Genomic DNA, 56016 nt, shown 5'->3' on the forward strand with positions numbered 1-56016 from the left:
TCCAACTACCCTGCTCGAAAGCCTCGTGCGCTTCACGCAGTCCGGCGGTCGCAAGATCGACGCATGGACCGCGCAACACCGCACCGTGCTCGTCCCCTTCGACCGCGAGGGCGATGCCCCCGACGCCTTCTTCAACGCCAACACGCTGGCCGAACTCGCCGCGCTGGAAATCCACCGCACCCGATGAGCCGCGTCGCCGATATCGCGGCCGCGCTGGCCGGCTATGACCCGAAGGCACTGAGCGTGGATGGCGTCCAGGCCTTCCTTGCCAGCCTCGTCGAGCCCACTGTGCTGCGCGAGCGGGAATACGTGCCCTTGTTCGAGGCCTTGGGACGCGTGCTCGCCGAGGACGTGGTCTCGCCCTTCAGCGTGCCGCCGCATGACAACTCGGCCATGGATGGCTTCGCCTTCGATGGCGCGGTGCTCGACTCCCCGGCGTCCGAGATCATCAGCCTGCGCGTGGCAGGCACCGCACTCGCGGGCGCCGCCTGGCGTGGCGCCTTAAGCCAGGGCGACGCGCTCAAGATCATGACCGGCGCGGTGATGCCGGCCGGCTTCGATACCGTCGTGCCCCAGGAGTTCTGCACTGTCGAAGGCGACACCGTGCGCTTTCCAGCCAACGCCCTGCGCCGCGGCGACAACCGCCGATTCGCCGGCGAAGACCTCATGCAGGGCCGCCCGGCGCTCCTGCAGGGCGAGCGCCTGACGCCTGCAGGCCTCGGCCTGCTCGCCAGCCTCGGACAGGCCGAGGTATCGGTCTTCCGCCGCCTGCGCGTGGCCTACTTCTCGACCGGCGACGAAATCCTCAGCCTCGGCGAGCCGCCGCGCGAGGGCGCCGTCTACGACAGCAACCGCTACACGGTCTTCGGCCTGCTCACACGGCTGGGCTGCGAAGTGGTCGACCTCGGCATGGTGCGCGACGACCCGGCCGCGCTGGCCGCCGCGCTGTCGGAAGCGGCCCGGCAGGCCGACGCCATCATCACCAGCGGCGGCGTCAGCGTCGGCGAGGCCGACCACACCCGCGCCGTGATGCGGCAACTGGGCGACATGGCCTTCTGGCGCGTCGCGATGCGGCCGGGGCGGCCCATGGCCGTCGGGCTCGTTCCCAAGGCGCCTGGAAATGCCAATGCCGGCGCCGCGGTGCTGTTCGGCCTGCCCGGCAACCCTGTCGCGGTGATGGTCACCTTCCTCGCCTTCGTGCGCCCCGCCCTGCTCCGCCTCATGGGCTGCAATGCGTCCAGCGCTGCACCGCCGCCGCTGCTGCGCGCACGCAGCGCGGTATCGATCCGGAAAAAGCCCGGACGCACCGAGTACCAGCGCGGCCGTGTCACCTGCACCCCCGGCGCGCTTCCGGAGGTCCGCATCGCAGGCAACCAGGGATCGGGCGTGCTGAGTTCGATGGTCGAGGGCAACGGCCTGGTCGTGCTGCACCATGCGCAAGGCAGCGTCGCGCCGGGTGATGAGGTCGATGTGATGATGTTCGACGGCGTGGTGTAGCCCGGGCATTTTCACCATGCTCGCCGCCCGCGTCGAAATGCTTCAGCAGATGCCGATCTTCGGCGGCATCAGCGAGGACACGCTGGAGTTCCTGCTGGCACCCGCGCCGACCGTGGAGGTTCCCGCGGGCGAATTCTTCTTCCAGGAGGGCGACTCGCCGCACGGCATGTTCGTGCTGGAGGCCGGCCGCGTCACCATCTTCAAGAGCTGGAAGGGCCGCAGCCTGCTGCTGCATCGGCTGAAGCAGGGTGACTGCTTCGGCGAGATGTCACTGCTCGACCTGTCGCCGCGCAGTGCCTCCGTTCGGGCCGATGCGCCCTGCACCGCGGTGGCGCTCACGCCCGCCAACCTCTATCGACTCTACGAGCACAACACGGCCCAGTTCGCGCTGATCCAGATGAACATCGGCCGTGAACTGAGCCGCCGGCTTCGCATCGTCGACGACCTGTTGCTGCGCGCCCGCATGGGCGAGGTGCTGCCGCCAGTGAAGCACCTTTAGATTCACCGCTGTACGTGCACGCTCACGCAACTGTTCAGCGCTGCTTCTGAGGCAGCCAACCTTGTTCGCGGGCACCCGCGGAACCGGCTTTGCCGGGCCGCTGGGTGCGCCCCCTTGAGGGGGAGGCGCCGCAGGCGCATCGGGGGTGGGTCAAATACGCCCCAGCGCCTTGTCCACGCCCTTGTTGGCCAGCAAGTCCGCCCGCTCGTTGCCGGGATCGCCCGAGTGCCCCTTGACCCAGCGCCATTCGATGGTATGGCCGCCTTCCTGCACGAGCTTGTCGAGCCGCTTCCACAGTTCGACGTTCTTCACCGGTTGCTTGGCCGCCGTCATCCAGCCCTTCGCCTTCCAGCCCTTCACCCATTCGGTGATGCCCTGGCGCACATACTGGCTGTCGAGGTAGAGCACCACCTTGCAGGGCCGCTTCAGCGCCGCCAGGCCTTCGATCACGGCCGTGAGTTCCATCCGGTTGTTGGTGGTGTTCAGCTCCCCGCCAAAAATCTCCTTCTCGGTCGCGCCCGACTTGAGCCATGCGCCCCAGCCGCCCGGACCGGGATTGCCCTTGCAGGCGCCATCGGTGTAGATCTGTACCTCGTTCAACTCGTTCGTCCTTGCATCTTCAAAAAAATCAGGGTCGCGGGGGCGGCGGCGCGCGATGCACCTTGCCCGCGACTGGCATCGGTGCACTGGCCCTGGCGGCGGCGCGTCGCCAATCGGCACTCAACAGCCGCAACCCACGCACCCGCTTGACCGCCACCAGAAAATAGACCGCACCGAATATCGGCCACCAGCGCTCGCCCGCCTTGTCGAACCATCGGTAGCGCTCCAGCCAGGCCTCGCTGCGCACCGCCGGCCGGTAGGCGCCGAAGCGGCCCGATTCCACCTCGAAACTCAGCAGCCGCAGCCAGTCTCGCATGCGCCGGTAGGCGATGAACTCGCCCGCCTCCGGCAAGAACAGTTCGCCCAGGCCCAGGCGACGCCACAAATGCGCGCGTCGCTGCCGCATTCCCCACAAGCTGTGAGGGTTCAGCCCGCAGATCACCACGCGCCCTTCCGGCACCAGCACGCGCTCCACCTCCCGCAAGGTGGCATGCGGGTCCTCACTGAGCTCCAGCGCATGCGGCAACAGCACCAGGTCCAGGCTGTTGGCCGCAAACGGCAGCGCGGCGAAATCCGTGAACAATGCCGCGGACGTGGCCTCGCCCTCCTGCGGCAACTGCGGCAACGCCAGCCAGCGATGCCGCATCCGGTTCGCCCGCAGGGCGTCGACAGCAGGCAATCCGAGCTGCAGCGCGTGGTAGCCGAACATGTCGGCGACGGCCTGGTCGAATTGCAGTTGCTCCCAGGCCAGCAGATAGCGGCCGGGCGGGGTCTGGAACCATTCCTGCAAACCTATAATTTGACCGCTCATGACCCTCGTTCCGCTGCCCGCTTTGGCTGACAACCACACCTGGATGCTGAAGCGCGGGCCCGATCCCTTCGAGGCAGACCCGGGCCCTGCCCAGCCGACGTTCGATACACTCGGGCGCGGCGAGCCGCAGCTGGCAGCGATTCTAGACACGCGCCACCGCGCCGATCCGGCCAGGCGCAAGAGCCACCCCATTCTTCGCATCCGCGAAGCCACCTTCCCTGAAGCAATGCGCGTCCACGCCGGCCCATGCGCCCTGGCAAGTGACACCTGAACATCGCACTGCACCCATGGACATCCGACTTCCGATGAAATTCCTGTTAGCCGCCTGCGTTGCAGGCACCCTGCTGCTCGTCGGTTGCGCGACCGGCACCGCGCCAACCGGCAAATCCACCAGCCCCTCCAACACCAGCGCGACCCCGGTCTACCCGACCGCCCCGCTCACGCCCATCGCCACCGGCCAGGCCAGCGCCCTCAACGTCGTGCCATTGGCGCCCCCCACCGACATGTGGGACCGCATCCGCCGCGGCTTCAAGATGCAGAACCTCGAGAACGACGCCGTTCACGAACGCGAGCAGTGGTATGCGAGCCGGCCAGACTACATCCAGCGCATGACCGAGCGCTCGAACAAGTACATCTTCTACATCGTGGAGGAACTCGAGCGCCGCGACATGCCCACCGAGCTGGCCCTGCTGCCGTACATTGAAAGCGCCTTCAACCCGCAGGCCGTGTCCAGTGCACGCGCCGCCGGCATGTGGCAGTTCATGCCGGCCACCGGCACCGACTACTCACTCAAGCAGAACATCTTCCGCGACGACCGCCGCGACGTGCTCGCCTCGACCCGCGCCGCGCTCGACTACCTGCAGAAGCTCTACAACATGTTCGGCGACTGGCAACTCGCGCTGGCCGCCTACAACTGGGGTGAAGGCAGCGTGGGCCGGGCCATCGCCAAGAACCAGAAGCTGGGGTTGCCCACCACCTACAGCGACCTGAATATGCCGGCGGAGACGCGCCTCTACGTGCCCAAGCTGCAGGCCGTGAAGAACATCGTGGCCAACCCGCAGGCCTTCAACACCGACCTGCCGGTGATCCCCAACCACCCCTACTTCCAGACCGTGACGCTGACGCGCGACCTGGACGTGGCATTGGCCGCCAAGCTCGCTGACGTGCGCATCGAGGATTTCCGCGCGCTGAATCCCGCCGCGCACAAGCCGATCATCCTGGCCGCCGGCACGCCGCAGATCCTGCTGCCCTGGGACAACGCCGCCGTCTTCACGCGCAACTTCGAGGCCTACACGCAAGGCCAGTACGCCAGTTGGACCGCATGGACCGTCGAGAACACCATGACGGTTGCCGACGCGGCCCAGCGCACCGGCATGAGCGAGTCGGACTTGCGTGCGGTCAACAACATCCCGCCACGCATGCTGATCAAGGCCGGCTCCACGCTGATCGTGCCGCGCACGGCCAAGGTGCAGGAAGACGTGGCCGCCGTGGTCGCCGACACCGGCCACCTGAGCTTCCAGCCGGAGATCGTGACGCGCCGCACCACGGTCCGCGCCGGCCGCAACGACACGCCTGCCAGCATCGCCAGCCGCTACCGCACCACTGCGGCCAACGTGGCCGACTGGAACGACGTGCGGACCAGCCACAAGTTCCCGCGTGGGGCCAGCGTCGTGGTCTATGTGCAGGTTCGCGCCATGGCAGCCTCCCGGGTCGGCAGCGGCGCGGCGCCGGTACGCGTCACATCGCAGCGCAGCGGGGGCCCGGTCAGGGTGTCGGTGCCAAGCAAGCAGGTGGTGCAGGTTTCGAGCAAGACCTCGACGCGCAGTCCTGCAAAGCCGGCGGCCGCTCCGCGCGAGGCTGGCAAGCAGGCTGCCCGCGACAAGGTCGCCAGCACGCCGGCGAAGAAGAAGCACTAGGAAAGCCGCTCACGCGATAGCGGCAAAGCGCTTTGGACCAGTGGCGCAGCGTCCGCCCCGCCAGAGCGCGAACGAAAGGTCAGTGCGCGGCCCGTGCGCGCGACCGCCGCCGCCACACGGACTCCAGCACCGCCACGGCCACCATCACGGCCGTGGTCATCGCACCCACTGTCGCCACCGACAGGTGCGATGCAAATGGCGCGATCAGCGCCAGCGCCAGCAGCCCACCGATGTGCGATTGCGGCGTGAAGCCATACACCACGCGCTTGAACAGCGCATTGCCGAACAGATAGATGGCCGGCCCGCCCAGCAAGGCGCCGAGGTACTTCCACTCGACGTGATGCTCGCCATGCCCGATGACCAGTTCATCGGCCACCGCCGAGACGATGATGCCCGCCACAAGCACCACGTGCGTGTAGTGGAACTTCGCGCCGATGCCGCCGGGATCGTCCGAATGCTCGATCACATGGGCCGCGTCCTTGCTGCTGGTGTCGAAGTACATCCACCACATCGCGATGCTGCCGAGGAAGGTCACGAGCAAGGTCAATACCGCCCCGACGGCCCATTCCTTCGCATGCCCGAAGGCCACGCCGCTTGCAAGCAACGACTCGCCCAGCGCCACGATCACGAACAACTGGCAGCGCTCCGCGAGATGGCCGCCGTCGATGGTCCAATCGGACGTGGCGGAGCGGCCAAGGCCCGGAAAACTGAAGCCCACCATCGGCGCCACGTATTCGCAGAGCACGCCCGCCGCCCAGAGCCCGAGTCGCAGGTTGCCATCGGCCAGCGCGCCCATGATCCACAGCGCCGCGGACACCGCGGTCCATGCCAGGATGCGCCGGAAATTGGGAACCAGCGCGTCCCCCTTGCCCAGCGCCAGCAGCACCCAGAGCGTGCGTCCGACCTGGATCGCCGCGTAGCACCCCGCGAACACCAGCGCCCGCTCGCCGAAGGCCTGCGGCAGCGCCGAAGCCATCACCAACGCCACCAGCATGATCCCGAACAGCACCAGCCGGATCGGCAATGCCGTCGGCTCGAACCAGTTGGTCACCCATGCCGTGTACTGCCAGCCCATCCAGACCGCGAACCAGAGCAGCAGCGTCTGCAGCGCACCGAGCAGCGTGAGATGGTCAAGCAGGTAGTGGGAAAGCTGCGTGACGGCAAAGACATAGACCAGGTCGAAGAAGAGCTCTTCGTTCGATACCCGCGCCGCCGCGTGGCGCGAACGCAGGAGCGCGGAAGCATGGTGTGCAGGCTTGTTGTTCAAAGAGACCTCCCTCGTGTCGACTACAGCTTCTCGGTCTCGCCGCTGCGCGGCTGCCACTTCATCAGGCGCCGCTCGATCACGCCGACGACCCCGTCGAGCACCAGCGCGAAGACGGTGAGCACAACGATACCCGCAAACACCGTGTTGACATCGAAGGTGCCCTCCGCCTGCAGGATCAGGTAGCCGACGCCGCGTGCCGACCCCAGGTACTCGCCCACCACGGCGCCTACGAAAGCCAGCCCGACGGAGGTATGCAGGCTGGAGAACACCCAGCTCGTCGCGCTCGGCAGGTACACGGTGCGCAACAGTTGCCGCTGGTTGGCGCCGAGCATGCGCGCATTGGCCAGGATCACCGGACTCACCTCCCGCACGCCCTGGTACACGTTGAAGAACACGATGAAGAAGACCAGCGTGACGGCCAGCGCGACCTTGCTCCAGATACCCAGGCCGAACCACAGCGAGAAGATCGGCGCGAGGATCACGCGCGGCATCGAGTTGGCCGCCTTGATGTAGGGGTCGAGGATCAGGCTGGCCGTGGGCGCCAGCGCGAGCCACAGCCCGCAGGCCAGCCCCACCGCCGTCCCTATCGCAAAGGCCAGCAGCGTCTCGACCAGCGTCGTGCCAAGGTGCCGGTACACGTCTGCATTGCCCTTCAGTCCATCCGGATAGAACGCATTGGCGGGCACGTCGAAGGGCAGGAACCAGCTCCAGATGCGCCCCGCCACCTGGATCGGCTCGCCCACGAAGAAAGCGAACTGCTGGTTGCGCGAGGCGATGTGCCACACGACCAGGATGAGGACCAGCAGCGCCAACTGCCAGACGCGCGCATTGCGTTCGTTCAGCATGTCAGGCTGCCTTTTTCAACTGTTGCGCATAGCCCTTGAGCACCTCGTCGCGCAGCACGTTCCAGATCTGCGTGTGCAGTTCGACGAAGCGCGCATCGGTGCGCACCTCGGCCACGTCACGCGGGCGCGGCAGGTCGATGCTGAACTCGCCAATCGGATGCGTCGCCGGGCCCGCCGAGAGCACCACCACGCGATCGCTCATCGCGATGGCCTCGTCGAGGTCGTGCGTGATGAAGAGCACCGCCTTCTTCTTCGCGGCCCAGAGCTCGAGCACCTCGTTCTCCATGAGCTGGCGGGTCTGCACGTCGAGCGCGCTGAAGGGTTCGTCCATCAGGATGATGTCCGGGTCCAGTGCCAGCGTCTGCGCCAGCGCCGCGCGCTTGCGCATGCCACCGGACAGTTGATGCGGATAGCGATCGCCAAAGCCCGACAGGCCCACGCGCGCCAGCCAGGCCTCGCCCTGCGTCCGCGCATCCGCATCCGGCACGCCGCGGTACTGCAGGCCCACCATGACGTTGTCGAGCGTGCTGCGCCACGGCATCAAGGCTTCGCTTTGGAACATGTAGCCGGCGCGGCGATTGATTCCCACCAGCGACTCGCCAAAGACCTTGATCGTGCCCGACGACGGCTCCAGCAACCCCGCCCCCACATTGAGCAATGTCGACTTGCCGCAGCCCGTCGGCCCGACCACCGACACGAATTCACCGGCCCGGATGCGAAGCGTCGTATCGGCGACGGCGGTGTAGCGTTGGGAGAGATCGTCCTTCGAGCGAAAGGTACAGGTGATGTCCAGGAGTTCGAGTGCGTAGTCAGACATGAATTGGGGATGCGTCGTTGTTGTTGTTCAGGTCCAAACAAAAAACCCGGCCGGAGCCGGGTCATGATGCGCTTGGCGTTTCAAGCCTTGAACTTGTCCTTGGCCCGCTTGGCGAAATCATTGGTGTAGAGCTTGTCCACGTCGATTTTCTCGGGCTTGACCGTGTTGTCAAAGCTGCCGATGGCTGCCAGCGCCGTCTTCGGCCCTTCGGCGGGCACGAGGCCGTCGACGGCAATCGCCTCGCGCACCTTGTCGAACGACGCCAGGTACAGCGCGCGGTCACCCAGCAGGTAGGTTTCAGGCACCGTCTTGATGATGTCGCCAGGCCCGGCCGTCTGCAGCCACTTGAGGCCATGCACGATGGCGTTCGCCAGCGCCTGGCAGGTGTTCGGATTCTTCTGGATGAACTCGGAGGATGCATAGAGGCAGGCGGCCGGCATCGGCCCGCCGAACACCTCCTGCGTGCCCTTGAGCGTGCGAGTGTCACTGATGATCTTCACGTCGCCCTTCTGCTCGAGCATCGTCATCACCGGATCGGTGTTGCTGATGGCGTCGATCTGCCCCGCGCGCAGCGCCGTCAGTGCACCAGCCGCGACACCCACGCCGATGTAGCTCACGTCGGTCGCCTTGATGCCGCCGCGCGACAACACCAGGTTGGCCACCATGTTGGTCGACGACCCCGGTGCGGAGACACCGATCTTCTTGCCCTTGAGGTCCGCGATGGTCTTGTACGTCGGCATGTTCTTCGTCGACACGCCCATCGCGATCTGCGGCGCCCGGCCTTGCAGCACGAAGCACTGGAAGTACTGGCTCTTGGCCTGCAGGTTGATCGTGTGCTCGAACGCGCCCGAGCACACATCGGCCGAGCCGCCGACGACAGCCTGCAGCGCGCGCGAGCCACCCGCGAAGTCGGAGATCTCGACATCGAGGCCCTCGGCCTTGAAGTAGCCGAGCTGCTCGCTGATGGTCAAGGGCAGGTAGTAGAACGCGGCCTTGCCACCCACCGCGATCGATACCTTGGTCTTCTCGAGCTTGGCTTGCGCGTAGACGAAAGGCGCTGCGATCGCCGTGGCGCCGAGTGCAGCAACGGATGTGAAGGTTCGGCGATTGAGCATGGAAGCCGGCGCGAAAAGCCGTCGGTGCTGTGTGAAGTTGACCTGAGCTTAGGGAGCGACCCCACCACCTGCATCGGGGACATCCCGTGCGGGTTTCCACGTAAGAATGAAGTGCTCTGATCGCACCTCTAAATCAACGGGCCGTGCAGAAAAAAGCGCGGCCGCGGTGCGCCTCAGCGCCGGTCGACCAGCGCGTGCGCGATCGTCCCGAGATCGACGTATTCGAGCTCGCTGCCCGCTGGCACGCCACGCGCCAATCGCGTCACGATGAGGCCGCGCTGGCGCAGGGCCTCGCCGATCACATGGGCCGTGGCTTCGCCCTCGGCCGTGAAGTTGGTGGCAAGGATCACCTCCACCACATGGCCGTCGAGCGCGCGGTCGAACAGCTTCTGCAAGCCGATGTCCTTCGGCCCGATACCATCGAGCGGACTCAGCTTGCCCATCAACACGAAGTAGTAGCCGCGAAACGCGCCGGTGCGCTCCAGCGCGGCCTGGTCGGCCGGCGTCTCCACCACACACAGCTTGCTGGCGTCGCGTCGCGGATCACTGCACACATTGCAGATCGCCGCTTCAGTGAAGGTGTTGCAGCGGTCGCAGTGCCGCACCTGGCTGGCCGCCTGTTGCAATGCACGCGCCAACAGTTGCGTGCCTTCGCGGTCGTGCTGCAACAGGTGGAAGGCCATGCGCGACGCGGACTTGACGCCCACGCCAGGCAGGCGGCGCAACGCCTCGACCAGCGCGTCGAGCGAACTGGAATCAGCCATGGGCCTGCATGCGAGCAAGCCTGGGAGCGCACGACATCAGAAGGGCAGCTTCATGCCGGGCGGCAGGCCGGGCATGCCAGCGGAAAGCTTGCCCATCTTCTGCTCGCTGGTTTCCTCGGCCTTGCGCACAGCGGCGTTGAAGGCGGCGGCGACCAAGTCTTCCAGCATGTCCTTGTCATCGGCCAGCAGGCTGGGATCGATGGTGATGCGCTTGACGTCGTGCTTGCAGGTCATGACGACCTTCACGAGGCCCGCGCCGGATTCGCCTTCGACCTCGATGGTGGCCAGTTCTTCCTGCGCCTTCTTGAGGTTCTCCTGCATCGCCTGCGCCTGCTTCATGAGGCCGGCAAGTTGTCCTTTGTTGAACATGGGTTTGATCCTGAATGGTTGAAAAAATGGGATGAATGCTAAACCGCCGCGAAGCGCGGGGCGTCAGGCCGGCCGGAGCGTCCCCGGCACGATGCGGGCATCGAAGTCGCGCATCATGCTCTGCACGAACGGGTCGTTGTGGATGACTTCTTCCGCCGCCCGCTGCCGCGCCTCGGCGGCCAGCTTGTTGCGGCGCGCCGGGCTGTCGACCACGTTGCCGATCTCCACGGCGAGCTTGATGTCATGGCCGAGCGTGGCCAGCGCCACCTGGAGCTTCTCGCGGCTGGCCCCCTGGTTGAGCGATTCGCGCTCCACACGCAGCAACCATTGGTCCACGTCGCGCGCCACCAGTTGCGACTGCAATGCCAGTTCTCGCGTGAGTGCGCCAATGGTCTCGGCCACGACAAGTTGCATGACCGTGTCGTGCCAGAAGTCGCCATCCTCGCTGGTCACGAGCGGCGTGCCGAAGGCTTTTTCACTCGCCATGTCGCGTGCGCCCGGGGGCGGCTGGACGCGGACCTGCATGGCGACGACGGCCGGCGCCGGCTGCACCGCATCCACGGTCGCGGCGCCCTGCCGCGGTTGCACCAGCGCGGGCGGTTCGACCACCGGGAGGCGATGACCCGGTGGCACCGAGACGACCGGAGCCACCGGCGCAGGGATGGCCGGAGGCGCATCGGGCACGAGAACGGCTGCCTGGACGGACGCGGCAACACGCCGCTCCACCGGCAAGACGGGCCGAACCGGTTCATTCAGAGTTTTTTTTTCCCCGGAAGGCTTGAATGCCAGCAAGCGCAGCAACACCATCGTGAGCGCGGCGTACTCGTCGGGCGCCAGGCCCAGTTCGCCCCGGCCATGCAGGCACAGGCTGTAGAGCAATTGAGTCTCATCCGGCGGCATGGCGGCGGCGAGGCGCGCCGTCTCGGCCGCATCCGGGTCGGCGCCGTCGGCCAGTTCTGCCCGCGCGGGCACGGCTTGCAATACCGCCATGGCCTGCAGGACAGTGGTCATCTCTTCGAGCGTCGAAGCAGCCGAGAGACCATCGCGCCGCAAGGTCTCGGAGGTCTCGACCACTGTCTTGCCATCACCCGCCGCGAGCGCATCGATGAGCCTGAACACATGCCCGCGATCGACCGTGCCGAGCATCTGCCGCACACCGGCCTCGACCAGCGTGCCGTTGCCAAAGGCGATGGCCTGGTCGGTGAGGGATAGCGCATCGCGCATCGATCCGCGCGCCGCACGCGCCAGCAAGCGAAGCGCCTGCACATCGGCCGGCACCTGCTCGGTTTGCAGCACCTGCGTCAGGTGCTCCAGCACGGTCTCTGGCGCCATCGGCCGGAGGTTGAACTGCAGGCAGCGCGACAGGACCGTGACCGGCACCTTCTGCGGATCGGTGGTCGCGAGCACGAACTTGAGGTACTCGGGCGGCTCCTCCAGCGTCTTCAGCATCGCGTTGAAGGCCGTATTGGTGAGCATGTGCACTTCGTCGATCATGAAGACCTTGAAGCGCCCCTGCACCGGCTTGTAGACCGCCTGCTCCAGCAGCGACTGCACCTCGTCGACGCCGCGGTTGGAGGCCGCATCGAGCTCGGTGTAGTCGACGAAGCGTCCTGAATCGATGTCCTTGCAAGCCTGGCAGACACCGCACGGCGTGGCCGTGATGCCGCCCTGCCCGTCCGGGCCCTGGCAGTTGAGCGACTTGGCCAGGATCCGCGACACGGTGGTCTTGCCGACGCCGCGCGTTCCGGTGAACAGGTAGGCGTGGTGCAGGCGCTGGGTGGTCAGCGCATTCGACAGGGCCTGCACGACATGCTCCTGCCCCACCATCTCCTCGAAGTTCCGGGGACGGTATTTGCGGGCGAGCACGAGATAGGACATCGGCGCATTTTAGGGGTCGGCCATGTGCCGCTATGGCGCGGGATGTATGCCGTTATGCAGTTGTAAACCCCAACACGGGTCACTACCATGAAAGACCCGCAAGAGGAGGAGACACGCCATGGCTACTGCCCCCAGCACCAAGCGCAGCGCGAAGTCCACCAAGGCCGCCGCGGCGGAAACGCGCCCACGCTACTGCGCGCAACCCGTGCAGACCCCGCGCACCTTCGACAGCAGTGTTCCGGCCGGGCGCGCCTCTGCCATATTGAGCGCAAGCAAGAAATGGGTGAACGGCACCACGATCACCTACTACTGCTTTCGCAAGGGCGACGCGGTGCCATCCGCCTGGTTCGGCGTCGCCAGCGACATCGCAGCCGTCGACAGCGCGTTCGCGACCTGGGCCAGGCTCGGCCTCGGCATCACCTTCAAGAAGGTCGACCATGCCGCCGACGCAATGGTCCGCATCGGCTTCGACCAGAACGATGGTTCCTGGTCCTACGTGGGCCGCGATGTGCTCAACACGCGGGACCCGGCCGAGCGCACCCTCAACTACGGCTGGCCCTTGACCACGCCGTATGGCGGCGACACCGCCCTGCACGAGATCGGCCACACGCTGGGCCTCGAGCATGAACACCAGAATCCGAATGCCGGCATCACCTGGAACCGCCAGGCTGTGCTCGATTACTTCCGGGGGCCTCCGAACTCCTGGCCGGACGACCAGATCGACTGGAACATCCTGCGCAAGATCCCCGTAGCCGAAGTCAAGGGCACCACCTGGGACCCCGACTCGGTCATGGAATACCAGTTCGAGGCCGGGCTGATCCAGGCGCCCGCCAAGTACTCGACCGGCCTGACACCCAAGGGAGGCCTCTCTCCGGCCGACAAGAGCTGGGTGGTGGAGTCCTACCCTGGCGCCAAGGCGCCCGCCGTGCCCCAACTCAAGGTGGGCCTGTCGCAATTGCTGAAACTCAAGGCCGGTGAAACACGCGTGTTCGAGTTCGCGCCGACACGCACCCGCACCTACAACGTCGGCACCTTCGGCACCTCGGACACCGTGCTGGTGCTCTTCGAGGTCACGCCCACGGGCAACGTGCAGATCGCAGGCAACGACGACAGCGGCACCGACCTGAATGCGCACGTGAGCATGCGGCTGCAGAAGGGGCGCAAGTACCAGGTCGGGGTGCGGCTCTACTACGCAGACGCGGCTTTGGAGACCTCGTTGATGGTCTGGTGAAATCCGTCATCTACAATGGCGGCTGACGGGCCTCCCCGCATGGTGAAGCGGCCAACCGGGTCAGGTGGGGAACCAAGCAGCCCTAACTGTGGAGTCAGTGCCGGGGGTAAGGCTCGTCAACCTCTTTTCGATGGCTGCCAAGGGCAGTCGTTGCCATCCGGGCCACTCGTCGCGAGCCCATTCAGCAGAGCCTCCAGCCACCGTTCCAGCATCTTGGCGGAGTGCTCCATCATCGCCACCGAGAACTCGCCCAGCACGAAGCCTTCGTAGCCAAGTGTGGTGATCGGAAAGTTGTGGCCCAGCGCGGTGGCTGCATCGTGGATGCACTCGGCAATGGAATAAAGGCCCTCCCGGGCGTAGATCGCATTGCCGCTCCCGGTGCTGACGCTGTAATTGAAATAGCTCTCGCGGATCTTCTCGATCTCTACTTTTGGCCTCATCGGCACCCCCTGAATTTCTCAGGGGATTGTCGTCTGCCGTCTCCGATATTGCATATCAGCCAAAGGTAGTCACTTGTGATGCATTACGCCCAGCGCAAGGCCGCTTGGGCGGCCGCCGCACCACTGGCCATGCTGAGCGTGAGCAAGTACCCGCCCGTGGGCGCCTCCCAGTCCAGCATTTCCCCGGCGCAGAACACGCCCGGCAGCGCCGTCACCATGAGGTTCGCATCGAGCGCATCGAAGCGCACGCCGCCAGCCGTACTGATGGCCTCGTCGACGGGACGCGCGGCCCGCACGCGCAAGGGCAGCGCCTTGATGGCCTCGGCCAGACGCTGCGGTTGGTGCATTTCCTCGCGCGTCAATTGCTCATGCAACAGTCCCGACTTGATGCCGTCCAGGCCGAGCCGGCTCTTCAAATGGCTCGACAGCGACCGGGCACCTCGCGGGTGATTGACGGCGGCCAGGACCTGCGCAGCCGTACGATCCGGCAGCAAGTCGATGTGGCAGGTTGCGCCCTCGCCGCCCGCCGCGTCGATCTCGTCGCGAAGCAGCGCCGAGGCTGCGTACACCAGGCTGCCTTCGATACCGGTCGCGGTCGCCACGAACTCGCCCTTGCGCGCGAATGAGCGCCCTCGCCTGTCGGTGAAGGACAAGGCCACCGACTTGAAGGGATGACCAGCGAAGCGTTCCGCGAAGTGCGCGCTCCAGCCCACGTCGAAGCCGCAGTTGGCGGGCTGCAGCGGTGCCATCGGTACGTCGCGCGCCTGCAGCCACGGCCACCAGGCACCATCGGAACCGAGCCGCGCCCAGCTCGCGCCGCCCAGTGCCAGCACCACCGCATCGGGGTTGGCACGCTGCTCGCCTTGCGGGGTGGCGAAGCGCAAGGCGGTCGGCGGCGTCGAAGCGCCTTCCCATCCGAGCCAGCGATGGCGCATGTGGAACTGGACGCCCGCTGCGCGCAAGCGGTGCAGCCATGCGCGCAAGAGCGGCGCGGCTTTCATGTCTTTCGGAAACACGCGGCCAGAGCTGCCGACGAAGGTCTCGATGCCAAGGCCGTGTGCCCAGTCCTGCACCTGCTGCGGCCCGAAGGCCTCGAGCATCGGCCGTACCTGCGCCTGGCGCTCGCCGAAGCGGGTCGCGAAGACGTCGAACGGCTCCGAATGCGTGAGATTGAGCCCACCGCGCCCGGCCAGCAGGAACTTGCGGCCGACCGACGGCATGGCGTCGTACACATGCACCAGCGCGCCGGCCGCGCTGAGGATTTCAGCGGCCATCAGGCCCGCGGGGCCGCCTCCGACAACGGCAAGGGTCTTCTTCTGGGTCATTCGATTCGGTGGATGCGACAACATGCGCCAAAAGCCGGTGGTCCGCACCGGATTCTCAAGGGGTCGTCAGGGGGGAAATCTATGGCAGCGATAGCGCCTGCCCTCGGCACGGCATATCTTGGTTTCTGTCACAATGACCCGCACTTTAGCGGCACTACTGCTCACCGCACCCAAAGGACAAGACATGGCAAGCGACCTCATCAAACACATCTCCGATTCCTCCTTCGAAGCCGACGTGCTGCAGGCCGGCAAGCCCGTGCTGGTGGACTACTGGGCCGAATGGTGCGGCCCTTGCAAGATGATCGCGCCGATCCTCGACGAAGTCTCGAGCACCTATGAAGGCAAGCTCCAGGTCGCCAAGATGAACGTCGACGAGAACCGCGACATCCCCGCCAAGTTCGGCATCCGTGGCATTCCGACGCTGATGCTGTTCAAGGATGGCCAGTTGGCCGCGACCAAGGTCGGCGCCATGAGCAAGGCCCAATTGACCGCCTTCATCGACCAGCAACTGGCCTGATCTAATACGGAGGTCTACGCGCAAGGCGTAGGCCTCCAGATTTGCTGCATAATCGGCAGCAGATCACCGGCACGCCACAAGCGCCCCGGTTCGAGTTCCCCGGTTTGTGCGGCACCTCTCGCCTCACAGTTCAAACCTCCCCCCGTTTTTCAGTCGCTACCCCGCAGAGGGGTCATTCAATGCACTTAAACGAACTCAAGGCACTCCACGTGTCTGAAGTCCTCAAGCAGGCCGAAGCGCTTGAGATCGAAAACACCGGCCGCATGCGCAAGCAGGAATTGATGTTCGCCATCATCAAGAAGCGCGCGAAGGCCGGCGAACAGGTCTTTGCCGATGGCGTCCTGGAAATCCTGCCGGACGGCTTCGGCTTCCTGCGCAGCCCCGACACCAGCTTCACAGCCAGCACCGACGACATCTACATCAGCCCGAGCCAGGTGCGCCGTTTCAACCTGCACACCGGTGACATGGTCGAAGGCGAAGTCCGCACGCCCAAGGACGGCGAGCGCTACTTCGCGCTGACCAAGCTCGACAAGGTCAACGACGGCGTGCCGGAGCAGAACAAGCACAAGGTGATGTTCGAGAACCTGACGCCGCTGTTCCCCAAGGAGCAGATGAAGCTCGAGCGCGACGGCATCAAGAGCGACGAGAACATCACCGGCCGCATCATCGACATCATCGCCCCCATCGGCAAGGGCCAGCGCGCCCTGCTCGTGGCGCCGCCCAAGAGCGGCAAGACGGTGATGATGCAGCACATCGCCCATGCGATCAGCGCCAACTACCCCGACGTCCACATGATGGTCCTGCTCGTCGACGAGCGGCCGGAAGAAGTGACCGAAATGCAGCGCACGGTGAAGGGCGAGGTCATTGCCTCGACCTTCGACGAGCCCGCAGCGCGCCACGTGCACGTCGCCGAAATGGTGATCGAGCGCGCCAAGCGCCTGGTCGAACTGAAGAAGGACGTGGTGATCCTGCTGGACTCGATCACCCGCCTGGCCCGTGCCTACAACAACGTCGTTCCCTCGTCGGGCAAGGTGCTGACGGGCGGCGTGGACTCCAACGCCCTGCAACGCCCCAAGCGCTTCCTGGGCGCCGCGCGCAATGTGGAAGAAGGCGGTTCGCTGACCATCATCGGCACCGCGCTGGTCGATACCGGCAGCCGCATGGACGAAGTGATCTTCGAAGAGTTCAAGGGCACCGGCAACAGCGAAATCCACCTGGACCGCCGCCTCTATGAAAAGCGCGTGTTCCCCTCGATCCAGCTGAACCGCAGCGGCACGCGCCGCGAAGAACTGCTGCTCGCCCCCGAGATCCTGCAGAAGACCCGCATCCTGCGCCAGCTCATGTACAACATGGACGAGATCGAGTCGATGGAGCTGATGCTCAAGAACATGAAGGCGACCAAGACCAATGTCGAGTTCTTCGACATGATGCGCCGCGGCGGGTAGAAGGCGCGAATCTTTCTACTGCGGCCACCGATCTCGCTACGAAATCTTCACGCCTTCTACTTCCGTTGCCGGCTCCGAAAGAGCGCGTTGCCCCTTCAAGGGCAACGCGCTTTTTTCATGGTGCGAGGGCGCGGCCTTCCTTGGCGCTTTGGGTGCCGAGGTCCAGCAACTCCATCATGGCGACAGCCTGCTCGGGCGGTACGGGGTTCGGGCCGACGCCGAGGATCGCATCACGCACGGCGGCGTAGTAGTCGACATAGTTGCCGCGGCGATTGGGCCATTCGATGGTTTGCACCCAGTCGCCGACCGCATGCACCTTGAGTTCGCCGACCAAGGGGTCGACGCCCCAGTTTTCACCGCCCGGGCGCTCGCCGGCCTTCAACGCGTCCTCCTGCACGTCGACGCCATGCTTCAAATAGCTGCCCCGCGTGCCGTGCAGGATGTAGCGCGGCGCGGCATGCGCGGCCAGGGTGCTTGCGTGCAGCACCACGCGCAACGGGGCGTGCGGGCCGGATTCGTAGCGCAGCAACGCGTGGAAATGGTCGTTGACTTGCGCCCCATCGCGCAGGACCGCAGTGTCAAGCTGCAGGGTGTCGGGCTTGCCGAACAATTGCACCGCCTGGTCGACCAGATGCGCCCCCAGATCCACCCAGACGCCCGCGCCGGGCACGTCCTGCTCGCGCCAGCGCGCTTTCACCTCCGGGCGGAATCGGTCGAAATGCGATTCGAAATACACCAGGCGACCCAGCTTGCCGCTGGCGATGACGTCGCGCAGAGTCAGGAAATCGGCGTCGAAGCGCCGGTTCTGATACACCGCGAGCACCCTGCCCTGTTGACGGGCCAGGTCCGCCAAGGCGCGCGCCTCGGCCGCATTCAGCGTGAACGGCTTGTCCACCACCACGTGCTTGCCGGCCTCCAACGCGGCCTTGGCCACCGGGAAATGCATTTCGTTGGGTGTCGCGACGACGACCAGGTCGATGTCCGGCAGCGCCAGCAAACCGGCCATGTCCGGCACGACGGCGGCGCCGGGCCAGTCCGCCTGCGCCTTGGCGGCCTGGGAGCTCATGATGGCGCCCAGCGCCAGGCCGGGCACGGCGGACAGCACGGGCGCATGAAAGGTCTGGCCGGCAAATCCGTAGCCGACAAGGCCGGCGCGCAGTGTTCTGGTGGTCATGGAAGGGCTGTGTTTGCCTGCAAAACCCCAGTATGCGATAATCGAAGGCTCCGCGAAAAGTGCGGCCGGGAAATCGCCTGGCGTGGCTCTCGCATCGACCAAAGGAAAGACCATGAAAGCAGGCATCCACCCGAATTACCGCGAAGTTCTGTTCGTCGACATGTCGAACGGCTTCAAGTTCGTGACCCGTTCGTGCGCGAACACCAAGGAAACGGGCACCACCGACGACGGCCGCGAACTGCCGCTGTTCAAGCTGGACACCACCAGCGAATCGCACCCGTTCTACACCGGCACGCAAAAGTCGGTCGACAACATGGGCGGTCGCGTCGAGAAGTTCCGCAATCGCTTCGGCAAGACCACCGGCGCCGCTTCCAAGTAAGCTTGCCGCTCCAGGTCCAGGCAGCCCGGTTTACCGCGCTGCCTTTTTTTTCGTTTCAGACCCCCATCACGCCCTTCCGTTGAGCCAGCCGACGCCCGCCATCGTTGCCCAGGCCGCAGTGCGCCGCTTGCCGCGTGTCGCGCTGATCCTGCTTTGCGCTGCCTACCTGATGCCGGGACTGGTCGGTCGCGGGCCGTGGAAGAGCGCGGACGTCGCGGCCTTCGGCTACATGACGGAACTGGCGCGCAGCACCGAGGGCATCGCGCGCTGGTTCGACCCGCTGCTGTTCGGCCTGCGGCCGGAGACGCCCGCCCTGCTGCCCTACTGGATCGGCGCCTGGGCGATCAAGCTGGCGCCGGCATGGATCAATCCCGACCTGGCGGTGCGCTTCGTCTTCGCGCTGATGTTGTGGGGCACCTTCACGGCGACCTGGTACGCCGTCTACTACCTGGCCCGAACACCACAGGCCCAGCCCGTCGCGTTTGCCTTCGGCGGCGAGGCCCGGCCCACGGACTATGCCCGCGCCATTGCCGACGGCGCCCTGCTGGCGCTGCTGGCCACGCTGGGACTGCTGCAACTCGGCCACGAGACCACGCCGGCGCTGGCGCAGCTGTTCTTCACGTCCAGCCTGTTCTACGGCATGGCGGCGCTGCCGTACCGCCCGGCCGGTGCATTGGCGGCACTGACATTGGGGGGCATCGGCATGTCGCTCAGCGGGGCGCCGGCGCTCGCGCTCATGCTCTGCGGCGGCTGCGTGGTGTTCCTTGCCTGGGATCGGAAGCGAAGCCGCTCGGCCGATGAAGCCGATTCGGGCGTCGAAGGCCGGCCCTACCCGCTCTATGCCTTGCTGGCGGTGCTGGTCGTCGGGACGGTGGGCGGCGGACTGGCCGCATCCTACGGGCTGTTTCGCTGGCACATCGACCTGCCGGGCGCGGGGGACGCCTCGCTGGCCAAGGACCTTCGCAGCCTGGCCAAGCTGCTGCTGTGGTTTCCCTGGCCTGCGTGGCCACTGACCGCCTGGACGCTGTGGCGCTGGCGCCGGCAACTCACGGCGCGCCACGTGATCCTGCCCCTGTGGTTCGTGCTGGTGCCGCTGGCGGCCACGATCACGACCGATTTCTCGGACCGCTCGCTGCTTCTGTCGCTGCCGGCCTTTGCCACGCTGGCCGCCTTCGCGCTGCCGACCTTCCGCCGCAGCGTGGCGGCGCTGCTCGACTGGCTGACGCTGCTCACCTTCACGACCTCGGCGATCTTCATCTGGCTCTACTGGATCTCGCTTCAGACCGGGATTCCGCCCAAGCCGGCGGCCAATGTGGCTCGGCTGGCACCGGGCTTCGTGCCTTCCTTTTCCGCCACGGCCTTCGTCTTCGCGCTGGCGGCCACGGTGGCCTGGTTCTGGCTGGTGCGCTGGCGCACGGGGCGCCATCGGGCGGCTCTGTGGAAGACGCTGGTGCTGCCGGCCGGCGGCACCGCGCTGTGCTGGATGCTGGTGATGACGCTGTGGCTGCCGGTGCTCGACTACGCACGCAGCTATGCGCCGCAGGTGCAGCTGATCGCGCAGCGCGTGGGCAATGCGCCTTGCATCTCGGAACTCGGCTTGCAGCGTGCTCAGATGGCGGCGCTGCTGCACCATGGCCACTATGAATTGCGGCCGCTCACCGGGACGCACGACTGCCGCTGGCTGCTGGTCAATCCGGACGTGATCGCCCGCCTGCACAACGTCATCGACCTGAACCTGTGGCGCTTCGACGGGACGCTGCGCCGTCCCGCCAGCGACACCGACGACCTGCTGCTCTACCAGCGCATCGCGCCGTGACCGCCCCAGTGCGGAACAGCGAATGGCGCGTGATCGCGCGCCATGCCGGCACGGTGCTCGTCGGGCAACTGGCGGTGATGGCCTTCGGCGTCTGCGACACCATCGTCGCGGGCCGCTATGACGAAGGCGCGCTGGCGGCGCTGGCGGTTGGTTCGGCGATCTTCATCAGCGTGTACGTGTCGCTCATGGGCGTGCTGCAGGCGCTGCTGCCGGTGTGGGCCGAACTGCATGGCGGGCAGCGCACGGCGGAGGTCGGCCGATCGGTGCGGCAATCGCTTTACCTCTGCGGGCTGGCGGTCGTGCTGGGCATGGCGATCATGCTGAATCCGGACGCGCTGATGCGCTGGACCGGCGTGCCGGATGCGATGCAGCAGGAGGTGGGCCGCTACCTGTTCGTGCTGGCCTTCGGCTTGCCGCCGGCGCTGCTGTTCCGGCTGTTCGGCACGCTGAACCAGAGTCTCGGCAAGCCGCAACTGGTGACGTGGCTGCAAGCGGCTTCGCTGGTGTTGAAGGTGCCGTTGTCGGTGTGGCTCTGCTTTGGCGGCGCGGGGATGCCGGCGCTGGGTCTGGTTGGCTGCGGCTGGGCCACGCTGATCGTCAACTGGAGCATGCTGCTGTGCGCGATGTGGCTGCTGCGGAATGCAAGCTTCTACCGCGAGTACAACTTCTGGCAGAAGCTGGAGCCGCCGGACTGGCGGCAGTTGGGCCAGTTCCTGCGGCTGGGCGGCCCGGCCGGCCTCGCGGTGCTGGTGGAGATCACTTCCTACACCTTGATGGCGCTGTTCATCGCCCGGCTGGGGACGGCGGCCGCCGCGGCGCACCAGATTGCGTCGAACCTGGTGGGCGTGGCCTACATGGTGCCGATGTCGCTCTCCATCGCGACCAGTGCGCGCGTGAGTTTCTGGCTGGGCGCGGGCGATCCGCTGCTGGCCCGGCGCGCGTGCCGCAAGGGATTCACCTTGATGATCGGGATGGGGCTGTTGCTCGGCTTGCTGATGGTGCTGCTGCGCGGCTGGCTGGGCGGCGTCTATTCGGGCGATGCGAAGGTCGCGGCGCTGGCCGCCGTGCTGTTGTGTGCGGCTTCGGCCTATCACATGGCCGACGCGGTCCAGACCATGTGCGTGTACGTGCTGCGCTGCTATCGCGTGACCGTCGCGCCGCTGGTCATCTACTGCGCGCTGCTGTGGGGCGTGGGGCTGGGTGGCAGCTACCTGCTGGCCTATCGCGGGCTGGGTCCGTGGGAGGCCATGCAATCGCCGCTGGCCTACTGGTTGATGAGCGCGGCGGCGCTGTGGCTCACCGCCCTGCTGTTCGTCTTCTTGCTTTGGCGCGCGATCAAGCCGCCACGGCGCGCGCAGCCCGTACCCGGCTGAGCGAGAACAGCAGCGCGAAGCGCGAGCCTTGGCCCGGCGTGCTTTCGATGCGCAACTCCGCACCGTGGCGCTGTGCGATGTGCTTGACGATGGCCAGGCCCAGCCCGGTGCCACCGGTCTCCCGCGAACGGCTGCGGTCGACGCGATAGAAGCGCTCGGTAAGGCGCGGGATGTGCTCGGCCGCGATGCCTGGGCCGCTGTCGCGCACGGCGTATTCACCCCGGCCGTCTGGCAACAGTTTCCAGGTCACGGTGATCTCGCCACCGCCGGGTGTGTAGCGGATCGCATTGCTCAACAGGTTGGACATTGCGCTCTGCAACTCGGTGGATGCGCCAGAAATCTCGGAATCCGCGTCGACCGAGAAGCTCAGCTTGTGGCCTTGCGGCGCCAGCCGGCCCGACAGGCCGCGGGCCTCATCCTCGCACTGCGCGAGCAATGAGCGCACGCGCGTCCACTGGTTCGACGGCGGCGCGGCGCTGCCTTCAAGCTTCGACAGCGTCAGCAGGTCGTTGACCAGCATCTCCATGCGCTGCGATTGCTGGCCCATCAGTCGCAGGTAGCGAGCGCGCTCCTCGGCATCCAGCGGCAGGTTCTGCAGCGTCTCGATGAATCCGGCCAGCACGGTGAGCGGCGTGCGGATCTCGTGCGAGACGTTGGCGACAAAATCGCGCCGCATGGTTTCGGCCTGCTCCAGGGCGGTGATGTCACGCGTCAGCAGCATGCGGCGATTGCCGGCGTACGGATGCACCTGCACCGAAAGGCGCAACGGGTGGCCGCCACGCAGTCCCTTGTGCGCGGGCGCATCGATCAGCACCTGCCGGCTGTAGTTCCACGATGCGAGGTAGGCGACGAAGGCCGGGTCGCGCACCAGGTTCGCCAAGTGTTGCAGCAGGTCGCGCTCGGCATCGATGCCGAACTGCGCCGCCGCCGTCTGGTTGCACCATTCGATGCGGCCTTGCTCGTCGAGCAGCACCACGCCGTTGGGCGAGGCCTGTATGGCGGCTAGGAATTCCTGCAAGCGATCCTGGGCTTGTTGCGTCTGCTTTTCGCGCTCGCGCAACAGCTTGCGGATGCGCTCCGACAACTCGCCCCAGACGCCCGGGCCGCGCGTCGGCAGGTTGGCCACGTCGGAGCGCAACAGGCGCAGGAGCCGGTCCGCGCGCCATGCATCGAGCACCAGCCAGAGCACGACGCCGCACCATGCGCCCGCGGCGGCAAGATGCCACCCGAACAGCCCCCAGGCGATTGCCGCTCCCAGGGCGGACGCGATCAGGAACGTGGCAATTCGAAAGAGCATGGCGGGGGATTGTCCGCGCCAGGCACGGCGGGGGAAACCTGGGTCACTGGGGGCCTGTTCAGGCGGTGATCTGGGTGGTCAGCCGGTATCCGGCGCCTCTCACGGTTTCGACCATGGCGGCAGCGGCACCGAGCGATTCGCGCAGGCGCTTGACGTGCACGTCGACCGTGCGTTCCTCGATATAGACGTGGTCGCCCCAGACCTTGTCGAGCAGTTGCGAGCGGCTGTGCACGCGCTCGGCGTGCTGCATTAGGAAGGCCAGCAGCTTGAACTCGGTGGGGCCGACCTTGAGCGCCTGTGTCTGCCAGGTGACGCGGTGCGTGGAGGTGTCGAGCACGAGGTCGCCGATCTCGACGCGCTCGGTCACCGTCTCCGGCGCGCGGCGGCGCAGCACCGCGCGAATGCGCGCAAGCATCTCCTGCGTGGAGAAGGGCTTGGTGATGTAGTCGTCGGCGCCGGCGTCGAGGCCCGCGACCTTGTCGGGCTCGTCGCCGCGGGCGGTGAGCATGAGGATCGGGATGGCCTTGGTGCGCGGGTCCTTGCGCCACTGGCGCGCCAGCACCAGGCCGCTCTGGCCGGGCAGCATCCAGTCGAGCAGGATCAGGTCGGGCAGGCCCGCATCGATCTCGCGCTGCGCCGCCATGCCGTCTTCCGCCCACAGCGGTTCGAAGCCGTTGTGGCGCAGGTTGACGGCGATCAGTTCGGCGATCGAGGATTCGTCTTCGACGATGAGGACTTTGGGCTTCTTCATAACTCCGAGGTATCCAGTACCAACAACTCCTTCGTGAAACACCGCGGAACCGTCTTTGCCGGGCCGCTGGTGTTGCCCCCGGCGAGGGGACGAGAGCGCGCACGCGGGGCGCGCGACCTGGGGGAAAGCCTATTGAAGTGCCGACTCGATCTCTTCCATCGAAGTGTGCCGCACATCTTCACCCTTGACGATGTAGATGATGAATTCCGCGATGTTCTTGGAATGGTCGCCGATGCGTTCGATTGCCTTGGCCAGGAACAGCAGGTCGAGGCTGGCGGAGATGGTGCGGGGGTCTTCCATCATGTAGGTGACCAGCTTGCGCACGAAGCCGTCGAACTCCTGGTCGATCAGGTCGTCTTCCTTGAGGATCGAGACAGCCGCGGCAGTGTCCAGGCGCGCGAAGGCGTCGAGCGCCTTGCGCAGCAGGCCCGAGGCCAGGTCGGCGGCGATGCGGATCTCGGTCGACGGCAGCGTGCGGGCCGAGCCGCTTTCGATGATCGACTTGACCATGCGCGCGATCTTGTTGGCTTCGTCGCCCACGCGCTCCAGGTTGGCGGTGGTCTTGGAGATCGCGATCAGCAGGCGCAGGTCGCGCGCGGTCGGCTGGCGGCGCGCGATGATGGACGAGAGGTCGCGATCGATCTCCATCTCCATCGTGTTGACGCGGTGCTCGGTTTCCATCACGCGATCAGCGGCGTCGGCATCGAACTGCGACAGCGCATAGACGGCCTTGTGGATCTGCGACTCGACCATGCCGCCGAGCTCCATCACGCGCGACGAGACGCCGTTGAGTTCGCTGTCGAACTGGCTTGAAAGGTGCTTTTCAGTCATGTGGTTTCCTTAACCAAACCGGCCGGTGATGTAGTCTTCCGTCTCTTTTCGCTTCGGCTTGAAGAACATCTGCTCCGTCGCGCCGAACTCGATCAGGTCACCCAGGTACATGTAGGCGGTGTAGTCGCTGCAACGCGCGGCCTGCTGCATGTTGTGGGTCACGATGACCACGGTGTACTCGCTTTTCAATTCGGCGATGAGTTCCTCGATCTTCGCGGTGGAGATCGGATCGAGTGCCGAGCAGGGTTCGTCGAGCAGAAGCACCTCCGGCTTGATCGCGATGCCGCGTGCAATGCACAGCCGCTGCTGCTGTCCACCGGAGAGGCCCGAGCCGCTCTGCTGCAGCTTGTCGCGCACCTCGGTCCACAGAGCCGCCTTCTTCAACGCCCATTCGACGCGGTCGTCCATGTCGCTGGCGCTCAGGTTCTCGAACAGCTTCACGCCGAAGGCGATGTTGTCGTAGATCGACATCGGGAACGGTGTCGGCTTCTGGAACACCATGCCGACCTTGGCGCGGATCAGCGCCACGTCCTGCTTGCTCGTGAGCAGGTTCTCTCCGTCGAGGGCGATGGTGCCTTCGGCGCGCTGTTCCGGGTACAACTCGAACATGCGGTTGAAGGTGCGCAGCAAGGTCGACTTGCCGCAACCCGAGGGACCGATGAAGGCCGTGACCTTGTTCTCCGGGATCTCGAGGTTGATGCCCTTGAGCGCGTGGAACTTGCCGTAGTAGAAGTTCAGGTCCTTGACCGAGATCTTGGAGCGCGAGGCCTGATTCAGAGGCTGTGCGAGTGTGGCTGACATGTTGTCTTTCAAAGCTTGTTGCGCGTGAGGACCCGCGCGAGGATGTTGAGGCCGAGCACCGCGACGGTGATGAGGAACACGCCGGCCCAGGCCAGTTGCTGCCAGTTTTCGTACGGGCTCATCGCGAACTTGAAGATGGTCACCGGCAGACTGGCCATCGGTTGCGAGATGTCCGAGGTCCAGAACTGGTTGTTGAGCGCGGTGAACAGCAGCGGCGCGGTCTCGCCCGCGATGCGCGCCACGGCCAGCAGGATGCCGGTCACCACCCCGGCGCGTGCCGCACGCAACGTGATGCTGATGATGACCTTCCACTTCGGCGTGCCGAGCGCATAGGCCGCTTCGCGCAGCCCCGGAGGCACCAGTTGCAGCATGTTCTCGGTGGTGCGGATCACCACCGGGATCACGATCAAGGCCAGCGCCAGCGCACCCGCCAGGCCCGAGAAGGTCTTGAAGTACGCCACCACCACCGCATAGACGAACAGGCCGATCACGATCGACGGCGCCGACAGCAGGATGTCATTGACGAAGCGCGTCACGTTCGACAGCCAGCCCTTGGGGTTGTACTCCGCGAGGTAGATGCCGGCCATGATGCCGATCGGCGTGCCGACGAAGGTGGCCATCGCCACCATCACCAGCGAGCCGAAGATGGCGTTGGCAATGCCGCCCGCCTCGTTGGGCGGCGGCGTCATCTCGGTGAAGGTCGCGATCGCGAGGCCGCCCACGCCCTGGCGCAGCGTTTCCCAGAGGATCCACACCAGCCAGAACACGCCGAAGGCCATGGCGGCCAGCGACAGCGTGAGCGCGATCTGGTTGACGCGCTTGCGGCTCGCGAACTTCTCCGCGCGCATCTCGTTGAGCGTCTTCACAGCGAGCAATTTCTCTGCCGTGGTCATGCCTTCTTCCCTTCACTCTTCTGCATGCGTTGCAGCAGCAGCTTGGACAGCGACAGCACCACGAAGGTGATGAAGAACAGGACCAGGCCAAGGTACATCAGCGCCGCCTGGTGCATGCCGGCGCCGGCTTCGGCGAACTCGTTGGCCAGTGCCGAGGTGATGCTGTTCGCGGCCTCGAAAACCGACAGCGAATTGAGCTGGTTGGTGTTGCCGATCACGAAGGTGACGGCCATGGTCTCGCCGAGCGCACGGCCCAGGCCCAGCATGATGCCGCCGATGACGCCAGCCTTGGTATAGGGCAGCACCACCTTGGAGACGACCTCCCAGGTCGTCGAGCCCAGCCCGTAGGCTGACTCCTTCAGCAGCGGCGGCGTCACCTCGAACACGTCGCGCATCACCGAGGCGATGAACGGGATGATCATGATGGCCAGGATGATGCCGGCCGACAGGATGCCGATGCCGACGGGCGGCCCGGACACCAGCGCACCGAGGTACGGCACGCCGGCAAGCAACTGTTGCAAGGGCTGCTGCACGTAGGTGCTCAGGATCGGCCCGAACACCAGCAGGCCCCACATGCCGTAGACGATGGACGGCACGGCGGCAAGCAGTTCGATGGCCGTGCCCAGCGGGCGCTTGAGCCACGCGGGCGACAGTTCTGTGAGGAACAGCGCGATGCCGAAGCTCACCGGCACGGCGATGATCAGCGCGATCGCCGAGGTGGCCAGCGTGCCGTAGATCATGACGAGGCCGCCGTACTCATCCTTGACGGGGTCCCACACGGAACTCGTCAGGAAGCCGAGGCCGTACTTGGAGATGGCGGGCCAGGCGCCGACGAGCAGCGACAGCAGGATGCCGATCAGCAGCGCCAGCGTCAGCAGCGCGGCGCCCTTCGCGGCCCAGCCGAACAACTGGTCGGTCAGCGCGCCGGTGCGCGGGCGCTTGGCGGGCGGCGGAGTGAGCGTCGTGCGATCGGCCGCAAGGTCGAGCGCACGCGCGTTGGCGGGAAAGGTGGATGACAAGGATTGCTCCGACAAGGTCGAGCCCGGCGCCCGTTCGTAGGGATTGCTGCTCACGGTGCGCCGAACCCGGTTGACTTACTTGACCAGCGCGGGAGCGACGGGCTTGCCCGACGCATCCTTGATGTCGCCCCAGGCCTTGGTGATGGCGGTCTTCACGCCGTCAGGCATCGGCACGTAGTCCAGGTCGTCGGCCGTCTTGTCGCCGCTCTTGTAGGCCCAGTCGAAGAACTTCAGCACCGAGGTCCCGTTGGCCGGCTTCTCCTGCACCTTCTGCATCAGGATGAAGGTGGCGCCGGAGATGGGCCAGGCGTCCTTGCCTTGCTGGTTGGTCAGGACCTGGTAGAAGGTCTTGTTCCAGTCGGCGTTGGCAGCGGCGGCCTTGAAGGCGTTGTCGTCGGGCGAGACCGTCACGCCGGCAGCGTTCTGCAACTGGGCGTAGACCATCTTGTTCTGCTTCACGTAGGCGTACTCGACGTAGCCGATCGAGTTGGGCAACTGCTTGACGAACTGGGCCACGCCTTCGTTGCCCTTGCCGCCGGTACCCACCGGCCAGTTGACCGCCGTGCCCTCGCCGACCTTGCCCTTCCAGTCGGCGCTGACCTTGCTCAGGTAGTTGGTGAACAGGAAGCTGGTGCCCGAACCATCGGCGCGGCGCACCGGGGCGATGGCGGCATCAGGCAGCGCGAGCGAGCCGTTCAGCGCCTTGATGGCCGGATCGCTCCACTTGGTGATCTTGCCGAGGTAGATGTCGGCCAGCACGGTGCCGTTGAGCTTGAGTTCACCGGGCTTGAGGCCGGCGATGTTGACCACCGGGATCACGCCGCCGATGACGGTGGGGAACTGGATCAGGCCCTTGGCCTTGAGTTCGTCGTCGGTCAGCGGCATGTCGGATGCGCCGAAATCGACCGTCTTGGCCTCGATCTGCTTGAGGCCGGCGCCCGAGCCGACCGACTGGTAGTTGACTTGCGTGCCGGTGGCCTTGTTGAAGTCGCTGGCCCACTTGGAATACAGCGGTGCGGGGAAGCTGGCGCCGGCGCCGGTGACGTTCTGGGCGAAGGCAGGGACAGAGGCAAAAGCCGCGGCGAAGAGGCCGGCCGTTGCGAATTGGATCGTCGTTTTCATGGAGCTTCCTTTGAGATAGAGACAAACCCTGAGCCAGGGCCTGCCGGCACTCTAGAAAGCTTGTGTGACAGCCATATGACATCGTTGGGCGCGTGTCACAGGGCTGTCATCTGAGCCGGGAAAATGCGAAGGCACTCGAATACGGACAGTCGAATGCAGAAGATGCAAAAACAGCTCCAGAAGGGCTTCCTGCCCGTCTTGCGTCCACTGCGTTCTGTTGCGACTCCTGCGTTTGGCCATCCAATTTCCACACGGGCTTACCATCGAAGCCCACCCAGCCAAACACATCCAATGCAAAACGGCACCCGCCTCGCCGCAGTCGACCTCGGCTCCAACAGCTTTCGCCTCGAGATCGGCCAGTTGGATCACGGTCAAATCCACCGAACCGAATATTTGAAGGAGACCGTGCGCCAGGGCAACGGCCTCGATGCCGCGCGCAATCTCACACCCGATGCCATGCAGCGCGGCTGGGACGCCCTGGCGCGTTTTGGCGAACGGCTGGCCGGTTTCAAGGGTTCGCAGGTGCGCGCCGTGGCCACGCAGACCTTGCGCGAGGCGCGCAACCGCGACGAGTTCCTGCTGCGTGCCCGCACCATCCTCGGCTTCGGCATCGACGTGATCCCGGGACGCGAGGAGGCGCGCCTGATCTACCAGGGGGTCGCGCACATGCTGCCGCAGACCGATGCGTCCGAGAAGGAACGTCGCCTGGTGGTCGACATCGGCGGTCGCTCGACCGAGATGATCCTGGGCCGGGCGCTGCAGGCAGAGATCATGGAGTCTTACCGGGTCGGCAGCGTCGCCTGGTCGATGAAGTACTTCGAGAAGGGGCAATTCACCGTGGCCGCGTTCCGTGCCGCGCAGGTCGCCGCCACCGCGGTGCTGGACGAGGCGCTGTCGCTCTATGCCCGCGACCGGTGGGACGCCGCCTATGGGGCCTCAGGCACCATCGGTGCCGTGGGTGACGTGCTCGCGGCCGCGGGCGTCGCTGCACCTGGCCTGGTGACGCGTGACGGCCTCGCCTGGCTGGTCGACCGGCTGCTGAAGGCCGGCAGCGCCGACAGGCTGCGCATGGACGGCATGCGCGAAGACCGCAAGGCCGTGATCGGCGGCGGCGTGAGCGTGCTGCGTGCGGTGTTTGACCTGCTGGACATCGAGGAGATGCATGTCGCGCAGGGCGCGCTGCGGCACGGCGTCCTCTACGAACTGCTGGAGCGCGACGAAGGCGTGGCCGACCTGCGCGCCAGCACCGTCACTCGTCTGGCCTTGCGCTTCCAGGTCGATGCGGCGCAGGCCAGCAGGGTCGGCGATGCGGCCGCGTCGCTCTACGTTCAGCTCGACCCGGCGGCACGCGGCGGCGAAACCACCAGCCGCGCGGGCCGCGCGCTGCGCAAACTGTTCTGGGCGGCGCAACTGCACGAGATCGGCACGCAGATCTCGCACAGCGAATACCACAAGCACGGCGCCTACATCCTCGACAACACCGACGCGCCCGGCTTCGCGGTCAACGAGATGCACGCGCTGGGCCAGCTGGTGCTGGGGCATCGCGGCAAGCTGCGCAAGCTGGGGACGATCCTGGACGACGCGGTCTTCGCGCGCCAACTGCTCGCGCTGCGTCTCGCGGTGATCCTGTGCCACGCGCGGCGCGACCCGCAGGCCGATGCGTTGAAGCTCGCCGCGCCTGCCGGCCGGACCTTCGGCATCACGGCGCGGGCCGGCTGGGCCGACGAATATCCGCAATCGGCGCACTTGCTGCGCGAGGAAGTCGTCGCGTGGCAGAAGACGGATTGGGCCGTGACGTTGCGGGGCTGTTAGAGCAGTTCCGGCGACTGCACCCCGACCACGATCGTCTGCACGTCCCCGTCCCGTTCGCGCGCACGCAGCCACCAGACCGAGCCCTTGCGCACCGGACAGCTCTCGGCGCGCAGGCCGATCAGTTGCGCGATCGACTGGCCCAGCGAGGGTTGATGACCGACGATCAGCACCACCGACTTGCCATTCGGCCAGCCGGCGGCGGCCAGCACCTCATCGGCTGTGGTGCCCGGGCTGAGCTCCTCCCGCAGCTTGTACTTGCGGCCCAGCGCCAGCACCGTCTGCTCGCAACGCCGCGCCGGGCTCGACATGATGCGGGTGCCTTCGGGCAATTGGCGGTCGAGCCAGCCAGCCATGCGCTTGGCCTGCTTCTCGCCGCGCGAGGTGAGCGAGCGTTGCATGTCGTCGCAGCCTTCGGTCCAGTCGTCGGCTTCGGCATGGCGCCAGAAAATCAGATCCATCGGGGTCCTCAAGAAGATATGTTCAGTCGCGCGTCGCCGCACGGCTCAGGCCGTGGGATGCATAACGGCCCATGAGCGCGCCTTGCGCACCATGGCCTTCGATGGTGCGATCGACACGGCGATAGCTGCCGTTCGCCTCCAGGTCCCAGGCGTCGCGCCCGTCGTGCAGGTAGGCCACCAGGCATTCGTCGATGAGGCGTTGCCGCAGGCCAGGGTCCGTCACCGGCCAGGCGATCTCGATGCGCCGCATCATGTTGCGGTTCATCCAGTCGGCGCTCGACATGTAGAGGCTCTCGTCCTCGCCGATGCGGTAGTAGAAGACGCGCGAATGTTCCAGGAAGCGGCCGATGACCGAGCGCACGCGGATGTTGTCCGTGAGGCCCGGCACCTGCGCCGGCAGGGTGCAGGCGCTGCGGACGATCAGGTCGATCTTCGCGCCCTTCTGCCCTGCCCGCACCAGCGCCGCGATCAGCGCCTCGTCGGTCAGCGCGTTCATCTTCGCGACGATGCGCGCCGGCTTGCCGGCCGCCGCCGCCGCGCCCACCGCATCGATCTGCGCCATCGTGTTCTTGTGCAGGTCGAAAGGCGCGAGCCACATGCGATGAAGCTTGGGCACCTTGTTCTGGCCGGCCATGTGCACGAACACGGCCTCCATGTCTGCAGTGAGCAGCGGGTCCGCAGTGAGGTGGCTGATGTCGGTGTAGAGCCTGGCGGTGCGCGGGTTGTAGTTGCCCGTGGCCAGGTGGCCGTAGCGGCGCAGCTTGTTGCCTTCGCGGCGCGTGACGAGCATCATCTTGGCGTGGGTCTTGAGCCCGACCACGCCATACACCACTTGCGCGCCGATCGACTCCAGCATCTCGGCCCAGTTGATGTTGGCCTCTTCGTCGAAGCGTGCCTTCAACTCCACGACCACGGTCACTTCCTTGCCGCGGCGCACGGCCTCCCGCAGCAGGTCCATCAGCGCCGAGTCGGTGCCGGTGCGGTAGATGGTCTGCTTGATCGCGAGCACTGACGGGTCGTACACGGCCTCGCGCAGGAAGGCGATCACGCCGTCGAAGCTCTCGAAGGGCTGATGGATCAGCACGTCGCGGACCTGCAACTGCTCGAAGATGGATTGCACCGGCGACAGCGCCACAGGATACGAAGGCTGGTAGGGCGGGAACAGCAAGGCCGGCGCATCGATCAGGTCGATGAACTGCGTCAGGCGCGCGAGGTTCACCGGGCCGTGCACCCGGTACAGCGCCTGCGCCGGCAGGTTGAACTGCGCCATCAGGAAGCCGGCCAGCGACTCGGCGCAACTGGCCGACACCTCCAGCCGCACCGCCTGGCCGAAGTGCCGATGCTGCAAGCCCTGGCGCAAGGCGGTGCGCAGGTTCTTCACGTCTTCCTCGTCCACCGCGAGGTCGGAATGGCGCGTGACCCGGAACTGCGAGAAGTCGCCCATCTCGCGCCCCGGGAACAGGCTGGCCAGATGGGCGCGCACGATGCTGGAGATGGCGATGCACAGCGTCTGGCCGCCGGAAATCTTGGCTGGCATGCGCACCACGCGCGGGAGCACGCGCGGGATCTTCACGATGGCAATCGGGTTTTCGCGGCCGAAGGCGTCCTTGCCCGCGAGGCGCACGATGAAGTTGAGCGACTTGTTCGCCACTTGGGGGAACGGATGCGCGGGATCGAGCCCGACGGGGATGAGCAGCGGACGCACTTCGCGCTCGAAGTATTCCTGCACCCACTTGCGTTGCGCAGGATTGCGCTCGCCGTGCGAGATCATGCGGATGCCGTGGGTGGCAAAGGCTGGCATCAGTTGGTCGTTGTAGAGCGCGTACTGCTGCCCGACGAGTTCATGCGAGGCCGCCGCCAGCGCCTCGAAGGACTCGACCGTGTAGTTGCCCTTGCGGTCGCCGGCATCGGCCGCGATCAGGTGCGGCGCAGCGCGGACTTCGAAGAACTCGTCGAGGTTGGAGGACACGATGCACAGGTAGCGCAGGCGCTCGATCAGCGGTACGTCCGGGCGGTAGGCCCAGTCGAGCACGCGCCTGTTGAAGGCGAGGATGGCATGGTCGCGGTCGAGCGGTGTGAGGGCTGTCGGCGACGTGGGCAATGCCAGTTGGGCGAATTCGGTCCGGGCGGGATCTTCGGCTGCGGGGAACATGTTGTCGATTCTGGGTCAGGTCGCCTTGAAACAAGGCTTTGCCTGACCGTATGACAAGCGTATGACGGTTTCATGACAGCCACAACTATTGCAACTAGCGTTCAAGGAAATGCCGTCGGGCGCGAGCGGGCAATTCGTCGATTCGCACGAGCATCGGCAAGTCTGCGCTGTTGAAGTCCGGATCCCAGGCCGGCGGGCCGAGCACCTTGGCGCCCATGCGCAGGTAGCCCTTGATGAGGGCCGGCGGCTCGACCTCCAGGCTGCCGTCGAGCCGTTCCACCGGCAGTGGCAGGCGCGGCTGCACCTGGTACTGCACCGGCGCCATGTGCGTGGCCGACAACTGGCGCCAGATGCTGGCCGCCGCGCTGCCGCCGGGGACGCCGGGATGGCTCATCGGGATGCTGGCGCTGCCCATCATGGTGTCGAGCCGGTTGCGGGTCATGAAGTCGCCCAGCGCACGCCAGAGCGCCAGGATCACGCCGCCGTGCCGATGGTCGGGATGCACGCAACTGCGGCCCAGTTCGACCATGCGCTCGCGGAAGGCGCGCAGGCGGGTCAGGTCGAACTCGGTGTCGCTGTAGGTGCCGCCGACGCGGCGGGCCTGCGCCGGCGTCAACACCCGGTAGGTGCCGATGACTTGGCCACTCTCTTCGTCGCGCACCAGCAGGTGCTCGCAAAAGTTGTCGAACAGGTCGATGTCGTGGCCGGGGAGCGGCGTGCTGAGGCGGGCGCCCATTTCCCCGACGAAGACGTCATGGCGCAGGCGCTGCGCGGCGCGCACTTCCTCCAGGTGGCGGGCCCAGTGCACGGTGAGGCCGGCCCGGGTGTCGGGCGCGGCGCGTTGCGGTTTGTGCAACAGCACGGGTTGCTGCGGGCTGCGCAGCGCGAGGCGTGGGAGGGCGAAGACGGTGTCGGGTAGCTCGTTCATGTCCCGGGAGTCTGGTCAGGCACCATGAAAGCGGCATGTCACCGCGATGGCAAATGCGTGAAACTCGCCCACTCGCGGGGAGCAGCTTTCAGGAGATGGATCGCATGGCAACCGAAGAACGGGTCGAAGTCGAAACACGCAAGCACCAGATGTTCCCGGTGCTGGACGCGGCGGACATCGCGCGCATCACGCGCTTTGGCAGCGTGCGCCACTACGCGGCCGACACCTGCCTGTTCACGGCCGGCGAGCCGGGGCCGGGGATGTTCGTGGTGCTCAAGGGCGTGGTCGCGATCACGCAGCGCGACGGCTTGGGGAACATCACGCCGATTGCCGAGCAGGGGCCAGGGCAGTTCCTGGCCGAGGTGGGGCAACTCTCAGGCCGCGTGGCGCTGGTCGACGGCCATGCGATGACCGAAGTCGAGACGCTGCTGGTGCCGCCCGACCAGTTGCGCGCGCTCATCATTGCCGAGGCCGACCTCGGTGAACGTGTGGTACGCGCGCTGATCCTGCGGCGCGTGGCGCTGATCGAGGCCGGTGCAAGCGGCCCGGTGCTGATCGGTCCGCCCGATTCGGCGGACGTGCGGCGGCTGCAGAGCTTCCTTGGCCGCAACGGCCATCCGTACCACGTCGTCGATGTCACGCAGGATGCCGATGCGGCGGCGATGCTGGAGCAGTACGCCGAGGCGCAACTGTTGGTCGTGTGCCCGAACGGCTCGGTGCAGATCAATCCGAGCGAAGACGCGCTGGCGCGCTGCCTCGGCATGGTCGACACCGAAGAGCATGAGGAACTGTTCGACGTGCTGGTGGTTGGCGCGGGCCCGGCCGGGCTCGCGACCGCGGTGTATGCCGCATCGGAAGGCCTGCGCGTGATCGTTCTGGACTGCCGCTCCTACGGCGGCCAGGCCGGCGCGAGTGCGCGCATCGAGAACTACCTGGGCTTTCCGACGGGCATCTCGGGCGGCGCGCTGGCCGGCCGCGCGTATGTTCAGGCGCAGAAGTTCGGCGCCGAGATGCTGATCCCGGCCAAGGTGGTGTCGATGGATTGCAGCCAGGCGAACAGCAGCGGCGAACTGACGGTGACCTTGGCCGACGGCCGCAAGCTGCGCTCGCGCACCGTGGTGATTGCCAGCGGTGCGCGCTATCGGCGCCCTGCCGTGCCGCGCCTGTCCGACTTCGAAGGCCGCGGGATCTGGTTCTGGGCTTCCGCGCTGGAGGCCAAGCTGTGCTCGCAGCAGGAGATCGGTCTGGTGGGCGGCGGCAACTCGGCGGGACAGGCGGCGGTGTTTCTTTCGCAGCATGCGGCCAAGGTCAACATCCTGGTGCGCGCGCCGTCGCTTGCGGCGAGCATGTCGCGCTACCTGATCGACCGGATCGAGGCCGCGCCGAACATCGAGCTGCATCCGTATACCGAGTTGCAGGGCCTGCACGGCGAGCCCGAGCGCGGCCTCGAAGGCGCGACCTGGCGCAACCACCGCAGCGGCGCCGAATACCACTGCGCAGCACGCAATATTTTCCTGTTCGTCGGCGCTGAGCCGGAGACCACCTGGCTCGACGGCTGCGGCGTGGCCGTCGATGCGCATGGCTTCGTGCTCACCGGCACGGCGGCCAGCGGCGGCTTTCCGGCGCGGCCGTCGGCGGCGCTGGAGTCGAGCGTGCCGGGCGTGTTCGCGGTGGGGGATGTGCGATCAGGTTCGGTCAAGCGCGTGGGCGGTGCAATCGGCGAAGGGGCGGCGGCGGTGGCTCTGATCCACCAGCACCTGGCGGGCAGGCCATCGTCGCAAGCATGAATCCGGCGCGGCGCTTATGCTGCGCGGCATGCCTACACAAGCCCCCATCGACGTCTTCTCGTGGCCCACGCCCAATGGCCACAAGGTCCATATCATGCTGGAGGAGTGCCGCCTCCCCTATGTGCCGCATCCGGTCAACATCGGCGCGGGCGACCAGTTCGCGCCAGCCTTCCTGAAGATCAGCCCCAACAACAAGATCCCCGCCATCACCGACCCCGACGGGCCGGACGGCAAGCCGATCTCCCTGTTCGAATCCGGCGCGATCCTCGTGTACCTCGCCGGCAAGACCGGCAAGCTGATGCCCACCGGCGACCGGGCGCGCTACGACGTGCTGCAATGGCTGATGTTCCAGATGGGCAGCGTCGGCCCGATGCTCGGGCAGGCGCACCACTTCCGCCTCTATGCACCCGAGAAACTGCCCTATGCGATCGACCGCTACAGCAATGAAGCCAAGCGCATCTACGGCGTGATCGACAGGCAACTGTCCACGAGCAAGTTCATCGCCGGCAAGAGCTATTCGATCGCCGACATCGCGATCTTCCCGTGGCTGCGCAGTTGGGAGAACCAAGGCATCACGCTCACCGACTTCCCGCATCTCAAGGCCTGGTTCGACGGGATCGCTGCGCGTCCGGCGGTGCAGCGGGGCGTGAAGGTGATGGCCGAGTTGCGCAAGCCGCTCACGAGCGATGCGTCGCGCGACATTCTTTTTGGCAAGACGCAGTACGAAAAGCGCTGATTCGCCGGGTTTGTACGCCGGGCAGGCTATAATCGAGGGCTTGTCGGGGTGTAGCGCAGCCTGGTAGCGCATCTGGTTTGGGACCAGAGGGTCGAAGGTTCGAATCCTTTCGCCCCGACCAAGAATAGTGAATGCCGGTACGGGTTTATCGCCTGTACCGGCATTTTGCTTTTGAGGCTTTGTCTGCCCTCCTCCGAATCCACCTCACCTGCGGCGGTTTCGAGGTCACGCGCGTAGGCATCAGCCCTGCAAAGGGAATCGGCCGTTTCTGGCACATGAGTTCCCGCGGCCCCGCGCATTGTTGGGCGGCGTTCTGTTGGCCCCCAAAAACTGCCGGAGAAACCATGACCCGATCGACCGTCCGCCTTGCCGGATCCACCCTCATCCTTTCCGGCGCCTTGGCGCTCTCCGCTTGCGGAGGCGGTGGAGGCAACAACGCCACGGCCATCGCGATCGCCGGCACCGCCGCGGCGCCAGGTCGAGGCACGGCACTGACCACGACGCCGGAGCGCGTGGTGCGCCTGTCCGCGGACCAGTTCAGTGCCTTGCTTGAGGCGACCTCCCAAGGCAAGACGCTCAAAGGCGTCGCGGGCTCGCCAGTCTGCGGCGTCGACGTTCGCTACCTGCAATTCCAGACCGTCGGGGGCCAGGGCGAGACGACGAGTTCGAGCGGCGCGATCATGCTGCCCGCAGGCACCGACCCGGCCTGCAACGGACCTCGGCCCATCGTGCTTTACGGGCATGGCACGGCCACCGAGCACAACTACAACCTCGCCAACCTGACCGACACCAACCAGCCCGCGGCCGCCGAGGCCGTGGTGGTGGCGGCGATGTACGCGGCGCAGGGCTACATCGTGGTTGCACCCAACTACGCGGGCTATGACAAGTCCACGTTGGCCTACCACCCCTTCCTCAATGCCGACCAGCAAGGCAAGGAAATGGTCGACGCGCTGAAGGCGGCCCGGTCGACCCTGGGCGCGCTCTCCGCGGCGGACAGCGGCGCGCTGCTGGTCACCGGCTATTCGGAAGGCGGCTACGTGGCACTGGCCGCGCACCGCGAGATGCAGGCGACCGGCATGACGGTGACGGCGTCGGCGCCGATGTCCGCGCCGTCGGCCATCAGCCTGCTGATCGACTACAGCGCGCAAGGCCTGCCGGAGCTGGGCAGCACCGTCTTCTTCCCGTTCATCACGACCAGTTGGCAGAAGCAGTTCGGCAACATCTACGGCACCACCAGCGAGATCTACGAGGACAAGTACGCCACCGGCATCGATACGCTGCTGCCGAGCTTTTCTTCGAGCGATGAGTTGCTGTCCTCCGGCAAGCTGCCGAGGTATGCGTTCTTTCCCGCCAACGCCAAGCCCGGCCCGCGCGATGCAAGCGTGGCCATCAACTATGGCCCCGACAACCTCGTGCGCCAGAGCTACCTGACGACCTGGGCCACCGATGTCGCCGCCACGCCCTGCGCGGGCAATGCCTTGCCGGCCACCACCGCCTCACTGTCGACCGCCTCCCCGCTGGACTGCAAGCCGGGCCTGGGCCTGCGCAAGGCCGCCGTCGCCAATGACTTGCGCAACTGGCTGCCGACACGCCCGGTGCTGATGTGCGGCGGAGCGCAGGACCCGACGGTCAACTTCGCGAGCACGCTGGCGACCGCGGGCTACTTCAGGGCGCGCGGCATGCCCGCGACGTCGTTGAGCGTGGTGGACCTGGAAGCGTCGGGAACGGGCGATGCGTACGACGCGGCGCGCGCAGGCTTTGCCCAGGCGAAGGCCACGGAGCGCGCCAACACGGCCGGCACGGAAGCCGACAAGGACCAGTCGGTGCAGTTCGCCTATCACGGGCAACTGGTGCCTGCGTATTGCATGCAATCGGCGCGGACCTTCTTCCAGGGCGTGCTCGCCGCCGGCAGTTGAGACCCGACGCCGGGCTCGACCGGCCGTGCATGGCAAAATCGACGGCTTCGCGGCGCACTCGCTGCCGCATCTGCCCGTAGCTCAGTTGGATAGAGCACCTGCCTTCTAAGCAGGTTGTCGGGGGTTCGATCCCCTCCGGGCAGGCCATGTCATTGCGTCGGGATCTCGCGCTAAAGTGCCGCAATGGAACACCTCAAGCAACTGATCATCTCCGGCGCCGTCGCCGTGCTGGCAATGACCGTCCTGGCACCGGCGGCCTCCGCGGCCGATTCCAAACCCGCGGCCGATTCCAAGCCTGCGACTCCCGCGACGACCTCCAAGAAGTGTCGTTGGGACAAGAAGACCGGCCGCATGATCTGCCAGCGTCCTTCCCGCTGACCCTGGCGGCCCCGAGGCCGCCCTCTATGTCCCGCCCGCATGCCAGCGGGCAAAGGTCCGACTAGGATGCGCCCGATGAGGGCCTTCAACCGATTTCACCGCCGGCTCGGCGTCGACAGCGACGAGCGGGATGTCCGGCGAGTCGTGTACCTGGCGCTCGGCGCGGGCGTGCTGCTGGCGATCATCAAGTCGGTGGCCGCCGCGATGACCGACTCGGCCTCGATGCTCGCGGAGGCAGTTCACTCCTGGGTGGGCACCGTCACCGACGGCTTCCTGGTCGCCGCGTACCTCGCGGCCCGGCGGCCACCCGATGAAACCCATGTGCTGGGCTACGGTCGCGAGTCCTATGTGTGGTCGCTGTTCGGCTCGGTGGCCATGCTCACCGTGGGCGCGGAAGTCGGCATCTGGCGCGGTCTCCGTCAACTCGGCACGCCGGACATGACGACCGACTACGTCATCGGCTATGTCGTGCTGGCGGGCGCGTTCGTGCTGCAGTCCTGGTCCTTCGTGCAGGCGGTGGCCTTCGTGCGCCAGCGGGCGGCCGAGCTGGAGCACGGCGTGTTCGCGCATGTGTTCAAGACCTCCGACGCGCAGTTGCGCACGGTCGTCATCGGGGACTTCATCGCACTGGTCGGTATCGTGGTGGCCGCGGCGGGCATGGGGCTGCACCAGTGGACAGGCAATGTGGCCTGGGATGCGGCGGGCTCGTTCATCGTCGGGCTGCTGATGGGCGTGGGCGGGCTGTACCTGATCCTCACCAACCGCCGCTTCCTGGCGGGCGCGCCGCTGTCGCCGACGCAGCGCCTGGGCGCCCTGCGCGCGCTCAAGGCCGTGCCTGAAGTGAAACGGGTCAGCTGGCTCTATGCGGAATTCATCGGGCCCGAACGGGTCGTCGTCGCGGCTCGTGTCGAACTGGCGGGCGAGCACTCGCAAGCGGAACTGGCACGCATGCTGCGGCGCCTGGAGCAGCAGATCATGGAGAGCAGCAGGTACATCGGCCGGGTCACGCTGAGCCTGTCCGCGCCAGAAGAGCCGGACGCGCACTGACCAATCCATCGGACGCAGGAGGCGAATCCCATGCCCGCACTTTCCGTGATCGACCTGGCGATGTTCCTGCTGGAGACGCCCGAGCGCCCCTTCAACATCGGCCCGCTGGTGGTGCTCGATCCACCCAGGCGCGGACGCGCCGGCTTTGCCGACCGACTCATGGCCCGCATGCTCGAGCGGCCCGCGGGCGTGCCGTTCAACTACAGGCTGCGCACGCCGCCGCTGGCCATGCCCTCGCTGGAGGTCGACGCGGAAGCCGATGTGTCGAAGCAGGTGCATCGCATCACGCTGGAAGCGCCGGGCAGCCTCGACGACCTTTGCGCGGAAGTCTGCCGGCTGCATGAATCGCGCCTCGACCTGACACGGCTGCTGTGGGAGCTGTACATCATCGACGGCATCGAAGGCGGAAAGGTCGCGCTCTACGGCAAGACGCATCACGGCATCATCGATGGGCGCGGCTTCGTGCAGGCCATCTCGAACTGGCTGGCGCTCACGCCGGACGACCCCGAGGTGCGCGCGATGTGGGAAGCGCTGCCCCGGCGCGGCCCAGCCAACCCCGTACGCGCATCGATCGCCAAGCGGCTGACCGACCTGCTGGGCAAGCTCGGCGGGGGCGCCGCGACCGCTGCGGAGCTCTATGCGATGCTGGCGCAGCAGGGCCTAAAGGCGCTGGGCGTGCCCGGCGCCCAGGGCTTGTCGCTGCCCTACACGGGCATACCGGCCGCGCTGGGCGGTCGCGCCTCGGCCCGGCGCTCGCTGGCCTTCTGCACGCTGCCGTTGCGCGAGATGAAGGCGATCGGCAAGGCGACCCATTCGACCGTCAACGACGTGCTGCTCGCCACCCTGGACATGGCGCTGTCGCGCTACCTGCACGAGCGCGGCAAGCGCGCGACCCGTCCGCTGGTGATGGCCATGCCGATCGCGCTGTCCGATGTGGTGGGCGGCAACCCGATCGCGGTGCTCCAGTTCCCGCTCGGGGCGCCGGGCCTGGGTCCGGCCGAGCGGCTCGGGGCGATTCGCGCGGAGACGCAGGCCGTGAAGAGCGTGATCGGCAAATCGGGCAACGACACGGTGATGCTCTACACGACCATCGTGCATGGCGTGCCGGCGCTGGTCGAGAAGCTCGGGCTGAAGACAGGAGTGCGCGTGGCCAACCTGATGGTGTCGAACCCCTTCGGCTTCGCGGAGAAGCGTTACCTCATGGGCGCCAAGGTCGAGTGGGTGCTGCCGGTGTCGGTGGTGCCGGCGGGGCAATGGCTCAACGTGACCACGGTGACGCTGGACGATCGCCTGCAGATCGGGTTCCTGGCCATGCCGGAGGCAGTACCGGGGGTAGAGAAGATCGCGGGCTCCATTGCAGGAGCGTTCGAGGAACTCAAGGGGGCGGTGGCGGCGATCGCGCGCGCCTCAGCCTGACTCGGCATCTTCCAGCGTCGAGAACATCACCGCGAAGATCTCGCGCGTCGTCAGCGAGCCGCTCGCATCCTTCTCGACCACGATGAGTTGCTGCGCATCCGGCAGGCCGGCGGGTATCACCATCTTGCCGCCGGGCTTCAACTGGTAGGTGAGCGCGGGCGGGATCAGTTCAGGGGCCGCCGTCACGATCACCTTGTCGAAGGGCGCGTGTTCCAGCCAGCCGTTGCAACCGTTGCCGACCTTGATCTCGACGTTCGAGCATCCCAGGTCCGCCAGCCGACGCCGTGCCTGGCTGGCCAGCTCATCGATCAATTCCACGCTGTAGACCCGCTGCGCGAGTTCGGACAGGACGGCCGACTGGTAGCCGAGGCCCGTGCCGACCTCGAGGACCCGATCGGTCGGCTGCACGTCGAGCAGGTCGGTCATCACGGCGACGATGAAGGGCTGGGAGATGGTCTTTCCGAAGCCGATGGGCAACGGTGAATCGACATACGCGTAGGGCCGCAGCTCGAAGGGCACGAACTCATGGCGCGGCACCTTGCCCATGGCCTCCATGACCAGCCGGCGCAGCGCCGCCTTTCCGAGGTACGAGGTGGCAAAGATCGTCTTCGCGGTGATTTCCGCGAGCATCAGTTGCCGCAGTGTCGTGAAGTCGGGGTCGCTCATGATCCTTGTGAAGGAGCCGTGCAGACACCTCACATGGTACGCCTCCGCGAGGGCTTCGCGGAGGGGTTCGAACGACGCCGCCCGCTACCGTCAGGGGGTCACGATGTTGAAGTACGGGTCGAAGGTCTCGACGTTCGAAAACACGCCCGCCAGCACCTTCGGGTCGCCCTCCACGCTCACCATCTTCGCCTCCACCAACTCCGGCAGCTTCTTGCCTTGCAGCAGCATCGCCAGGAAGGCCGGGCGCGTCAGCGTGAGCTTGACGTCGGGCTGCTTCAGCACGCGGCCCTTGGTGTTGTTCAGCACCGAGTTCGACAGTTCCAGCGCCCAGGTTTCCTTGAGGTCGGTGAACTCCATCTGGATCCCGGCCTTCATGCCGTCGGTCTTCTCGTGGTTGAGCCGCAGCGCGATGTAGTCGAACAGCAGTTCGTTGTCCATGCCGCGCACCACGTCCGGGCCCTGGCTCGACGACGGCGGCTTGATCACGCCCTGGCGCAGTTCGCGGGCGCCGACCAGGTAGGCATTGCGCCAGGTGCCGGCTTCGGACTGGTAGCCCAGTTGTTCGAAGGCATCAGCCTCCAGCAGCTTGGCGGCGGTGTTGGCCGGGTTGGCGAACACGATGCGGTTGGTGACCTCCACAGTCCAGCGATAGTCGCCCTCGTCGAAGGCCTTGCGCGCAACTTCGAGCGCCTTCTGCTCGCCACCCATCGCGGCGATGTAGCGCTTGGAGAGGTCGGTGGGCGGCAGCCTGTTCAGCGAGGCCGGGTTGGCGTCGTAGAAGCCCAGGTAGTACTGGTAGACGCCGCGCAGGTTGTGGCTCAGCGAACCATAGTAGCCGTGGGTGCTGGAATCGGCGGCCAGGCCCTTGGGAAAGAACTTCGCGTCGCCGATCTCGTCCATCGTCCAGCCCTTGTTGGCCAGGTTCAGCGCCTGGTCATGGATGAAGCGATAGGTGTCGCGCTGGTTGGTGAGGTACTTGCGGATGCTGTCCTTGCCGAAGGTGGGCCAGTGGTGGCTGGCGAAGACCACTTCTGCATCCGGGTACAGGTCGATCGTCGAGTTGATGTACTTGCTCCACGACAGCGCATCCCGCACCTTGGCGCCACGGATGGTGTAGATGTTGTGCATCGTCTTGGTGATGACTTCCGCCGCGCACAAGGCCTTCTTGTCGGGGAAATAGAACATCATTTCCGAAGGCGCCTCAGAGTTCTGCGCCATCTGGAAGACGATGCGAACGCCGTCGATGGTGGCTTCCTCGCCGGTCTTCGTGATGTAGTCGGTCGGCGGGACCAGGCCCGGCGTGCCGGAGGTGAGCGCCTTGCCGAGCCCGCCGCCCACGGCCTGGCGGTCGTTGGCTTCGAGGCCGGTGCCGAACTGGTAGGTGGCGCGGCGCGACATGGCATTGCCGGCCAGCACGTTCTCGGCGATGGCGTTGTCCATGAAGGCTTCGGGCGCATAGATCTTCACCTTGCCGGCCTTGACGTCGGCCTCGTCGATCACGCCACGGATGCCGCCGAAGTGGTCCACATGGCTGTGGGTGTAGATCACGGCCACGACGGGCTTGGTGCTGCCGAGTTGCTTCATCGTGAAGGCCAGCGTGGCTCTCGCCATCTCGGCGGTGAAGATCGGGTCGATGACGATCCAGCCGGTCTTGCCTTCGACCAAGGTCATGTTGGCCAGGTCGAGGCCGCGGATCTGGTAGATGCCATCGGTGACCTTGAACAGGCCGCTGGCGTTCTCCAGCTTTTCATGGCGCCAGAGGTTGGGGTTCACGGTGGCCGGTGCATCGCCTTTCATGAAGCCGAAGCGGGTCTGGTCCCAGACGGTGTTGCCGTTGGCGCCCTTGACGATGGCCTCGGGGAACTGCGCGACCAGGCCGCGCGTGGCTTCGTCGGTGTCGGTCTTGTCGTCCATGGCCATCGCCTGGGCGACGGTCTGGTTGGCGCGGATGGTGGCTTGGGTCGCGGGCTTGGGTGCGATGTCCTGCTGGGCGAACGTGAGGGGAACAAATGCCGATGCGATGAGTACGGCGACGAGGGTTCGGGAGAAGGGCTTCATGCGTTGCTTGTCTCTGGGGTTTGAAGGTCTGCGACGGGGCGGAACAGGCTCGATTCTTGAGCCTGGAGGGCGTTGCGTCCATTGCATATTGCTGGACGATTCGATGCAGTTGCTGCATCAAGATGCCCAGCGCCCAGGCAACGCGCGCTTTGCGCGCGCCTGTCCCAGTGCAGAACCGCTATGTCGTCGCGACGCTTCGGGGCTGGGCCAGCCCTATCGCTTGCACAGACCGAGCACCACTTCCTGCTCCGTGCAGGGTCGCGTGCGCGGCCGCTCCGGCGCGGGCGACGCTGCCGCAGAAGCGGCTGCCGTCTTGCCGGCGATGCAGGCGCGCAGGCGCTTTTCCATCGGCGGGTAGTAGCGCCAGCCGGTGCCCAGCGGCGGCAGTTCGAGTCGCACCTGCTTCCACTTCGGATGGCCGCTGGCCTGCAGCTTGTCGAAGTTGGCGCAGAGCGATTCCGCGAAGGCCGTGAGGTTGCCGACGGTGGATTGCAGGCCGTAGTCATAGGTGACCAGGTAGGCCTTGACGGTCCAGGTAGGAATGTCGGACTGCAGCCAGTTCGAATAGCTGGAGGCGCGGATGGTCGCGGGGAAATAGGTCTTGCGGCCACGCGCGGTTTCCGGCGCCTTCTCGTCCAGCTTCAGGATCTTGATGTAGTTGCGCGCCTCCGGCAGCATTTCGGTGAACAGCTTGGCGGGTTGGCCGGCCACGATGATGGCGACGTCGATGGTCTTGTCGACGGTCAGCGCAACGAGTGCGTCTTCATTGCTCAGGTACTGCGCATTGGCCTGCGGAATCGACTCGCCGAACATCAACTGGTAGAGCGTGCGGGAGGTGAGCGCAGTGCCACTGCCGAGCGGCCCGACGCTGAGCTTCTTGTCCTTGATCTCATGAATGGAGTTCAGCGGCGAATCGGCGCGGGCGACGAAGTAGATCTCCTCGTCGTACAGCGGCATGATGAGCCGCAGCGGGCGGATGATGTTGCCGGCATCGGCATTGCCGGCCTTGGCCTCGTCGAGGAAGGCCTGGTAGACGTCGGACTGCACCAGCGCGAACTTGACGCCCTGCTCGAAGCGCATGCGGCTGATGTTCTCCGCCGAGCCCTTCGATTCGAGCACTTCCAGATCGATGCCCGCCGGGTCCGCGACGTACTTGGCAAGGTCGCGGCCGATCTGGATGTAGGTGCCGGTCTTCGACGCGGTGACGATCTTGTACGGTGTCTTGGCAGGCTGCGCGAAGGCGGCGCCGAAGGCCATGAACAGCAACCCCGTGAGGATGGATCTGATTCGCATGCTGGCTCCCAACAAAAAATGTGGACAGTCGCGCCAGGCAATGCCGGGCCCGTTCTTGCTGCTCCCTGACCTGCTGTCTTATTTCTTGGTGCACAGCGCCAGAGCGGCGAGTGCATCACTGCAATCCTTGTTCCCGGTCGCGTCCGTCGGGGCGGCCGCCTCGGGTTCACGCGCCGCGGTTCTTGCCGAAGGCGCGGTTGCGGCGGCCTGGGCCGGAGCAGCCGCCGCGGGTTCGCGCGCGGCGACTTTTGGCACAGGCACGCTGGCGGGGGTCGGGGCCGGAGGCGCCGTCGCAGCGGCGGCGGCGACCGGGGCCGCTGCTGGAGCAGCCGCGGGCGCCGCCGCAACGGGCGCAGGCGCCGGTCTTGCCGCAGGGGCGACCGCCTTCGCCGGGGCGGGCGCATCCGGTACGGCGTCCGGCGGCAGTTCGCGCATCCCGGCTTGCCGTTGTTCCTGCAGTCGGCGATCGAAGGCCTGCTGGAGCGATTGCACCGTCGGGTTGTTCGCATAGTCGATGTCGAGCTTTTCGAGGCCACGCTCCGCGGCGATCAGGTCGCCACTACCCAATGCACTGCGCACCGCTTCGACTTGCGTCTTGAACTCGCGCACCTTGGCGGCCTCGCGCTGCTTGTCCAGGTAGAAGTGGTCGTACGCGAAGGCGAAGCCCAGCAAGGCCAGCAGCGCCGCCGCGATGCCGAGGATCAGGCGATTCGGCGTGACCGGACTGTCGGCCCAGTCAACCCGGGTCTCGGTCGCCGCCACACCCTGTCGCCACGGCACGCCGGGGCGGACGAAGCCCACGTTGGAGCCGACCTCCTCCATGATCGCGGTGGAAGGGACCGAGGTGATCTCGCGCGGGTCTTGCGGGTCCACGAGCGGATAGTCGATCTCGTAGGGTGCGAGGGAGCGGCCACTGCCGTGCTCGATGGCCACCTCGACGTCGAACCTCGGATCGCGTACGCCCTCCCCGGTCCGATCGGTGCCGCAGAACGGGCAGAAACGCTCCCTCTCCTGCAGCAACTCACCACAATGTTTGCAGGGCTCCAGAATCGACGTGTCTGAAAAGTCGGCCAGATTCACCATGGGTGGGATCGAAGGTCGTTCGCGTGTCGGGGCATGCTGGTTTCATTTTGGCTCTGAACTTGCATTTGCACCAACTCTGCCGCGCGGCTTACTTGACAGGCAAATCGGCACGTTTCCCAATGAAGAAGCACGTATCAGGGATGCCTTGCCGAGCGAGTCGGCCATGCAACCTATGACGTTCGGCCAATGGTGTTTTCAGTCGTCGTTCGCCTGTAGCCAGCTTGCAATGGCAGCGGCACTGCGGAAGTCGTCGCAGGCGCGCGCGGGGATCTCCGGATAGCGTTGATTCCACATGCGCGTGAGCGCCTGGCCCGGGCCGACCTCCAGCACGCAGCGCACCTGGCGCTCGGCGATGTTCTGCATGCACTCGTCCCAGCGAACGGTCTGCGCGATCTGCGCGGCGAGCGCCGACCTTGCCGTGCCGGCATCGCGGATGCGATCAACGGCGTTGCCCAGCAGCACGGCGCGTGGCGAACGGAATGGCACATCGGCCAACGCCTGCGAGAAGCGCTCCGCGGCGTCCTGCATCCACGGCGTGTGAGAGGCGACGTTGATGCGCAGGCGCGTGCACTGCGCGCCCTGCCCCGTGGCGATCTCCTGCGCCTGCGCCAGGGCTGCATCGGGGCCGCCGAGCACGACGCTCTCGATGCCGTTGCGGATGGCCAGCGCCAGGCCGGTCTGCGCGCACAGTTGCGCCAGCGCGGCCTCCGGCAGGCCCGTGACTGCAAGCAGGCCTCCGGGATTGCGAGCGGCGCTGCTGTCCATGGCGGCGGCGCGCAAGGGTGCCAGCGACACCGCGACATCGCTGTCGATCACGCCCGCCGCGCTGAAGGCCGCAAGTTCGCCGACGCTGTAGCCAGCGACGACCGAGGGCGCCGGGACCAGCCGCGCCAACTGGCCCCATGCGGCGAGCGCGAGGCTGGTCAGCAAGGTCTGTGCGTTGGCATTGTTTGCCGCCCAATCCGGCTCCGCCAAGGCGGCGCGCCAATCGTCCACGCCGAGACGGGCGCGCATCCGCCGGACGGGCTCATCGTCGGCGAGCCAGGGCAGCATCGCGGGATGCTGGTTGCCCTGGCCGGAGAAAACCAGCGCGAAGCTCACCGCCAACCCCACCTTCCGCGGGGCGTGTCATCCCTGCCCGGCAGCAGGGCGCCGGCATGGCTGGGGCGGTGCAGACCCATGCTCATGGAGCGCCACAGACGCGCATCACCCAGCACGCCGCGGCCAGCGTGTCGGCCGCGCCGCCGGGTGACAGGCGGCGTGCAACGAAGTCACGCGCAATGGCCTCGGCCTCCGCGAGTCCGCCGGGCCTCGCGCTGCCACCGCGGTCGATGAAGCCTTGCGCCGCTGCCTGTGCATGGCGCAGGCCGGCAAGGCCGCCGCGATGCGCGAGGTTGCTGTCATCCAGCACGGCCATCACATGGAACAGGGTGTCGAGCCGTGCCAGGCGCGGCGGCAGGCCGCTCGCGAGGCCGCGCGCCAGCGCGGGCACTGCCGTCTCGAACAGCACGGGGAAGCCCATCGCAGCCTCTTGCGATGCACCGCGCAGGCCGAGTCTTCGGGTAGCGATGCCGCCGGGCAGCGTCGACGTGCGCAGGCTGCGGGCCGAGAGCGCGTCGCCCCAGCGTCGTTGCAGTGCTTCGCGCAATGCTGCCGGCGTCATCACCGCGGCACCCTCACGCGCAAGGGCGCCGGCCGCGGCGGACAGCAGGCCTAGCATGAAGACCGCGCCGCGGTGCGTGTTGATGCCGCGAGTCGCGGCCAGCATGCGGGCTTCGGCTTCCATGCCGCGGCGCTCGAGTTCGGGGAAGTCGGCGCCTGCATGGCCCGCCTCCGCGATCTGGACGAAGTACCGACGCAGCGCGAACAGGCTGCGCATGAAGGTGTGCGCGTCCATGTCGTCGTGGCTGCCGTTGTCGACCAGCGTGACCAGGCCCGGCTTGGGCGCGAGCGCGAGTTCATCGTGCAGCGCCAGTGTGGCGGCACGGCCGATGGCCGCCGGGGTGAGCGGCGCCTCACGGCGCAATGGCAGCGTTGCGCGCTTCATGTCGCCAGCGCCGCTTGGCGGTCGCCCTCGCACCAGTCGGCGTCGTAGCGCAGCGCGGCACCGTTGAGTCGCTTGACCATCACGGCGCGCGTGCGGCCTGCGCGCCAGTCGGACCATTCGCGCCAGGCGACGGCCGTGCCGTCGGCGAACATCAGTTCGCCATCGAGACGCAGGCGCGACGATGCGAAGCGCTCCAGGCAATGGCCCACGGCGTCGGCATGGGCCGCGTTGCGCACCGCCGCCCACAGGTCGAGATCGGAGCCCGGCCGGACGTGGTCGAGGCCACTGAGCGCCTGCCAGCCATAGCTGCCATAGACGCGCGCCGTGGCATCGCATGATGCGAGCCCCGCCTGCAGGTCGCCGGCCACGCGCTCGGAAAGCGGCAGCAAGTCCACCACTTCGGCCAGCGTTGCAAATTCCTCGAATCGCGACACGACAGACAGCGGAACGTGCAAGGCCAGTCGACGCCGCGCCCAGCGGCCCGGCGCGGGCAAACCCAGCGCGACGAGGTGGCAATCGCCGATGTCCGCCGTCTGTCGCGTCACGACCAGCGGCAGTTCATGCATTGCCCAATGCGCCAGGCATTCGCGTGCCTGCGCATCCCACGGTCGGGCCAGCAATGCGTCCCAGCCTGTGCTGGAGAGCCGGGCCAGTCGATGCCTGCGAAGCGATGCCATCGCCGCTGCCTCCGGCCGCTTCAGGCCGCGGCCAGCACGCGTTGCACGACGGATGCGGAGAGCTTGCGCCCGCCGCGCGCGGCGCCGTCCTGCGCACGCGTGTCCTCGACGGGCGTGTTCGTCAAGGCGTCGCGCAATGCGGCCTGCAAGTCGCCTTGCCACAGTGCCCGGACGCCACCCATCGCCACGTAGTTGCCCACGCCTGGCGCGAACACCGGGTTCGACTCCGACAAGGCGGTGAGCGTCTCCTCCGACAGCTTGGTGACGCGCGCCATCGCCGGGATGCGCATCACGCGGATCTCGGCCTCAGGCAACGCGTAGCAGCCGTCGGCGATCAGGCCGGAGGTGATGAAGCCGCCCGACAGCGCCTGGTCGTACACGAGGCCGATCACCGGGTGACCGCGCCGCCGCGCCAGGTCGATGCACATGCCCAGGTGCGCCATGGCGCGGTTGATGCCCAGGGTCTCATCGCGACGGCGCAACTGTTGCCCCTGCGTGTCGATGAACAGCAGGATCGGACGCTTGGGATGCCGCGCGATGGTGTCGAGGATCACGCGGGCCTGCGCCAGCGCGAGCGCGACGCCGATGGGCGCATGGTTCGTGGTGCCGACGACGGTGATCGGCTGGCCCTCGAAGGCGACGTCGCCGTGCAGGAAGTCATCCTCCGCGCGGATGCCGTGGGTGGGCCCGAAGAGTTGGGTTGCGAGTGGGTTCCATTGCATGTTCGTTCTCCCTGTTCACGCCGCCCGCAAGGCACGCACGTCATCCACATCCAGGTCGGGTACGCGCTCGGCCTTGTCGACGCCGAGTTGATGCCACAGCAGCGTGGCCTGGTCTTGACCATCGGTATCCAGTGGCAGCAGTTCAAGGCGTGCAGCGAGCAATGCATGCTCGGCCTCCAATGCTTCGAGCGTCACCGGCCGTGATACCTTCATCGCCGCGATAGCCGCGGCGCGAAACGCTGCCACATCGTCCTCGACAAGCGCATCGCAATCACCGATCAGCCAGCGATGCTTGCCGCCGCTGGTGCGCCATACCAGCGCCCGGTCCCGCGAGTCGTACTCTTCCACGCCATGCGAGGCTTCGATGACCTCTGGCCCCGACATGGCCAGCCGCCCGACATCGCTCATCACGATGAAGTCCGCACAGCGCGCGACGATGCCCATGCCGCCAAAGCATCCGTTGGCCCCGCCGATGAGGAACACCACGGGGATGCCGGCCGCGCGCACGTCGAGCACGGCCCGCATCACCTCCGACACGGCGATCAAACCGGCATTGGCCTCGTGCAGCCGCACGCCGCCCGACTCGGCCAGCACCACCACCGCCGCGGGTGTGTCGCGCAAGGCGCGCTGCAGGAGGCCAACCAGCTTGGCGCCATGCACCTCGCCGACGCCGCCTCCCATGAACTCGCCCTCCTGCGCGGCGACGAACACAGTCTGCCCGTCGAGCGTCGCACGCCCGATGGCCACGCCGTCATCGAAGGCCGAGGGCACGCCCAGCTGCGCCAGGTGCGGACTCGTCAATCGTTCGACCGGCGGAATCCATTCGTGGAAGCTGCCCGCATCGAAGAACAGGGCAATGCGCTCACGCGCAGGGCATTCGGCAAAGCTGATCATGCGCGGCCTCCTTGGGGCAGTTCGGCCACGGCCTGGTCCAGGCGCAGGCTCACGACCGCAGGCGTCGCGCCCATGTCGTTGATGGAAACGCGCACGCCGCCGATCGGATGGCGTGCGAAGAAGTCATCGGCGACGGCCTGCCAGATCGGACCGAAACCGCGCGCCGAAGTCTCGACGCGCACCGAGCAACTGTTGCCAGCCGCCGCTTCGAGCATCACTTCGAGATTGCCCGAGCCGACCACGCCGACCAGCACCGGCGCAAAGGTGCCGACGGGCCGGCCGCCGGAGAAAGAAAAGTCCAGGGTCTCAAGCCCCACGGGGATGTCGCTCATGTCGTTGCTCCTTACCAATTGCGGAAGCGCTTGGGCGGCTCGTACAGCCCACCGGATGCGCGCACCAGGTCGCGCATGCTGCGCGCGGCGAGCAGGTTGCGCGTGGCCTCGCGCGGGTCGATGCCGAGGTCCTGCGGCCGCTTGATCACGCCGCGGTCGCGCAGGTTCTCGACTGCGCGCTTGTCGCGGCCCAGTCCCACCGCGGTGTAGCCGGCGACGCCGCGGATCGCCTGCTCGCGCTCCTCGTCGCTGCGGCACATCAGCAGGTTGGCGATGCCTTCCTCGGTCAGCACGTGCGTCACGTCGTCGCCGTAGATCATGATCGGCGGCAGTTCCATGCCGGCCTGCTCCTGCAAGGTCCAGGCGTCGAGCCGGTCGACGAAGGCCGGCTGCATGTGCTCGCGGAAGGTCTCGACCATCTGCACGACCAGCTTTTGCCCGCGTGGCGTGCCCGCGGCGCCCGTGCGCCCGGCACGCGCCTCGCGTCCGGCCTTGAGCCAGGCCGGGCTGGTGTGGCGCCGGCCGCGCGCATCGGCGCCCATGTTCGGCGCGCCGCCGAAGCCCGAGATGCGGCCCAGCGTCGCCGTTGAACTGTTGCCATCCAGGTCCATCTGCAAGGTCGAGCCGATGAACAGGTCGCAGGCGTAATGCCCGGCGGCTTGGCAGAACGCGCGGTTGCTGCGCAGGCTGCCGTCGGGGCCGGTGAAGAACACGTCGGAACGCGCGCGGATGTAGTCCTCCATGCCCAACTCGGACCCGAAGGAATGGATCGACTCGACCCAGCCCGCCTCGATCGCCGGGATCAGCGCCGGATGCGGGTTCAACGCCCAGTGCTTCGCGATCTTGCCCTTGAGCCCCAGCGACTCGGCGTAGGTCGGCAGCAGCAGCTCGATCGCCGCCGTGTCGAAGCCGATGCCGTGGTTCAGCCGCTGCACGCCGTACTCGGCATAGATGCCCTTGATCGCCATCATCGCCATCAGCACCTGGATCTCGCTGATCTGCGCCGGGTCGCGGGTGAAAAGCGGCTCGATGAAGTTCGGCCTGGGCGCCTTCACCACGAAGCTGACCCAGTCGGCCGGGATGTCGATGCGCGGCAAGGTCGTCGTCTTGCCGTCCACCATTTCATTGACCTGCGCGATGACGATGCCGCCCGAGAAGGCCGTGGCCTCGACGATGGCCGGCGTGTCTTCCGTGTTGGGGCCGGTGTAGAGGTTGCCCTCCGCATCGGCCGCCTGCGCCGCGACCAGTGCGATCTTGGGCGTGAGGTCGACGAAGTAGCGCGAGAACAGTTCGAGATACGTGTGGATCGCCCCGATCTCGATGCGCCCCGCCGACACCAGCTTGGCCAGCCGCGCGCCCTGCGGCCCCGAGAAGCTGAAGTCCAGCCGCGAGGCCACGCCGTTCTCGAAGATGTCCAGGTGCTCCGGCAGCGCCAGCACCGACTGCACCATGTGCAGGTGATGCACGCGCTGCGGATCGACCTGCACCAGCGCCTTGGCCAGGAAGTCGGCCTGCTTCTGGTTGTTGCCTTCGAGGCAGACGCGGTCGCCGGGGGCGATCACCGCTTCGAGCAGGTCGCCGATGCCATCGGTGTCGACGCGCTTGCCGGCGAGCCGGGGGCCAAGTGCCTCGGCCGCCCGCGCAAGCCGCGCGGCCCGGTCGTCGGCCTTGGTGTTCCAGAGTCTTGCGTTCATGCTTTTCCTGTCGTTCGAATTCGGATCCGGCCGGCGCATCACAGCACCACGAAGAGCAGCCACACCACCACGGGGGCCACCACGGTCACGATGGCGCCGTACACCATCAGCTTGCGGAAGAACACGTCGCGGTCCACGCCCTTGGCATTGGCCAGCACCAGCGCGCCGTTGGTCGAGAAGGGGCTGACGTCGACGATGGTCGAGGACACCGCCATCGCCGCGATGAAGCCGATGGCACTGACCGCATGATCGCCTTGCAGGAAGGGCACCGCCAGCGGAATCAGCGAGCCCAGCACGGCCGTCGAGGAAGCGAAGGCCGACACCACGGCGCCGACGAAGCACAGCAGCAGCGCCGCCATCAGCGGCGAGGTCAGCCCCGCCACGCTGTGACCCACGAAGTCGATGGTGCCCATCTTCTCCATCACGCCGACATAGGTGCTGACGCCCACGATGAGCATGATCTCCGGCCAGGACACCTGCCCCAGCGCACGCTTCTGCAGGTTGGGCGCCATCAGCGTCAGCAGCAGGCCGATGGTGATGGAGACGAAGCCGATGTCCTGCTTGAAGAACAGCGTGAGCACGGCCAGCGCGATCAAACCGAGGACGGTGGCGACCTGGTAGCCACGCGAGCCTTGCTCGACGGGCGCCGCCTTGGCCGGGTCCATCAGCGAGTCCTCGCCCGAGCTGGCGGTGAGCTTCTCTTCCGAGAAGGATTCGCCTTCGGCATCGCCGTACACCTGCGCGCCGGACTGCCCCTTGGTCACGCGACGCACCGGTGCGGCCATCTCCCCGCTGGCATCGGCCCGCTGGCGGATCAGCTTCATGCCGCCGAACATGAAGAACAGCAGCAGCGACACCGCCAGGTTCACGCCCAGGCTGGCGAACATGGTCGCCATCTCGCTGAGCGGCAGGCCGGCCTTGGCCACGATCTTGTTGGTGATGCCGCCGTAGATGCTGATCGGCGAGAAGCCGCCGCCCTGCGCGCCATGCACCACCATCAAGCCCATCATCAGCGGGTTGATGCCGTACTTGGCCGCAAAGCCCAGTGCGATCGGCGCGATGATCGCCACCGCCGCCGGGCTGACCGCGCCCACGGCTGTGAGCAACGCCGCGATGAAGAACATGATCCATGGGATGGCGGCAATGCGCCCGCGCACGGCCCGCACCGCCAGCTTCACGAGCCAGTCGATGGTCCCGTTGTTCTGCGCCAGCGCAAAGAGGTAGGTGATGCCGACCAGCGTGAGGAACAGGTCGGCCGGGAAGCCGCCCATGATCGCCTTGGCATTCATGCCGGCCACCAGCGTGCCGATCAGGAAGGCGCCCACGAAGGCGATGACGCCCATGTTGATGGGCAGCAGTGTGGCCAGCACGAACATTCCGGCCAGCGTGCAGATTGAAATCCAGTGGGCACTCATCGATTCGTCTCCGGCAGGTTTTATGGACACGGTGCAACGGACCGTGCACCTGGGTACGTAAGGTACGCACCCCCTCCCGGACGATCAATGAAGCAGTGCCTTCAACCTTTACGCTGCGTGAAACGATCGCGGGTTAACCCGCATCAACCCAATTCCGCCTTGGCCGTGCGGCAGACCGTCAGCAATGCCAGCAGATTGGGGTCGCGCTCGCGCGTGCGCAGGAAGTTGAGCGCGATGGTCTGGCGCATCAGGTACCGGGGCTGCAACGGGATGAACTGCACTTTGTCCGGCATCACCGTGCGCACCCGGCCCGGCAGCAGCGTACAGCCGACACCGCCGCTCACGAGGTTCATGAGCGAGAAGATGTCACCGGTCTTCATGACGACGTTGGGCGTGAAGCCCGCCACGCGAAACGAATCGACGAAGCCGCTGTAGGTCACGAAACCCTCGCTCAGGGTGACGAAGCGCTCGTCGGCGCAACTGGCCAGGTCGACCTGCGCCATCGCGGCGTAGCGCGAGCCCACCGGTGCGGCGAAGTAGATGTCGTCCTGGAACAGAGCCTCCGACTCGACGTCCACCGCCCCCTCCGGCACGCCCATCAGCGCGGCATCGATGGCGCCATCGCGCAGCTTGGTCAGCAGGTCCGCATTGGAGCCGAGGATGAGTTCGGTCTGGATGTCGGGCTTGCGCAGCTTCATGCCCATGACCAGCGCGGGCACGGTCCGATTGGTCAGCGAATAGAGCGAGCCGATGCGGACACGGTCGGCCGAATAGCCGGCCACCTCGCGCGTCGTGCGGATGCCCTCGGACATCGTGCGCAGCACCGATCGCGCCACCTCCGCCAGCGCATGCGCCGCTTCGGTCGGATGCAGGTTGCGGCCCTCATGGCGAAACAGCGCGCAACGCACGCCCGCCTCCAGCGAATGGAGCGCCCGGTGCACGCTCACCGCACTGACGTCGAGTTGCGCAGCGGCCCGCGACAGGTTGCCGGTCTCCATGAAAGCCAGCAGGATCTCCAGCTTGCGGAAGGTGATCTCCTCGTCGATACGGATGTGCATGGCAGGCATTATTCCCGCCACCCATAATCGACCGCCATGCCTACCGACGTATTGGTCCTTGGCGCCGGCATGGTCGGCACCTGCACCGCCCTGCAACTCGCCCGCCGCGGCCATTCGGTCGCGCTGGTGGACCGGCAGGCGCCGGGCCGCGAGACCTCCTATGGCAATGCCGGCATCATCCAGCGCGAGGCGGTCGAGCCCTATGCCTTCCCGCGCGAGTGGTCGGCCTTCTTCAATGCGGCCTTCAAGCGCGGCCCGGACGTCAACTACCACCTCGACGCCCTGCCCGCGGTCGTGCCGCGGCTGTACCGCTACTGGCATGAATCCGCGCCGGGCCGCTACGCCGCAATCGCCCTTGACTACAGCCGGCTGATCGAGCACTGCCTCACCGAGCACGATGCGCTCATCTTTGAATCGGGCGCGGGGGACCTGGTGCGCAAGGAAGGCTTTCGGGTCGGCTTTCGCACCGAGGCTGCGATGGACGCCGCCGTGGAGAGCGCCACCGACTTGCAGCGGCGCTACGGCCTGGGCCTCGCACTGCTCGATGGCGATGCGATGGCGGATGCCGAGCCCGGCTTGCATGCGCGCCTGGCCGGTGCCCTGCATTGGCTGGACCCGTGGTCCGTCAGCGATCCGGGTGCGCTGGTCGACCGCT

General features: G+C 66.6%; 54 protein-coding genes, 2 tRNA genes and 1 other RNA gene (2 of these 57 running past the window's edge). 22 read left to right on the forward strand and 35 right to left on the reverse strand.

All coding sequences use genetic code 11. The annotated features are described in order from the left end of the window. The 3 genes in view from mobA to WKW79_RS26020 are tightly spaced (at most 16 nt apart) and all read left to right on the forward strand, a layout consistent with a single transcriptional unit that may run on beyond the window. Window positions 1-187, forward strand: partial view of a molybdenum cofactor guanylyltransferase MobA gene (mobA, locus tag WKW79_RS26010; protein ID WP_340338118.1) — the final stretch only. 464 nt of this gene lie to the left of the window's left edge; 187 of the gene's 651 nt are visible here — the last part of the coding sequence; its start codon lies off the left edge, out of view; the stop codon is at window positions 185-187. Further along, window positions 184-1497 carry a molybdopterin molybdotransferase MoeA gene (moeA, locus tag WKW79_RS26015; protein ID WP_340338119.1) on the forward strand — a complete coding sequence of 438 codons (1314 nt, stop codon included), beginning with the start codon at window positions 184-186 and terminating at the stop codon, window positions 1495-1497. The genes mobA and moeA overlap by 4 nt, the downstream gene beginning before the upstream one ends. A 16-nt stretch (window positions 1498-1513) precedes the next feature. Further along, window positions 1514-1996, forward strand: coding sequence for a Crp/Fnr family transcriptional regulator (locus tag WKW79_RS26020; RefSeq protein WP_340338120.1), 483 nt, complete (start codon window positions 1514-1516; stop codon window positions 1994-1996). A 150-nt stretch (window positions 1997-2146) separates the two neighbouring features. On the opposite strand, the gene rnhA is transcribed toward WKW79_RS26020, so the two are convergent. Next, window positions 2147-2596 carry a ribonuclease HI gene (gene rnhA, locus WKW79_RS26025; protein WP_340338121.1) on the reverse strand — a complete coding sequence of 150 codons (450 nt, stop codon included), beginning with the start codon at window positions 2594-2596 and terminating at the stop codon, window positions 2147-2149. Between the two features lie 28 nt (window positions 2597-2624). Next, on the reverse strand, window positions 2625-3407 hold the full coding sequence (locus tag WKW79_RS26030; RefSeq protein ID WP_340338122.1) for a class I SAM-dependent methyltransferase: 783 nt from the start codon (window positions 3405-3407) through the stop codon (window positions 2625-2627). Here WKW79_RS26030 and WKW79_RS26035 point away from each other — a divergent pair. Beyond that, entirely contained in the window at window positions 3406-3678 is a 273-nt protein-coding gene (locus WKW79_RS26035) for a hypothetical protein (RefSeq protein ID WP_340338123.1), read from the forward strand. The genes WKW79_RS26030 and WKW79_RS26035 overlap by 2 nt on opposite strands. Before the next feature lie 34 nt (window positions 3679-3712). After that, the gene (locus WKW79_RS26040; protein ID WP_340338124.1) at window positions 3713-5323 is read left to right on the forward strand and encodes a transglycosylase SLT domain-containing protein; all 1611 of its coding nucleotides are present in this window, start codon (window positions 3713-3715) and stop codon (window positions 5321-5323) included. 79 nt (window positions 5324-5402) lie between these two features. Here the strand turns inward: WKW79_RS26040 and WKW79_RS26045 are convergent, their stop codons facing one another. The 7 genes from WKW79_RS26045 to dnaX all read right to left on the reverse strand — a co-directional run bounded on the left by WKW79_RS26045 (window position 5403) and on the right by dnaX (window position 12378). Further along, complete coding sequence (locus WKW79_RS26045; RefSeq protein ID WP_340338125.1) at window positions 5403-6590, reverse strand: low temperature requirement protein A; 1188 nt, start codon at window positions 6588-6590, stop codon at window positions 5403-5405. Window positions 6591-6610: 20 nt separating this feature from the next. Then, on the reverse strand, window positions 6611-7435 hold the full coding sequence (locus WKW79_RS26050) for an ABC transporter permease (protein ID WP_340338126.1): 825 nt from the start codon (window positions 7433-7435) through the stop codon (window positions 6611-6613). A 1-nt stretch (window position 7436) separates the two neighbouring features. After that, window positions 7437-8252, reverse strand: coding sequence for an ABC transporter ATP-binding protein (locus WKW79_RS26055; protein WP_340338127.1), 816 nt, complete (start codon window positions 8250-8252; stop codon window positions 7437-7439). A gap of 80 nt (window positions 8253-8332) precedes the next feature. Next, the gene (locus tag WKW79_RS26060; RefSeq protein WP_340338128.1) at window positions 8333-9367 is read right to left on the reverse strand and encodes an ABC transporter substrate-binding protein; all 1035 of its coding nucleotides are present in this window, start codon (window positions 9365-9367) and stop codon (window positions 8333-8335) included. 173 nt (window positions 9368-9540) lie between these two features. Continuing rightward, on the reverse strand, window positions 9541-10131 hold the full coding sequence (gene recR / locus WKW79_RS26065; RefSeq protein WP_340338129.1) for a recombination mediator RecR: 591 nt from the start codon (window positions 10129-10131) through the stop codon (window positions 9541-9543). A gap of 36 nt (window positions 10132-10167) precedes the next feature. Continuing rightward, complete coding sequence (locus WKW79_RS26070) at window positions 10168-10500, reverse strand: YbaB/EbfC family nucleoid-associated protein (RefSeq protein WP_213959265.1); 333 nt, start codon at window positions 10498-10500, stop codon at window positions 10168-10170. Window positions 10501-10563: 63 nt separating this feature from the next. Further along, on the reverse strand, window positions 10564-12378 hold the full coding sequence (dnaX, locus tag WKW79_RS26075; RefSeq protein ID WP_340338130.1) for a DNA polymerase III subunit gamma/tau: 1815 nt from the start codon (window positions 12376-12378) through the stop codon (window positions 10564-10566). A 118-nt stretch (window positions 12379-12496) separates the two neighbouring features. Between dnaX and WKW79_RS26080 the strand changes: the two genes are divergently transcribed. Together WKW79_RS26080 and ffs are read left to right on the forward strand one after the other, a co-directional pair. Beyond that, entirely contained in the window at window positions 12497-13609 is a 1113-nt protein-coding gene (locus WKW79_RS26080; RefSeq protein ID WP_340338131.1) for a M12 family metallopeptidase, read from the forward strand. A gap of 24 nt (window positions 13610-13633) precedes the next feature. Further along, window positions 13634-13730, forward strand: an RNA gene (gene ffs / locus WKW79_RS26085) — signal recognition particle sRNA small type. On the opposite strand, the gene WKW79_RS26090 is transcribed toward ffs, so the two are convergent. Further along, window positions 13726-14049 (reverse strand): hypothetical protein, encoded by a 324-nt coding sequence (locus tag WKW79_RS26090; RefSeq protein WP_340338132.1) that lies wholly within the window; start codon window positions 14047-14049, stop codon window positions 13726-13728. The two genes, ffs and WKW79_RS26090, sit on opposite strands and share 5 nt — an antisense overlap. Window positions 14050-14132: 83 nt before the next feature. Then, complete coding sequence (locus WKW79_RS26095) at window positions 14133-15374, reverse strand: TIGR03862 family flavoprotein (protein WP_340338133.1); 1242 nt, start codon at window positions 15372-15374, stop codon at window positions 14133-14135. 184 nt (window positions 15375-15558) lie between these two features. On the opposite strand from WKW79_RS26095, the gene trxA reads away from it, so the two are divergent. Together trxA and rho are read left to right on the forward strand one after the other, a co-directional pair. Further along, window positions 15559-15891, forward strand: coding sequence for a thioredoxin TrxA (trxA, locus tag WKW79_RS26100; protein WP_213959260.1), 333 nt, complete (start codon window positions 15559-15561; stop codon window positions 15889-15891). A 179-nt stretch (window positions 15892-16070) separates the two neighbouring features. Then, entirely contained in the window at window positions 16071-17336 is a 1266-nt protein-coding gene (rho, locus tag WKW79_RS26105; protein WP_340338134.1) for a transcription termination factor Rho, read from the forward strand. Window positions 17337-17451: 115 nt separating this feature from the next. Here rho and WKW79_RS26110 read toward each other — a convergent pair whose 3' ends face one another. Next, window positions 17452-18510 (reverse strand): oxidoreductase, encoded by a 1059-nt coding sequence (locus WKW79_RS26110; protein ID WP_340338135.1) that lies wholly within the window; start codon window positions 18508-18510, stop codon window positions 17452-17454. Window positions 18511-18622: 112 nt separating this feature from the next. Between WKW79_RS26110 and WKW79_RS26115 the strand changes: the two genes are divergently transcribed. The 3 genes from WKW79_RS26115 to WKW79_RS26125 all read left to right on the forward strand — a co-directional run bounded on the left by WKW79_RS26115 (window position 18623) and on the right by WKW79_RS26125 (window position 22078). Continuing rightward, entirely contained in the window at window positions 18623-18889 is a 267-nt protein-coding gene (locus WKW79_RS26115) for a type B 50S ribosomal protein L31 (protein ID WP_340338136.1), read from the forward strand. Window positions 18890-18968: 79 nt separating this feature from the next. Beyond that, window positions 18969-20705 carry a hypothetical protein gene (locus tag WKW79_RS26120; RefSeq protein WP_340338137.1) on the forward strand — a complete coding sequence of 579 codons (1737 nt, stop codon included), beginning with the start codon at window positions 18969-18971 and terminating at the stop codon, window positions 20703-20705. Then, window positions 20702-22078, forward strand: a complete 1377-nt coding sequence (locus WKW79_RS26125) for an MATE family efflux transporter (RefSeq protein WP_340338138.1) — start codon at window positions 20702-20704, stop codon at window positions 22076-22078. Before WKW79_RS26120 ends, WKW79_RS26125 begins: the two co-directional genes overlap by 4 nt. Here WKW79_RS26125 and phoR read toward each other — a convergent pair. The 7 genes from phoR to pstS form a co-directional block, all read right to left on the reverse strand. Further along, window positions 22041-23375 (reverse strand): phosphate regulon sensor histidine kinase PhoR, encoded by a 1335-nt coding sequence (gene phoR / locus WKW79_RS26130; RefSeq protein ID WP_340338139.1) that lies wholly within the window; start codon window positions 23373-23375, stop codon window positions 22041-22043. The two genes, WKW79_RS26125 and phoR, sit on opposite strands and share 38 nt — an antisense overlap. Window positions 23376-23433: 58 nt before the next feature. Beyond that, the gene (gene phoB, locus WKW79_RS26135; RefSeq protein ID WP_340338140.1) at window positions 23434-24126 is read right to left on the reverse strand and encodes a phosphate regulon transcriptional regulator PhoB; all 693 of its coding nucleotides are present in this window, start codon (window positions 24124-24126) and stop codon (window positions 23434-23436) included. A gap of 129 nt (window positions 24127-24255) precedes the next feature. After that, window positions 24256-24957 carry a phosphate signaling complex protein PhoU gene (gene phoU / locus WKW79_RS26140; protein ID WP_340338141.1) on the reverse strand — a complete coding sequence of 234 codons (702 nt, stop codon included), beginning with the start codon at window positions 24955-24957 and terminating at the stop codon, window positions 24256-24258. Between the two features lie 9 nt (window positions 24958-24966). Then, window positions 24967-25758 carry a phosphate ABC transporter ATP-binding protein PstB gene (gene pstB / locus WKW79_RS26145; RefSeq protein ID WP_340338142.1) on the reverse strand — a complete coding sequence of 264 codons (792 nt, stop codon included), beginning with the start codon at window positions 25756-25758 and terminating at the stop codon, window positions 24967-24969. A gap of 8 nt (window positions 25759-25766) precedes the next feature. After that, entirely contained in the window at window positions 25767-26651 is an 885-nt protein-coding gene (gene pstA, locus WKW79_RS26150; RefSeq protein WP_340338143.1) for a phosphate ABC transporter permease PstA, read from the reverse strand. Further along, window positions 26648-27670 carry a phosphate ABC transporter permease PstC gene (gene pstC / locus WKW79_RS26155; protein ID WP_422823969.1) on the reverse strand — a complete coding sequence of 341 codons (1023 nt, stop codon included), beginning with the start codon at window positions 27668-27670 and terminating at the stop codon, window positions 26648-26650. Before pstC ends, pstA begins: the two co-directional genes overlap by 4 nt. Window positions 27671-27745: 75 nt before the next feature. Beyond that, window positions 27746-28792 (reverse strand): phosphate ABC transporter substrate-binding protein PstS, encoded by a 1047-nt coding sequence (pstS, locus tag WKW79_RS26160; protein ID WP_340338145.1) that lies wholly within the window; start codon window positions 28790-28792, stop codon window positions 27746-27748. Window positions 28793-29083: 291 nt separating this feature from the next. On the opposite strand from pstS, the gene WKW79_RS26165 reads away from it, so the two are divergent. Continuing rightward, entirely contained in the window at window positions 29084-30604 is a 1521-nt protein-coding gene (locus WKW79_RS26165) for a Ppx/GppA phosphatase family protein (protein WP_340338146.1), read from the forward strand. On the opposite strand, the gene WKW79_RS26170 is transcribed toward WKW79_RS26165, so the two are convergent. The 3 genes from WKW79_RS26170 to WKW79_RS26180 form a co-directional block, all read right to left on the reverse strand. Then, entirely contained in the window at window positions 30601-31062 is a 462-nt protein-coding gene (locus WKW79_RS26170; RefSeq protein WP_340338147.1) for a SixA phosphatase family protein, read from the reverse strand. The genes WKW79_RS26165 and WKW79_RS26170 overlap by 4 nt on opposite strands. Window positions 31063-31084: 22 nt before the next feature. Continuing rightward, entirely contained in the window at window positions 31085-33214 is a 2130-nt protein-coding gene (ppk1, locus tag WKW79_RS26175; RefSeq protein WP_340338148.1) for a polyphosphate kinase 1, read from the reverse strand. Window positions 33215-33308: 94 nt separating this feature from the next. Next, window positions 33309-34142 carry a GNAT family N-acetyltransferase gene (locus tag WKW79_RS26180; RefSeq protein ID WP_340338149.1) on the reverse strand — a complete coding sequence of 278 codons (834 nt, stop codon included), beginning with the start codon at window positions 34140-34142 and terminating at the stop codon, window positions 33309-33311. A 104-nt stretch (window positions 34143-34246) separates the two neighbouring features. Here WKW79_RS26180 and WKW79_RS26185 point away from each other — a divergent pair, with 104 nt between their 5' ends. The 8 genes from WKW79_RS26185 to WKW79_RS26220 all read left to right on the forward strand — a co-directional run bounded on the left by WKW79_RS26185 (window position 34247) and on the right by WKW79_RS26220 (window position 41422). Beyond that, the gene (locus tag WKW79_RS26185) at window positions 34247-35929 is read left to right on the forward strand and encodes an FAD-dependent oxidoreductase (protein WP_340338150.1); all 1683 of its coding nucleotides are present in this window, start codon (window positions 34247-34249) and stop codon (window positions 35927-35929) included. A 28-nt stretch (window positions 35930-35957) separates the two neighbouring features. Then, complete coding sequence (locus WKW79_RS26190) at window positions 35958-36665, forward strand: glutathione binding-like protein (RefSeq protein WP_340338151.1); 708 nt, start codon at window positions 35958-35960, stop codon at window positions 36663-36665. 44 nt (window positions 36666-36709) lie between these two features. Next, window positions 36710-36786: transfer RNA gene (locus WKW79_RS26195), tRNA-Pro, on the forward strand. 223 nt (window positions 36787-37009) lie between these two features. Continuing rightward, a complete protein-coding gene (locus WKW79_RS26200; protein WP_340338152.1) occupies window positions 37010-38581 on the forward strand; it encodes an alpha/beta hydrolase family protein in 1572 nt (523 codons plus the stop codon). 70 nt (window positions 38582-38651) lie between these two features. Next, a tRNA-Arg gene (locus WKW79_RS26205) sits at window positions 38652-38728 on the forward strand. 36 nt (window positions 38729-38764) lie between these two features. Further along, on the forward strand, window positions 38765-38959 hold the full coding sequence (locus tag WKW79_RS26210; RefSeq protein ID WP_340338153.1) for a hypothetical protein: 195 nt from the start codon (window positions 38765-38767) through the stop codon (window positions 38957-38959). A gap of 75 nt (window positions 38960-39034) precedes the next feature. Then, window positions 39035-40006 (forward strand): cation diffusion facilitator family transporter, encoded by a 972-nt coding sequence (locus WKW79_RS26215; protein ID WP_340338154.1) that lies wholly within the window; start codon window positions 39035-39037, stop codon window positions 40004-40006. Between the two features lie 30 nt (window positions 40007-40036). Then, on the forward strand, window positions 40037-41422 hold the full coding sequence (locus tag WKW79_RS26220) for a wax ester/triacylglycerol synthase domain-containing protein (RefSeq protein WP_340338155.1): 1386 nt from the start codon (window positions 40037-40039) through the stop codon (window positions 41420-41422). Here the strand turns inward: WKW79_RS26220 and WKW79_RS26225 are convergent. The 13 genes from WKW79_RS26225 to WKW79_RS26285 form a co-directional block, all read right to left on the reverse strand. Continuing rightward, entirely contained in the window at window positions 41414-42088 is a 675-nt protein-coding gene (locus tag WKW79_RS26225) for a protein-L-isoaspartate(D-aspartate) O-methyltransferase (RefSeq protein WP_340338156.1), read from the reverse strand. The two genes, WKW79_RS26220 and WKW79_RS26225, sit on opposite strands and share 9 nt — an antisense overlap. Before the next feature lie 90 nt (window positions 42089-42178). Further along, complete coding sequence (locus tag WKW79_RS26230) at window positions 42179-44146, reverse strand: alkyl/aryl-sulfatase (protein ID WP_340338157.1); 1968 nt, start codon at window positions 44144-44146, stop codon at window positions 42179-42181. 213 nt (window positions 44147-44359) lie between these two features. Then, on the reverse strand, window positions 44360-45439 hold the full coding sequence (locus WKW79_RS26235; protein WP_340338158.1) for a TAXI family TRAP transporter solute-binding subunit: 1080 nt from the start codon (window positions 45437-45439) through the stop codon (window positions 44360-44362). A 78-nt stretch (window positions 45440-45517) separates the two neighbouring features. After that, on the reverse strand, window positions 45518-46522 hold the full coding sequence (locus WKW79_RS26240) for a zinc ribbon domain-containing protein (protein WP_340338159.1): 1005 nt from the start codon (window positions 46520-46522) through the stop codon (window positions 45518-45520). 195 nt (window positions 46523-46717) lie between these two features. Further along, window positions 46718-47623, reverse strand: a complete 906-nt coding sequence (locus WKW79_RS26245) for a malonate decarboxylase subunit epsilon (RefSeq protein ID WP_340338160.1) — start codon at window positions 47621-47623, stop codon at window positions 46718-46720. Window positions 47624-47705: 82 nt separating this feature from the next. Continuing rightward, entirely contained in the window at window positions 47706-48569 is an 864-nt protein-coding gene (locus WKW79_RS26250; RefSeq protein ID WP_340338161.1) for a triphosphoribosyl-dephospho-CoA synthase, read from the reverse strand. Next, a complete protein-coding gene (mdcG, locus tag WKW79_RS26255) occupies window positions 48566-49246 on the reverse strand; it encodes a malonate decarboxylase holo-[acyl-carrier-protein] synthase (RefSeq protein ID WP_340338162.1) in 681 nt (226 codons plus the stop codon). Before mdcG ends, WKW79_RS26250 begins: the two co-directional genes overlap by 4 nt. A gap of 20 nt (window positions 49247-49266) precedes the next feature. Beyond that, complete coding sequence (mdcE, locus tag WKW79_RS26260) at window positions 49267-49968, reverse strand: biotin-independent malonate decarboxylase subunit gamma (protein WP_340338163.1); 702 nt, start codon at window positions 49966-49968, stop codon at window positions 49267-49269. Between the two features lie 15 nt (window positions 49969-49983). Continuing rightward, window positions 49984-50862: a biotin-independent malonate decarboxylase subunit beta gene (locus WKW79_RS26265; RefSeq protein WP_340338164.1), complete on the reverse strand. Its 879-nt coding sequence runs from the start codon at window positions 50860-50862 to the stop codon at window positions 49984-49986. Further along, window positions 50859-51194, reverse strand: a complete 336-nt coding sequence (gene mdcC, locus WKW79_RS26270) for a malonate decarboxylase acyl carrier protein (RefSeq protein WP_340338165.1) — start codon at window positions 51192-51194, stop codon at window positions 50859-50861. Before mdcC ends, WKW79_RS26265 begins: the two co-directional genes overlap by 4 nt. Before the next feature lie 11 nt (window positions 51195-51205). Then, the gene (gene mdcA, locus WKW79_RS26275; RefSeq protein ID WP_340338166.1) at window positions 51206-52888 is read right to left on the reverse strand and encodes a malonate decarboxylase subunit alpha; all 1683 of its coding nucleotides are present in this window, start codon (window positions 52886-52888) and stop codon (window positions 51206-51208) included. A gap of 38 nt (window positions 52889-52926) precedes the next feature. Next, window positions 52927-54303, reverse strand: coding sequence for an SLC13 family permease (locus WKW79_RS26280; protein ID WP_340338167.1), 1377 nt, complete (start codon window positions 54301-54303; stop codon window positions 52927-52929). Between the two features lie 143 nt (window positions 54304-54446). Further along, window positions 54447-55361, reverse strand: a complete 915-nt coding sequence (locus WKW79_RS26285) for a LysR family transcriptional regulator (RefSeq protein WP_340338168.1) — start codon at window positions 55359-55361, stop codon at window positions 54447-54449. Between the two features lie 36 nt (window positions 55362-55397). Between WKW79_RS26285 and WKW79_RS26290 the strand changes: the two genes are divergently transcribed. Continuing rightward, window positions 55398-56016, forward strand: the 5' portion of a protein-coding gene (locus WKW79_RS26290; RefSeq protein WP_340338169.1) for an NAD(P)/FAD-dependent oxidoreductase. It continues 617 nt past the right edge of the window; only the first 619 of its 1236 coding nucleotides appear in the window; its start codon is at window positions 55398-55400; its stop codon lies off the right edge, out of view.

This window comes from Variovorax robiniae (genome assembly GCF_037889955.1).
Lineage (GTDB): Bacteria > Pseudomonadota > Gammaproteobacteria > Burkholderiales > Burkholderiaceae_C > Variovorax > Variovorax robiniae.

Excerpts from the sequence above, each read along its gene's own strand:
- WKW79_RS26095 (WP_340338133.1), bottom strand. The coding sequence starts at position 15,374 with ATGACCCAGAAGAAGACCCTTGCCGTTGTCGGAGGCGGCCCCGCGGGC.
- WKW79_RS26070 (WP_213959265.1), bottom strand. The coding sequence starts at position 10,500 with ATGTTCAACAAAGGACAACTTGCCGGCCTCATGAAGCAGGCGCAGGCG.
- WKW79_RS26235 (WP_340338158.1), bottom strand. The coding sequence starts at position 45,439 with ATGCGAATCAGATCCATCCTCACGGGGTTGCTGTTCATGGCCTTCGGC.
- mdcA (WP_340338166.1), bottom strand. The coding sequence starts at position 52,888 with ATGAACGCAAGACTCTGGAACACCAAGGCCGACGACCGGGCCGCGCGG.
- WKW79_RS26190 (WP_340338151.1), top strand. The coding sequence starts at position 35,958 with ATGCCTACACAAGCCCCCATCGACGTCTTCTCGTGGCCCACGCCCAAT.
- dnaX (WP_340338130.1), bottom strand. The coding sequence starts at position 12,378 with ATGTCCTATCTCGTGCTCGCCCGCAAATACCGTCCCCGGAACTTCGAG.
- WKW79_RS26200 (WP_340338152.1), top strand. The coding sequence starts at position 37,010 with ATGACCCGATCGACCGTCCGCCTTGCCGGATCCACCCTCATCCTTTCC.
- WKW79_RS26080 (WP_340338131.1), top strand. The coding sequence starts at position 12,497 with ATGGCTACTGCCCCCAGCACCAAGCGCAGCGCGAAGTCCACCAAGGCC.
- WKW79_RS26220 (WP_340338155.1), top strand. The coding sequence starts at position 40,037 with ATGCCCGCACTTTCCGTGATCGACCTGGCGATGTTCCTGCTGGAGACG.
- WKW79_RS26030 (WP_340338122.1), bottom strand. The coding sequence starts at position 3,407 with ATGAGCGGTCAAATTATAGGTTTGCAGGAATGGTTCCAGACCCCGCCC.
- WKW79_RS26230 (WP_340338157.1), bottom strand. The coding sequence starts at position 44,146 with ATGAAGCCCTTCTCCCGAACCCTCGTCGCCGTACTCATCGCATCGGCA.
- WKW79_RS26180 (WP_340338149.1), bottom strand. The coding sequence starts at position 34,142 with ATGAACGAGCTACCCGACACCGTCTTCGCCCTCCCACGCCTCGCGCTG.
- WKW79_RS26240 (WP_340338159.1), bottom strand. The coding sequence starts at position 46,522 with ATGGTGAATCTGGCCGACTTTTCAGACACGTCGATTCTGGAGCCCTGC.
- moeA (WP_340338119.1), top strand. The coding sequence starts at position 184 with ATGAGCCGCGTCGCCGATATCGCGGCCGCGCTGGCCGGCTATGACCCG.
- ppk1 (WP_340338148.1), bottom strand. The coding sequence starts at position 33,214 with ATGTTCCCCGCAGCCGAAGATCCCGCCCGGACCGAATTCGCCCAACTG.
- WKW79_RS26170 (WP_340338147.1), bottom strand. The coding sequence starts at position 31,062 with ATGGATCTGATTTTCTGGCGCCATGCCGAAGCCGACGACTGGACCGAA.
- WKW79_RS26285 (WP_340338168.1), bottom strand. The coding sequence starts at position 55,361 with ATGCACATCCGTATCGACGAGGAGATCACCTTCCGCAAGCTGGAGATC.
- WKW79_RS26050 (WP_340338126.1), bottom strand. The coding sequence starts at position 7,435 with ATGCTGAACGAACGCAATGCGCGCGTCTGGCAGTTGGCGCTGCTGGTC.
- WKW79_RS26055 (WP_340338127.1), bottom strand. The coding sequence starts at position 8,252 with ATGTCTGACTACGCACTCGAACTCCTGGACATCACCTGTACCTTTCGC.
- rho (WP_340338134.1), top strand. The coding sequence starts at position 16,071 with ATGCACTTAAACGAACTCAAGGCACTCCACGTGTCTGAAGTCCTCAAG.
- WKW79_RS26165 (WP_340338146.1), top strand. The coding sequence starts at position 29,084 with ATGCAAAACGGCACCCGCCTCGCCGCAGTCGACCTCGGCTCCAACAGC.
- WKW79_RS26020 (WP_340338120.1), top strand. The coding sequence starts at position 1,514 with ATGCTCGCCGCCCGCGTCGAAATGCTTCAGCAGATGCCGATCTTCGGC.
- phoR (WP_340338139.1), bottom strand. The coding sequence starts at position 23,375 with ATGCTCTTTCGAATTGCCACGTTCCTGATCGCGTCCGCCCTGGGAGCG.
- mdcC (WP_340338165.1), bottom strand. The coding sequence starts at position 51,194 with ATGAGCGACATCCCCGTGGGGCTTGAGACCCTGGACTTTTCTTTCTCC.
- WKW79_RS26210 (WP_340338153.1), top strand. The coding sequence starts at position 38,765 with ATGGAACACCTCAAGCAACTGATCATCTCCGGCGCCGTCGCCGTGCTG.
- WKW79_RS26250 (WP_340338161.1), bottom strand. The coding sequence starts at position 48,569 with ATGAAGCGCGCAACGCTGCCATTGCGCCGTGAGGCGCCGCTCACCCCG.
- pstA (WP_340338143.1), bottom strand. The coding sequence starts at position 26,651 with ATGACCACGGCAGAGAAATTGCTCGCTGTGAAGACGCTCAACGAGATG.
- phoU (WP_340338141.1), bottom strand. The coding sequence starts at position 24,957 with ATGACTGAAAAGCACCTTTCAAGCCAGTTCGACAGCGAACTCAACGGC.
- trxA (WP_213959260.1), top strand. The coding sequence starts at position 15,559 with ATGGCAAGCGACCTCATCAAACACATCTCCGATTCCTCCTTCGAAGCC.
- WKW79_RS26225 (WP_340338156.1), bottom strand. The coding sequence starts at position 42,088 with ATGAGCGACCCCGACTTCACGACACTGCGGCAACTGATGCTCGCGGAA.
- pstB (WP_340338142.1), bottom strand. The coding sequence starts at position 25,758 with ATGTCAGCCACACTCGCACAGCCTCTGAATCAGGCCTCGCGCTCCAAG.
- WKW79_RS26265 (WP_340338164.1), bottom strand. The coding sequence starts at position 50,862 with ATGATCAGCTTTGCCGAATGCCCTGCGCGTGAGCGCATTGCCCTGTTC.
- WKW79_RS26040 (WP_340338124.1), top strand. The coding sequence starts at position 3,713 with ATGAAATTCCTGTTAGCCGCCTGCGTTGCAGGCACCCTGCTGCTCGTC.
- recR (WP_340338129.1), bottom strand. The coding sequence starts at position 10,131 with ATGGCTGATTCCAGTTCGCTCGACGCGCTGGTCGAGGCGTTGCGCCGC.
- WKW79_RS26110 (WP_340338135.1), bottom strand. The coding sequence starts at position 18,510 with ATGACCACCAGAACACTGCGCGCCGGCCTTGTCGGCTACGGATTTGCC.
- phoB (WP_340338140.1), bottom strand. The coding sequence starts at position 24,126 with ATGAAGAAGCCCAAAGTCCTCATCGTCGAAGACGAATCCTCGATCGCC.
- mdcE (WP_340338163.1), bottom strand. The coding sequence starts at position 49,968 with ATGCAATGGAACCCACTCGCAACCCAACTCTTCGGGCCCACCCACGGC.
- WKW79_RS26090 (WP_340338132.1), bottom strand. The coding sequence starts at position 14,049 with ATGAGGCCAAAAGTAGAGATCGAGAAGATCCGCGAGAGCTATTTCAAT.
- WKW79_RS26115 (WP_340338136.1), top strand. The coding sequence starts at position 18,623 with ATGAAAGCAGGCATCCACCCGAATTACCGCGAAGTTCTGTTCGTCGAC.
- WKW79_RS26060 (WP_340338128.1), bottom strand. The coding sequence starts at position 9,367 with ATGCTCAATCGCCGAACCTTCACATCCGTTGCTGCACTCGGCGCCACG.
- WKW79_RS26185 (WP_340338150.1), top strand. The coding sequence starts at position 34,247 with ATGGCAACCGAAGAACGGGTCGAAGTCGAAACACGCAAGCACCAGATG.
- WKW79_RS26035 (WP_340338123.1), top strand. The coding sequence starts at position 3,406 with ATGACCCTCGTTCCGCTGCCCGCTTTGGCTGACAACCACACCTGGATG.
- mdcG (WP_340338162.1), bottom strand. The coding sequence starts at position 49,246 with ATGGCATCGCTTCGCAGGCATCGACTGGCCCGGCTCTCCAGCACAGGC.
- WKW79_RS26215 (WP_340338154.1), top strand. The coding sequence starts at position 39,035 with ATGAGGGCCTTCAACCGATTTCACCGCCGGCTCGGCGTCGACAGCGAC.
- WKW79_RS26280 (WP_340338167.1), bottom strand. The coding sequence starts at position 54,303 with ATGAGTGCCCACTGGATTTCAATCTGCACGCTGGCCGGAATGTTCGTG.
- pstS (WP_340338145.1), bottom strand. The coding sequence starts at position 28,792 with ATGAAAACGACGATCCAATTCGCAACGGCCGGCCTCTTCGCCGCGGCT.